General features: G+C 66.3%; 42 protein-coding genes. 22 read left to right on the top strand and 20 right to left on the bottom strand.

What is annotated here, in order from left to right; all coding sequences use genetic code 11:
- The 3 genes from B3547_RS02840 to B3547_RS02830 all read left to right on the top strand — a co-directional run.
- A partial coding sequence (locus B3547_RS02840; protein WP_292959961.1) for a TonB-dependent receptor occupies positions 1-2,211 on the top strand: 2,211 nt, incomplete at its 5' end.
- Between the two features lie 83 nt (positions 2,212-2,294).
- Complete coding sequence (locus tag B3547_RS02835; protein ID WP_292959960.1) at positions 2,295-3,539, top strand: parallel beta-helix domain-containing protein; 1,245 nt, start codon at positions 2,295-2,297, stop codon at positions 3,537-3,539.
- A gap of 11 nt (positions 3,540-3,550) precedes the next feature.
- Positions 3,551-4,738 carry an SO2930 family diheme c-type cytochrome gene (locus tag B3547_RS02830; RefSeq protein ID WP_292959959.1) on the top strand — a complete coding sequence of 396 codons (1,188 nt, stop codon included), beginning with the start codon at positions 3,551-3,553 and terminating at the stop codon, positions 4,736-4,738.
- Positions 4,739-4,945: 207 nt separating this feature from the next.
- On the opposite strand, the gene B3547_RS02825 is transcribed toward B3547_RS02830, so the two are convergent.
- Together B3547_RS02825 and B3547_RS02820 are read right to left on the bottom strand one after the other, a co-directional pair.
- Positions 4,946-7,237: a TonB-dependent receptor gene (locus B3547_RS02825; protein WP_292959958.1), complete on the bottom strand. Its 2,292-nt coding sequence runs from the start codon at positions 7,235-7,237 to the stop codon at positions 4,946-4,948.
- 578 nt (positions 7,238-7,815) lie between these two features.
- Positions 7,816-9,369, bottom strand: a complete 1,554-nt coding sequence (locus B3547_RS02820) for an aldehyde dehydrogenase family protein (protein ID WP_292959957.1) — start codon at positions 9,367-9,369, stop codon at positions 7,816-7,818.
- A 272-nt stretch (positions 9,370-9,641) separates the two neighbouring features.
- On the opposite strand from B3547_RS02820, the gene B3547_RS02815 reads away from it, so the two are divergent.
- Positions 9,642-10,628 (top strand): AraC family transcriptional regulator, encoded by a 987-nt coding sequence (locus B3547_RS02815; RefSeq protein WP_292959956.1) that lies wholly within the window; start codon positions 9,642-9,644, stop codon positions 10,626-10,628.
- 45 nt (positions 10,629-10,673) lie between these two features.
- Here B3547_RS02815 and B3547_RS02810 read toward each other — a convergent pair whose 3' ends face one another.
- Positions 10,674-12,788, bottom strand: a complete 2,115-nt coding sequence (locus B3547_RS02810) for a PQQ-dependent dehydrogenase, methanol/ethanol family (RefSeq protein ID WP_292959954.1) — start codon at positions 12,786-12,788, stop codon at positions 10,674-10,676.
- 333 nt (positions 12,789-13,121) lie between these two features.
- On the opposite strand from B3547_RS02810, the gene B3547_RS02805 reads away from it, so the two are divergent.
- The 6 genes from B3547_RS02805 to B3547_RS02780 all read left to right on the top strand — a co-directional run bounded on the left by B3547_RS02805 (position 13,122) and on the right by B3547_RS02780 (position 18,875).
- The gene (locus B3547_RS02805; protein WP_292959952.1) at positions 13,122-15,491 is read left to right on the top strand and encodes a TonB-dependent receptor; all 2,370 of its coding nucleotides are present in this window, start codon (positions 13,122-13,124) and stop codon (positions 15,489-15,491) included.
- Between the two features lie 64 nt (positions 15,492-15,555).
- On the top strand, positions 15,556-16,743 hold the full coding sequence (locus B3547_RS02800) for an amine dehydrogenase large subunit (RefSeq protein ID WP_292959950.1): 1,188 nt from the start codon (positions 15,556-15,558) through the stop codon (positions 16,741-16,743).
- Positions 16,740-17,282 carry a MauE/DoxX family redox-associated membrane protein gene (locus B3547_RS02795; RefSeq protein ID WP_292959947.1) on the top strand — a complete coding sequence of 181 codons (543 nt, stop codon included), beginning with the start codon at positions 16,740-16,742 and terminating at the stop codon, positions 17,280-17,282. Before B3547_RS02800 ends, B3547_RS02795 begins: the two co-directional genes overlap by 4 nt.
- The gene (gene mauD / locus B3547_RS02790) at positions 17,279-17,908 is read left to right on the top strand and encodes a methylamine dehydrogenase accessory protein MauD (protein ID WP_292959945.1); all 630 of its coding nucleotides are present in this window, start codon (positions 17,279-17,281) and stop codon (positions 17,906-17,908) included. Before B3547_RS02795 ends, mauD begins: the two co-directional genes overlap by 4 nt.
- Positions 17,905-18,426, top strand: coding sequence for a methylamine dehydrogenase light chain (locus B3547_RS02785; RefSeq protein WP_292959943.1), 522 nt, complete (start codon positions 17,905-17,907; stop codon positions 18,424-18,426). The genes mauD and B3547_RS02785 overlap by 4 nt, the downstream gene beginning before the upstream one ends.
- Positions 18,427-18,437: 11 nt before the next feature.
- Positions 18,438-18,875, top strand: a complete 438-nt coding sequence (locus B3547_RS02780) for a c-type cytochrome (RefSeq protein ID WP_125953694.1) — start codon at positions 18,438-18,440, stop codon at positions 18,873-18,875.
- Here the strand turns inward: B3547_RS02780 and B3547_RS02775 are convergent.
- The 3 genes from B3547_RS02775 to B3547_RS02765 are packed head-to-tail and all read right to left on the bottom strand — an operon-like array spanning position 18,863 to position 22,104.
- Positions 18,863-20,182: a spinster family MFS transporter gene (locus tag B3547_RS02775; RefSeq protein ID WP_292959940.1), complete on the bottom strand. Its 1,320-nt coding sequence runs from the start codon at positions 20,180-20,182 to the stop codon at positions 18,863-18,865. The two genes, B3547_RS02780 and B3547_RS02775, sit on opposite strands and share 13 nt — an antisense overlap.
- Entirely contained in the window at positions 20,175-21,017 is an 843-nt protein-coding gene (locus B3547_RS02770; protein ID WP_292959938.1) for an intradiol ring-cleavage dioxygenase, read from the bottom strand. Before B3547_RS02770 ends, B3547_RS02775 begins: the two co-directional genes overlap by 8 nt.
- Positions 21,018-21,045: 28 nt before the next feature.
- A complete protein-coding gene (locus B3547_RS02765) occupies positions 21,046-22,104 on the bottom strand; it encodes a maleylacetate reductase (protein ID WP_292959936.1) in 1,059 nt (352 codons plus the stop codon).
- A 129-nt stretch (positions 22,105-22,233) separates the two neighbouring features.
- Here B3547_RS02765 and B3547_RS02760 point away from each other — a divergent pair, with 129 nt between their 5' ends.
- Both B3547_RS02760 and B3547_RS02755 read left to right on the top strand, forming a co-directional pair.
- On the top strand, positions 22,234-23,046 hold the full coding sequence (locus tag B3547_RS02760; protein WP_292959934.1) for an enoyl-CoA hydratase: 813 nt from the start codon (positions 22,234-22,236) through the stop codon (positions 23,044-23,046).
- Positions 23,047-23,102: 56 nt separating this feature from the next.
- Positions 23,103-24,035 (top strand): formylglycine-generating enzyme family protein, encoded by a 933-nt coding sequence (locus B3547_RS02755; protein WP_292959965.1) that lies wholly within the window; start codon positions 23,103-23,105, stop codon positions 24,033-24,035.
- A gap of 31 nt (positions 24,036-24,066) precedes the next feature.
- Here B3547_RS02755 and B3547_RS02750 read toward each other — a convergent pair whose 3' ends face one another.
- From B3547_RS02750 to B3547_RS02730, 5 genes are all read right to left on the bottom strand, one after another.
- A complete protein-coding gene (locus B3547_RS02750; protein ID WP_292959932.1) occupies positions 24,067-26,307 on the bottom strand; it encodes a beta-glucosidase family protein in 2,241 nt (746 codons plus the stop codon).
- Positions 26,308-26,357: 50 nt separating this feature from the next.
- A complete protein-coding gene (locus B3547_RS02745) occupies positions 26,358-28,079 on the bottom strand; it encodes an arylsulfatase (RefSeq protein WP_292959930.1) in 1,722 nt (573 codons plus the stop codon).
- 65 nt (positions 28,080-28,144) lie between these two features.
- The gene (locus tag B3547_RS02740) at positions 28,145-30,445 is read right to left on the bottom strand and encodes a TonB-dependent receptor (protein ID WP_292959927.1); all 2,301 of its coding nucleotides are present in this window, start codon (positions 30,443-30,445) and stop codon (positions 28,145-28,147) included.
- Between the two features lie 149 nt (positions 30,446-30,594).
- Positions 30,595-31,638 carry a LacI family DNA-binding transcriptional regulator gene (locus B3547_RS02735; RefSeq protein WP_292959925.1) on the bottom strand — a complete coding sequence of 348 codons (1,044 nt, stop codon included), beginning with the start codon at positions 31,636-31,638 and terminating at the stop codon, positions 30,595-30,597.
- A 641-nt stretch (positions 31,639-32,279) separates the two neighbouring features.
- Positions 32,280-32,867, bottom strand: a complete 588-nt coding sequence (locus B3547_RS02730) for a TetR/AcrR family transcriptional regulator (protein WP_125953687.1) — start codon at positions 32,865-32,867, stop codon at positions 32,280-32,282.
- A gap of 142 nt (positions 32,868-33,009) precedes the next feature.
- Here B3547_RS02730 and B3547_RS02725 point away from each other — a divergent pair, with 142 nt between their 5' ends.
- The 3 genes from B3547_RS02725 (at position 33,010) to B3547_RS02715 (ending at position 37,223) form a co-directional block, all read left to right on the top strand.
- Positions 33,010-35,274 (top strand): TonB-dependent receptor, encoded by a 2,265-nt coding sequence (locus B3547_RS02725; RefSeq protein ID WP_292959922.1) that lies wholly within the window; start codon positions 33,010-33,012, stop codon positions 35,272-35,274.
- Between the two features lie 5 nt (positions 35,275-35,279).
- Positions 35,280-36,551 carry a serine/threonine protein phosphatase gene (locus B3547_RS02720; protein ID WP_414690484.1) on the top strand — a complete coding sequence of 424 codons (1,272 nt, stop codon included), beginning with the start codon at positions 35,280-35,282 and terminating at the stop codon, positions 36,549-36,551.
- A gap of 222 nt (positions 36,552-36,773) precedes the next feature.
- Entirely contained in the window at positions 36,774-37,223 is a 450-nt protein-coding gene (locus B3547_RS02715; RefSeq protein ID WP_292959964.1) for a YaiI/YqxD family protein, read from the top strand.
- 87 nt (positions 37,224-37,310) lie between these two features.
- On the opposite strand, the gene B3547_RS02710 is transcribed toward B3547_RS02715, so the two are convergent.
- Positions 37,311-38,228 (bottom strand): LysR family transcriptional regulator, encoded by a 918-nt coding sequence (locus tag B3547_RS02710; protein ID WP_292959918.1) that lies wholly within the window; start codon positions 38,226-38,228, stop codon positions 37,311-37,313.
- 89 nt (positions 38,229-38,317) lie between these two features.
- Here B3547_RS02710 and B3547_RS02705 point away from each other — a divergent pair, with 89 nt between their 5' ends.
- Positions 38,318-39,268, top strand: a complete 951-nt coding sequence (locus tag B3547_RS02705) for an NAD-dependent epimerase/dehydratase family protein (protein ID WP_292959916.1) — start codon at positions 38,318-38,320, stop codon at positions 39,266-39,268.
- Positions 39,269-39,679: 411 nt separating this feature from the next.
- On the opposite strand, the gene B3547_RS02700 is transcribed toward B3547_RS02705, so the two are convergent.
- A complete protein-coding gene (locus B3547_RS02700; RefSeq protein WP_292959914.1) occupies positions 39,680-40,582 on the bottom strand; it encodes an AraC family transcriptional regulator in 903 nt (300 codons plus the stop codon).
- A 95-nt stretch (positions 40,583-40,677) separates the two neighbouring features.
- Between B3547_RS02700 and B3547_RS02695 the strand changes: the two genes are divergently transcribed.
- Both B3547_RS02695 and B3547_RS02690 read left to right on the top strand, forming a co-directional pair.
- Positions 40,678-41,427 carry an SDR family oxidoreductase gene (locus tag B3547_RS02695; protein ID WP_292959912.1) on the top strand — a complete coding sequence of 250 codons (750 nt, stop codon included), beginning with the start codon at positions 40,678-40,680 and terminating at the stop codon, positions 41,425-41,427.
- A 90-nt stretch (positions 41,428-41,517) separates the two neighbouring features.
- Positions 41,518-42,279: a class I SAM-dependent methyltransferase gene (locus B3547_RS02690; RefSeq protein WP_292959910.1), complete on the top strand. Its 762-nt coding sequence runs from the start codon at positions 41,518-41,520 to the stop codon at positions 42,277-42,279.
- A gap of 36 nt (positions 42,280-42,315) precedes the next feature.
- On the opposite strand, the gene B3547_RS02685 is transcribed toward B3547_RS02690, so the two are convergent.
- Positions 42,316-42,606: a hypothetical protein gene (locus B3547_RS02685; protein WP_292959908.1), complete on the bottom strand. Its 291-nt coding sequence runs from the start codon at positions 42,604-42,606 to the stop codon at positions 42,316-42,318.
- Between the two features lie 167 nt (positions 42,607-42,773).
- Between B3547_RS02685 and B3547_RS02680 the strand changes: the two genes are divergently transcribed.
- Together B3547_RS02680 and B3547_RS02675 are read left to right on the top strand one after the other, a co-directional pair.
- Positions 42,774-43,220 (top strand): hypothetical protein, encoded by a 447-nt coding sequence (locus B3547_RS02680; protein ID WP_292959906.1) that lies wholly within the window; start codon positions 42,774-42,776, stop codon positions 43,218-43,220.
- Positions 43,204-44,088: a sigma-70 family RNA polymerase sigma factor gene (locus B3547_RS02675; RefSeq protein WP_292959904.1), complete on the top strand. Its 885-nt coding sequence runs from the start codon at positions 43,204-43,206 to the stop codon at positions 44,086-44,088. The genes B3547_RS02680 and B3547_RS02675 overlap by 17 nt, the downstream gene beginning before the upstream one ends.
- A 2-nt stretch (positions 44,089-44,090) precedes the next feature.
- On the opposite strand, the gene B3547_RS02670 is transcribed toward B3547_RS02675, so the two are convergent.
- The 4 genes from B3547_RS02670 to B3547_RS02655 all read right to left on the bottom strand — a co-directional run bounded on the left by B3547_RS02670 (position 44,091) and on the right by B3547_RS02655 (position 49,767).
- Positions 44,091-45,122, bottom strand: coding sequence for a LacI family DNA-binding transcriptional regulator (locus tag B3547_RS02670; protein ID WP_292959902.1), 1,032 nt, complete (start codon positions 45,120-45,122; stop codon positions 44,091-44,093).
- 84 nt (positions 45,123-45,206) lie between these two features.
- Positions 45,207-46,100, bottom strand: coding sequence for an ROK family protein (locus B3547_RS02665; RefSeq protein WP_292959879.1), 894 nt, complete (start codon positions 46,098-46,100; stop codon positions 45,207-45,209).
- Positions 46,097-47,218, bottom strand: a complete 1,122-nt coding sequence (locus B3547_RS02660) for a glycoside hydrolase family 68 protein (protein ID WP_292959878.1) — start codon at positions 47,216-47,218, stop codon at positions 46,097-46,099. The genes B3547_RS02665 and B3547_RS02660 overlap by 4 nt, the downstream gene beginning before the upstream one ends.
- Before the next feature lie 65 nt (positions 47,219-47,283).
- Positions 47,284-49,767: a TonB-dependent receptor domain-containing protein gene (locus B3547_RS02655; RefSeq protein ID WP_292959877.1), complete on the bottom strand. Its 2,484-nt coding sequence runs from the start codon at positions 49,765-49,767 to the stop codon at positions 47,284-47,286.
- A 162-nt stretch (positions 49,768-49,929) separates the two neighbouring features.
- Here B3547_RS02655 and B3547_RS02650 point away from each other — a divergent pair, with 162 nt between their 5' ends.
- On the top strand, positions 49,930-51,231 hold the full coding sequence (locus B3547_RS02650; RefSeq protein WP_233497327.1) for an MFS transporter: 1,302 nt from the start codon (positions 49,930-49,932) through the stop codon (positions 51,229-51,231).
- Between the two features lie 61 nt (positions 51,232-51,292).
- On the opposite strand, the gene B3547_RS02645 is transcribed toward B3547_RS02650, so the two are convergent.
- On the bottom strand, positions 51,293-51,982 hold the full coding sequence (locus tag B3547_RS02645; RefSeq protein ID WP_292959876.1) for a hypothetical protein: 690 nt from the start codon (positions 51,980-51,982) through the stop codon (positions 51,293-51,295).
- Positions 51,983-52,097: 115 nt separating this feature from the next.
- Complete coding sequence (locus B3547_RS02640) at positions 52,098-53,351, bottom strand: S8 family serine peptidase (RefSeq protein ID WP_292959874.1); 1,254 nt, start codon at positions 53,349-53,351, stop codon at positions 52,098-52,100.
- A gap of 105 nt (positions 53,352-53,456) precedes the next feature.
- On the opposite strand from B3547_RS02640, the gene B3547_RS02635 reads away from it, so the two are divergent.
- The gene (locus B3547_RS02635; RefSeq protein WP_292959873.1) at positions 53,457-53,921 is read left to right on the top strand and encodes an RNA polymerase sigma factor; all 465 of its coding nucleotides are present in this window, start codon (positions 53,457-53,459) and stop codon (positions 53,919-53,921) included.
- Positions 53,922-54,006 lie beyond the last annotated feature (85 nt).

The raw sequence follows: 54,006 nt of genomic DNA, 5'->3' as shown, positions 1-54,006 counted from the left end.
CCAGAGTTTTTCGAACCCTCCAGCTCGGTCACGCAGCCGCGCTTCACCATTCGCGGCGTGGCGACCGATGATTTCGGCATCGGCACCGAACCCGCCGTCGCGGTGTTCGTCGATGGCATCTACACCGCGCGGACGGGCTCGGCGCTGATCTTCTTCAACGATATCGAGCGCGTGGAAGTGCTGAAGGGGCCGCAGGGCACGATCTTCGGGCGCAATACCTCGGCCGGCGCGATCTCGATCGTCACCAAGAAGCCCGAAGACCGCTTCACCACCACCGCCAATTTCGATTTCGGCAACTACGGCTCGAAGCGTATCGAGGCGATGATCAACGTGCCGCTGACGCACAACCTGCAGGTGCGCGGCGACGTGCTGATCAACCGGCGCGATGGCTGGCTGCACGATGCCGTCACCGGCAAGGGCCGGGGCTTCATCCACACCACCTCGGGCCGCATTTCCGCCCGCTGGACGCCCGACAGTGCCACCGACATCGTCTTCGCGTGGGACCATGACGAAACGCGCAACGATGGCCCCGTGGCGATCGGCATCAGCCAGGCGGCGCTGTCGCGCGATCCGTTCGGGCCGTTCACCAACGACGTGGTCGGCGGCGCGCGCGAAACGCGCCTGCTCAACGGCTATGCGCTGACCATCAACCGCGACATCACCGATGGGCTGAAGCTGACCAGCATCAGTTCGTACCGCCGGTTCTCCACCTCGAACCGCGAGGACGAGGACGGCACCAACGATCCCACGCGCTATCTCGACACCGACAATATCGAGAGCAACAAGAGCTTCTATCAGGAGCTGCGCCTTTCGCACGATGGCGAAAAGCTGCACTGGCTGCTGGGTGGCAGCTATTTCAACGAGGTCGGCCACCAGACCAGCGCGGTGACGGCGCTGGTCGATTCGATCGATTTCGCGCTCTCCAGCGGCGGGCTGCCCCTGTTCAGCGCGTTTGCCGGCGCCGGCCTGCCGGTGTTCGGCAACACCTGGCGCGAGGACATGACCAACACCGCGCGCAACAAGTCGTTCGCGGCGTTCGGCGACGTGACCTGGGACGTGACCGACAAGTGGAGCCTGCGCTTCGGCCTGCGCTATACCAACGATCGCAAGACCTTCACCTGGTTCGCGCCCAGCGTGCAGTCGCCGGGCCTTTCGGCGATCCAGTTGCCGGGCGCGGTGTTCAACGCGGGCTTCGACCAGCTCGGCCTGCCGCCGCTGTTCGATCCGGCGACCACCTATTCGGTGCTGCAGGTCTATCAAACGCTCGCCGCCCAGCCGTTCCTGGCCGGCGCGCCGATCTACCCGACGGGCAACCTGATCTTCAACGAAGGCGCGCTGCAGAACGTGCCGTTCACGCGCAAGGCCAGCTTCAACGATGTCTCGCCGCGGTTCGTGGTCAGCTACAAGTTCACCCCCGACGTGATGGCCTATGTCTCCGCCTCGCGCGGGTACAAGGCCGGCGGCTTCAACTCGCAGGCGATCAACAGCTATTTCCGTCCGGAAACGGTGTGGAACTTCGAAGCCGGCGTGAAGTCGGAATTCTTCGACCGGCGGCTGCGCTTCAACCTGACCGGCTATTATTTCCGCTACAACGATCGCCAGTCGATCTCGCTGGTGCAGAACGGCAGCACCATCCCGCAGTACGTCACCACCACCGGCAGTTCGAAAGCCTATGGCTTCGATCTCGATACGGCGCTGAAGATCAACGATTACCTCAGCCTGACCGGCACCCTGTCGTGGATCGATTCCACCTGGGCGAGCCGCATCGAGCAGGTGCAGACCTTCAGCGGGCCGATCAATCTCAACCTCAACGGGCAGCCCACCGGCGAGCCGCGCCTCAGCAGCACGTTCGGCGTGCATGCGACCGCGCCGGTGAGCTTCGGCAAGCTCTTCGCCGATTTCAACTGGAGCCACCGCTCGCGCGCCCGCACCAACGCGCGGACGCCTTATGACGATGCGCTCGATACGGTGCTGGGCGGGGTCGACTGGACGAAGCTGGGCACGCTGCGGTCCTCGCGCGATCTGGTCAACGCCCGCATCGGCGGCAAGAGCGCCAACGAACGGGTGACCGTGGCCTTCTGGGTCGAGAACCTGTTCAACAAGCAGTACATGAACGGCATCAACAACATCACCACTACCACGTTCGGCACGCCCTACACGCGGATTTCGCCGCCGCGCTTCTTCGGCGGCAGCGTGACGCTCAAGTATTAATGAACACGTATTGAGGAATACTGCGGCCGGCAAAAAGCGTCGCCGGCCGCGCACACGGGATCGCAGCAAGCGAGGAGAGAACGATGAAGGCAGGATTTATGCGCGGCCGCGCGGCGCTGCTGGGCAGCGCGCTGATGGTGGCGGGTGTGGGATCGCTGGGGCTGGCCGGGCCGGCCTGGGCGGCTGCCCCGCAGGCCGATGCCGATGGCTTCGTCACCGACCGCGCGTTCGAGAAGCACCTGCAGGAGCAAATTCTCGATGCCAAGGCCGGGGACGTGATCACCATTCCCGCCGGCAAGTACCGCCTGTCGCGCGGCCTGGGGCTGACCGCCTCGGGCGTGACCATCAAGGGCGCGGGCAAGGATCAGACCGTGCTGTCCTTCGCCGGCATGGTCGCCGGCCCCGTCGGCCTGCTGGTCACCGGCAACCAGTTCGTCGTCAGCGACTTGACCGTGCAGGACACCAAGGGTGACGGGATCAAGATCAACGGCACCAAGGGCGTCACCTTCCGCAACGTGCGCGTGCGCTGGACCGATCCCGACAACAGCACCCACGGCGCCTATGGCATCTATCCCGTGGGTTGCACCGACGTGCTGATCGAGGACAGCGAAGTGTTCGGCTCGTCCGACGCCGGCATCTATGTCGGGCAGTCGGACAACATCATCGTGCGCCGCAACCGGGCGGAACTGAACGTCGCCGGGATCGAGATCGAGAACTCGACGCACGCCGACGTTTACGAGAACGTCGCCACCCGCAACACCGGTGGCATCCTCGTGTTCAACATGCCCAACCTGCCCAAGCCGGGCCACAGCACGCGCATTCACAACAACGTGTCGGAAGCGAACAACACCCCGAACTTCGCGGCGAAGGGCACCGCGGTCAGCATCGTGCCCAAGGGCACCGGCATGATCGTGCTGGCCAACGACGATGTCGAGATCTTCGACAACGACATCCGCAACAACGATACCATGGGCATCGCCATCGCCAGCGATTTCTCGACCGACTACAAGATCGAGGCTGGCGCGCCCGGCGAGCACGATCCCTATCCGGACCGGGTGCTGATCGCTGGCAACCGTATTTCGGGCGGCGGCAACGCGCCCGATGCCGATCGCTTCCCGGCCGCGCCGGTGATCCGCGCGGCGGGCCAGAGCACCAACGTGGTGTGGGACGGCTATACCCGTGCCCTCGCGGACGACAACGGCATCTGCCTCGCGTCCGGGCCGGACAAGCTGATCCGGCTCGATCCTAAGAGCCCCGGCAAGTTCGCGGTGATCGACGGCAAGAGCTGCGACGGCTTCAAGCGCCAGCCGCCTGTCGTCATCCGCTAAGGAGTCGTCCGGTGTCCAAGTTCCTGCGGTTCGCGTTGTGGTCGCTGGTCGCTTCCGTTCTCGGCTTCGCGGTGCTGACGCACCATTCCAGCGCGGCGGGATCGCGGGAGGATTTCCCGGCGAAGCTCTCGCAATGGAAGCTGATCCAGCGCGCGGGCGACCGGCTGGCCGCCGCGCCGTCCGGCGTGACCTACGAACTCGCTACGCCGCTGTTCACCGACTACGCACTGAAATGGCGGGTGCTGTTCATTCCGAACGGGCAGAAGGCGGCCTACAATCCCGATCGCGCGTTCGACCTGCCGGTTGGCACGGTCATCGCCAAGACGTTCTACTATCCCGTCGCGCCGGCCGATCACACGGGCGAAGGCGCGGACGTGCTCAAGGCGCGCGCCAGCGACTATCAGGATGGCGTGGGCGGCTTGCGGCTCGCGCATGTACGCCTGATGGAAACGCGCCTGCTGGTCCATCGCGCGGGCGGCTGGGTGGCGCTGCCCTATGTCTGGGACGAGGACCAGCGCGATGCCACGCTGGAACGCGTGGGCGATGCGATCCCGCTGACGATGGTGGACGGCGCGGAGCGCAAGGACTTCGTCTATGTCGTGCCCAACGCCAACGATTGCGCCAATTGCCACGCGCCCAATTTCACCGCCGGGGAGATCAACCACATCGAGCCGATCGGGATCAAGGCGCGGCATCTCAACCGCGATTTTCCGGGCAAGTTCGGCACGATCAACCAGCTCACGCGGCTGCAGCGGCTGGGCTACCTGACCGGCGCGCCGGCCGCCGCTTCGGCGCCACGCAACGTCGACTGGCATGACGAGCGCCTGCCCGTCGATGCGCGCGCGCGCAGTTACCTCGACATCAATTGCAGCCACTGCCATTCGCCCGTCGGCGCCGCGCGCACCACCGGCCTGTGGTTCGATCAGGGGCACGAACACGGCGCCGACTGGGCCAGCCCGCGCCGGATCGGGGTGTGCAAGCAGATCGTGGCCGGCGGGCACGGTGGCGGCGGCCTGCCGTTCGACGTGGCGCCGGGCGAGCCGGAAAAGTCGATCCTGCTCTATCGCCTGCGCTCGAACGTGCCGGGCACGATGATGCCGGAAATCGGCCGCAGCCTCGTCCATGCCGAGGGCATCGCGCTGGTGCGCAGCTGGATCGAGCGGATGGAAGGCCAGTGCCGGCTGGCCTCGGAGCAATAAGCCTTCCCACCCCCAACTCCTCCCGCAAGCGGGAGGGGCGCGAGACTTGCGCCGCCGCAGGCGGCGTTAGTCGCAGCGGGGTGGGCTTTCCATAGCGATAGGGTCGCCGTGAAAAAAGCCCCGCCTCCACAAGGAGACGGGGCAAGGGTGGTGCGGTGATCGGTGGGGAAGGGCGCTAGCCCACGCCTTCCCAACACCGAGCAAAGATCAGAACTTGCGGCGCACCTCGATCTGCCATTCCCGGCCCCGGTTGTAGACGCCTTCGACGAAGCCCGAAGCGCCCACGTCGGCATAGCCGGCGACGAGGAAGCGCTTGTTGAAGATGTTCTTCGCGCCCACGCTGACGGTCCAGTTTTCCGCCGTGTCGGTATAGCTCACGGTGCCGTTCCACAGGCCATAGCCGGGCTGGTGGAGCAGCGGGGTGTTGAGCGCATCGAGGAGCACGTCGCTGCGATAGGACCAGTCCACGCGCGGCGAGAACTTTCCGATGGCGGTTTCGGCAGTGTAGGCAAGGCCCACCGAAGCCGTCCATTTCGGCGCGTTCACGAACTTGCTGTTGACGTTGACGAGGCCGGTGCCGACCGGAATGTCCCCCGCCACGGTGTGCAGGATGATGCCGCCGCTGGCCGCGAGATACTTCGCGTCGAGATAGCCCACCGAGGCGTTGAACGCCCAGCCGCCGCCGATCCGCGTGTTCAACTCGCCCTCGAACCCGCGGATGCGCGCCTTTGCGGCGTTCATCGTGAACGGGTTGGGCAGGCCGGGCGAGAGGACGTTGAGCTGGATGTCCTTGTAGTCGGTCTGGAACGCGGCAAGGTTCAGGCGCACGCGGCGGTCGAACAGTTCGCTCTTGATGCCGGCCTCGTAGACCTTGACGTATTCCGGCGAGAACGAGGGGGGCGAGATGAACGGCGGGCCGGCCAGGCGCTGGGTGAAGCCGCCCGATTTGAAGCCGTCCGAATAGTTGAAATAGGCCATGATATCGCGCGTGAACTTGTACGAGATATTGGCGAGGAAGTTGGTTTCGTTGACTTTCAGCTTGCCCGTTGCCCCCGGCAGCACTTGCGGGGTGCCCGCCGGCAGAATCTGCGTGGGGCTGGCGACGAAGTCGGTCAGATAGACCTGGTTGGGCAGGAACAGCTTGTCTTCGTCGGTATGGCGGATGCCGCCGGTGATAGACAGGGCTTGCGTGATGTTCAGCGTCGCCTGTCCATAGAAGGCCAGGCTGCGGTTGCGGATCGCGCCCCCGCTCAGCAGACTGCCGATCGAGAAGTCCACGGTGTTGGCATCGGTGCCGCTTTCGCGGAAGTAATAGACGCCCGCTGCCCAGTTGAGCAGCTTGGATGAGCCGGTGACCTGGAGCTCCTGCGAGAACTGGCGCTGCGAATAATCGTTGAACGTATCGTCGATCAGCACCGGGCTGTGATCGTGATCGGCGCCGAAGATCGAATCCAGCTTGCGCCACGCGGTGATCGATTTGACCGCGATCTCGCTGCCCAGGATCGGTTCGGGCGCCTTCCAGTTGGCGGTCACGTTCACGCCCAGCACGTCGATGTTGGAGATGACGCGGCCGGTGCCGTAATCCTTGCCGGCCGGCGCAATCCATTGCGAGCCATAGCACTGGGCGGCCGTGGGCGTGGTGGCGCAGACCGCGCCGTTTAGCGCCAGGTTGTTGTATTGCGCGAAGGGCGCGTCGGCATAGGCGGCGATCAGTTGCAGCGGTGCGCCGTGTTCGCGTTCGCGCATCCGTTCGATCGAGGCGTCGATGGTCAGCGTGTCGGTCGGCAGCAGGCGGATGTCGCCGCGAATGGCGAACTTGTTGTCATTGCCCAGATCGACGCCGTCGCTCGTGCGCGTGACATAGCCATCGCGGTTGCGCGAAAACACGGTCAGCTTGGTCAGGATGCGGTCGGTGATCGGCGCGTCGAGCGTCGCCTTGAACTGGAGCAGGTGATCCGATCCGCCGGTGACGGAAGCGGTGCCGCCCAGTTCCGTGCCGGGCTTCTTGGTGGTGATGTTGATCGCGCCGCCGATGGTGTTGCGGCCGAACAGCGTGCCTTGCGGCCCGCGCAGCACTTCCAGGTTTTCGAGGTCCACCAGTTGCAGCGCCGATCCGACCGAACGCGCGATGTACACGCCGTCGACATAGATGCCCACGCCCGGTTCGGTGTTCTGGTTGAAGTCCGTCTGGCCGATGCCGCGGATGAAGAACGAGGCGGCGGCGCTGCTGCCGCCGACCGGTGCCGTCTCGCTAACCACAAGGTTGGGCACCACCCGGTCCAGCCCGGTTACCGAGCTGACCTGCCGCTGTTCCAGCGCGTTGCCGGAGAAGGCGGAAATCGCGATCGGCGTTTCCTGCAGCGATTCCTTGCGCTTGCGCGCGGTGACGGTGATTTCCTCAAGGCCGGTGCTGGCCGAGGCGCCGGGCGTGGTTTCCTCGGCATGGGCGATGCCGCCGCAGGAGAGCGTGGTTGCGGCCAGCAGTCCGGCCGTGAACATGCGGCCGATGTATCGGTGATTTCCCCGTGTCATTGTGATCCCTCATTGGAAAGTTGCGTGGCAGGGCCTGCGAACTTCTGCGTCCGGTTCTGTGCCGGCCGTCATGGCGGGGAACTTCCGGATTTCGCCGGGCAGCGGCAATTCGCAATCCGCAGCCAATGTGCGCGTTCGGCAAGGCGGTGTTGCGTTTGCGAATAAGGATTCGGCAAAACAGGGAGTGTATTGCCTCGCACGCTTCGCATGCGCAAAAGCCGCCGCGTGAGGGCGCGGCGGCTTCTCCGGGGGGCGAAGCGTCAAAAGGGGGGGAGGCGCCTAGGGTCAGGACCCATTACTGGCGCGGTCGAGGCGTCCAAATGGCGAACATATCGGGCCGAAAGGCGCGTTGCGAAGGCTGGTTGCCTTTGCAAGCGTCTTTCGGTTCGAGATGGAAGCCATTTGGACGTCCCGCAGGGATTTGACCAAAATGGCCCAGCGCGGCGTCGGAGAGACTTGAAATATCGACATATTCCTGCGCCCCTCCTCCTTGCGCCGGGCCATTTTGCCTCAAACCTCGATCGCGCCAGTAATGGGTCCTGACCCTAGAGCAGGGTGACCGTCACCGACTTCGCCTCGGTGTAGAGTTCGAGCGGCGCGTGCGCGAGTTCGCGACCATAGCCGGACATCCGGTGGCCGCCGAACGGCACCGCCGGATCAAGCAGGTTGTGCGCGTTGACCCAGACATTGCCCGCCTTCAGCCCCAGCGCGAAACGGTTGGCCGCGCCCAGGTTCTGCGTCCACACGCTGGCGCCCAGGCCGAAGCGGGTATCGTTGGCGAGCGCCAGCGCTTCCTCTTCGCTGTCGAACGGCATGGCCACCAGCACCGGGCCGAACACTTCCTCGCGGCACAGCGTCATCTCGGGCGTACCGTCGGCAAAGACGGTGGGGCGATAGAAGAAGCCCGGGCCGGCGGGAGCCTCGCCGCCCGCCACCAGCCGCGCGCCCTGCGCCAGCGCGCCTTGCACGAAGCTGTCCACGCGGGCGCGCTGCTTGGCCGAAACCAGCGGCCCCATCTGGCTGGCGGGATCGAGCCCCGCGCCCAGCACCATGCCGTTGGCAACCGCCGCCAGACCGTCGATCACCTCGGCATAGATGCTGCGGTGGACCAGCAGCCGCGAACCGGCGGTGCAGACCTGCCCGTGGTTGAAGAAGATCGCGCCGGCCGCGCCTTCCACGGCCATCGGCACCGGGCAATCGCCCAGTACCACCACCGGGCTCTTGCCGCCCAGTTCCAGGCTCAGGCGCTTCATCGTGGCGGCAGCGCGGCGCTGGATGTCCTGCCCGACCTCGGTCGATCCGGTGAAGGCGATCTTGTCGACGTGGCGATGTTCGACCAGCGCGATGCCCGCCGCCGCGCCGCCCGTCACGATGTTGACCACGCCGGCCGGGAACCCGGCTTCGGCGATCAACCCGCCCAGATAGAGCGCGGACAGCGGCGTGTCCTCGGCCGGCTTGAGAATCACGGTGCAGCCCGCCGCCAGCGCCGGCGCGATCTTCCAGATCGCCATGACCAGCGGGAAATTCCACGGGATGATCTGCCCCACCACGCCCACCGGCTGGCGGATGGTGTGCGAGGTGAAGCTGAGGCCCGGCACGTAATGGAACGAGGGCGCGATGGTGGTGCCTTCGATCTTGGTCGCCCACCCGGCCATGTAGCGCAGCGAATCCATGGCAAGCACCAGATCGCCATGGCGCGCCATGGGCAGGATCTTGCCGTTGTCCAGCACTTCCAGTTCGGCCAGCAGATCGGCGTCGCGCTCAATCAGGTCGGCCAGGCGCAGCAGCAGGCGTTCGCGCTCCACCGGGCGCAGCGCGCGCCACGGGCCGGTGTCGAACGCCGCGCGGGCGGCAGCCACCGCCCGGTCGATGTCGGGTGCACTGCCTTCGGCCACTTCGGCGATGGGCGCGCCGGTCGCCGGGTCGATCACGGTACGCCGTTCGCCACTGGCGGCCGGTACTTGCGCGCCATCGATCCACAGGCCGTGCCGGTGGGCGAGGAAGGCCTGCGTCGCGGCGCTGGCGGCCTGCGCGCCGGACCCGACGGTGGCGGAAGGGCTCGCGCCGGCGGGGCTTGCGATGTCCAGCGTGTCGCTCATGTCAGGGGCCTTTTCGTGGATGGTGCTGTCGGACCGCAATCGTAGGAGGCGCGTTCGCGCCCGCGCTATCCACTTTGCGCAGGCCGCGTGCCGATCCGGCAAAAGGAAGGCGCACGCCTCTTGACAGGAGACGCTGCTTTCAGTGTCCTGCATCGGATGAGGACTCGGCTACGCGGTTCTCATGATCGGCACCCGATCAGGCCGCGTGAGCCGGGTAACAGTGCAAGCGAGAACACACGGCGGGCAAACCGTCACGCTCAGGGAGCCGCCACATGCTAGCCGTCCTTGCCCAGTCGAATGTCGCCGGTGTTCAGTCCTTCCATTCGGATCGGGCGGACGTGGTCCACGAACACCTGTCGAAGCGCCTTTCGCGCCACCGCTTCGATTGCGGCCGGGCGGAGCCGATCGACGCGCGCATCTACAGCATGGAACTCGGCGCGATCCAGTTCGTCGATCTCCAGTACGGCACCGAGGTCGATGTCGAGGCGCAGCTGGAGGACGATCACTTCCTGGTCCATCTCGCGCTCGATGGCGAAACCGTGATGTGGGCCGATGGCAACCGCTACCAGCTGCGGCCCGACGAACTGATGGTGTCCTCGCCCGGCACGCCGCTCAAGGTCCACATGACGGGCAATTGCCGCCATCTGGCGGTGCGGATGCCCGCGTCGATCTGCACCGATTATCTCGGCCAGCAACTCCACATCCCGGTCCAGCGCCGGCTGGAATTCTATCCGGGGCGCGAAGGCACGCGCGAACTGCCGCTGGTGTGGCGCGGGATGCTGACCCACATTTGCGGGCAGTTGCAGCTTTGCCCGATCACGATGGGCAACAAGCGGCTGCAACGCCAGTACGGGATGCTGCTCGCCGAAGTGCTGCTCGGCAATTACTGCAACAGCTATTCCGAACAGATCGCGCTGCACGGCAACGACATCTCGCCCCGCCACGTCCGCCGCGCGCGCGAGATCATCCACGATTCGGTGGAGGAGACGATCTCGATTGCCGCGCTGGCCGCGCAAGTCGGCGTTTCGGTGCGCTCGCTGCAAAGCGGCTTCCGCCATTTCCTGGGTGTCACGCCGCTGGAATATGTCCGCCGCCACCGCCTGGAAAAGCTGCACAGCGCGCTGATGGAAAGCGATGGCGGCGCCAGCGTGACCGAGCTGATGCTCGAATGCGGCATCGTCAACTTCGGCCGCTACGCGCAGTACTATCGCCAGCAGTACGGCTGCCTTCCCTCGGAAACCCTGCGCAAGCGGGGATAGGGGGCGGCCGGCAGCGCCGGGCCTCTTTCCCGGCGCCCGCCTGCGTCACGGCGCGTCGGGATCGGCCTTCAGGTCCAGCGCGCGCTTCACCACATAGGCGCGGATCGCTTCGGCCTGCGCGGCGGTGAGGTCCTTCGCGAAGTTGGGCATTCCCTGCGGTTCGGCCACGCCCTGCAGCACGAAGGCGGCGAACATCTGCGGATCGGTGATCGCCTGCGAATAGCGCAGGTTGGGCACGCCGCCGTGGTTCACCGCCGTATCCCCATGGCACATCCAGCAGCGCACGTGGAACAGCGTGCGGCCTTCGTCGACCTGCCGGGGATCGCCGGCGCTGGCGGGCAGCGGCGGCAGCACCTTCGGATCGACCGGCGGCAGCGCATAGGGCGCCTTGCCGTCGAGCCGGAAAGTGACGATGCGGTTCACGCGCGGGCCGACCGCGTCCTTCAGCGCCTCGCCCATGTTGAGCGGCAGAATGCCGCCCCAGCCGACCGCGACGGAGACGTATTGCACGCCCCTGATGCGGTAAGTGACGGGCGCGGCGACGATGCCGCTGCCCAGGTTCACGGACCACAGCTTGCGGCCGCTGTCGGCGGCATAGGCGGCGAATTCGCCCGTGCCGTTGCCCTGGAACACCAGCCCGCCCGCGGTCGAGAGCACGCCGCCGTTCCACGGCAGCGGCATCGGCACGGACCACACCCGCCGCCCGGCGACCGGGTCCCACGCCACCAGCGCGCCTTTCATCATCGCGCGGATCTGCGCGCGCACCTTGGGGTCTTCGGGCATCGAGGAGGCGGCCGGGTCCTGCCCGGTGTTCCATCCGCGCGGATCGTAGGCAAAGCTTCCGGGCTTGGCCGAAACATAGCCATAGGGCATTTCGGCCGTGGGCAGGAACACCAGACGGCGCGACGGATCATAGCTCATCGGCTGCCAGCTGTGCCCCCCGGCGGGCGAGGGCAGGCCCAGCCACGGCGCGCCGCTTTCGGCATAGCGCGCAGCGGGCACGATGTCGGGGCGGCCAGTCTGAGGGTCCAGCCCCTTCGACCAGTTGAGCGGCACATAGGGCGTGCCCGAGATGAACTGGCCCGTCGCCCGGTCCAGCACATAGAAATAGCCGTTCTTCGGCGCCTGCATCAGCACCTTGCGCCGCTGCCCGTCGATCTGGAGATCGGCCAGGATCATGTGCTGCGTGGCGGTGTAGTCCCATTCGTCGCCCGGCACTTCCTGGAAATGCCAGACGTATTCGCCCGTCTCCGGCCGGATCGCCACGATCGAGGAGACGAACAGGTTGTCGCCCTTGCCGGCGCTGCGCACCGTGCGGTCCCATGGCCCGCCGTTGCCCACGCCGATATAGAGCAGGTCGAGTTCGGGATCGTAGGCCATCGAATCCCACGCGGTGCCGCCGCCGCCCACCTTCCACCATTCGCCCGCCCAGGTGTCGGCGGCCATAGCCATGGCCTTGTTCTCGAAGCCCTTCGCCGGATCGCCGGGCACGGTGTAGAAGCGCCAGGCCTGCTTGCCCGTCGCCACGTCATAGGCCGTGACATAGCCGCGCACGCCGTATTCCGCGCCGCCGTTGCCGATGATTACGCGGTTCTTCACGATGCGCGGCGCGCCGGTGATCGTGTAGTTCTGGTTGCGGTCGGTGGTCTGGACCGACCAGGCCTCGCGCCCCGTCTTTGCGTCGAGCGCGATCAGCCGCCCGTCGAACGCGCCCAGGAACACCTTGCCGTCGGCATAGGCGACGCCCCGGTTGACCACATCGCAGCAGCCGCGCCGGGCAGTGGCGCCATCGACTTGCGGATCGTAGCGCCACAGCACGCGGCCGGTGCGCGCGTCGAGCGCCATGACCACGCTCCACGGACCGCTGACGTACATCACGTCATCGACCACGATCGGCGTCGCTTCCACCCCGCGCAGCGATCGCGCGTCGAAATCGGCGCTCCATGCTACGCCCAACCGGGCGACGTTGGCGGCGTCGATGCCGGCCAGCGGGCTGAACCGCGTTTCGCCGGGATCGAGGCCGTGCATGGCCCAGTCCGTATTTGCGCTGGCGGTCTCGGTGCTGGCGCGGGCGTTGGCGTTGACCGGCGCCGGCTTTGGCGCGGCAAGGGCCGTGGCGCTGACGCAGATTGCGGTCAGCAGGATCGCTTTGGTCTTCATCCGGGTTCCGCCATATGGAGGGGCACGGGGCCGGTCACGGCCGCGCCCGCTGTCGCTGAGGGCCGAAGGGCACCCGATTTGCCGGACCGGCGCTATCCGGAACGCGAACGGCGCTGTACGCAAAGCGCGTCATTTCGGTCACAGGTTTCAACTGATTTCGCGAACCCCGCCTGCGGGTTCCGCAGAGCTTGGCCGCTTTGCGTTCCGGCAATCCGCAATGCGCGGCGGATGTACGTTTTCGGCATTTCTATACTGTTGAAATACCAAGGCCCCTCGGCGAGCATCCGGTCAACAAAAGCACCAGTTGGTGCCGGCGATCAGGGAGCATCCGGCATGACCTTCGGGAAAACCAAAGCGGCATCGAGCAGTCTGGCCATGGCGGTTGCGATCGCCGGCATGACCGGGACGGCGATCGCGCAGGAAGCGCAAACCGCCACCCAGGACGCGACTGGCAGTTTCGGCGATATCGTGGTGACCGCCACCAAGCGGTCCGAGAACGTCGCCAAGGTGCCGATCTCGATCACCGCGTTCTCGGGCGATCAGCTGAAGGCGCTGGGCGTGACCGACACCACCCAGATCACGCAGCACGTTCCGGGGCTTCAGCTTAACGCCTGGTCGCCCAACGTCACCATCTTCAACTTGCGCGGCATTTCGCAGAACAACTTCACCGACTATCTGGAAAGCCCGGTCGCGGTCTATGTCGACGATGCCTACATGGGCTCGATCAACGGCATTTCCGGCCAGCTGTTCGATGTGCAGCGCGTGGAAGTGCTGCGCGGGCCGCAGGGCACGTTGTTCGGCCGCAACGCCACCGGCGGCCTGATCCAGTACGTCAGCAACGACGCCAGCCGGGCGGACTTCAACGGCTATGCCACGGGCACCTACGAACGCTTCAACCGGCGCACGCTGGAAGGCGCGGTGGGCGGCAGCATCACCTCCGGCTTGCGTTTCCGCGTGGCGGGCCGCGTCGCCAAGGCGGATGGCTACATCAAGCCGGCGGCGGCGCTGCCGGGCGTGTTCGAAAGCGATGGGCAGGCGCTGGGCGGGGAGAACGGCTGGGCCGTGCGCGGCACGGTGCAGGCGGACCTTGGCCCCAACGGCAAGCTGGACCTGTGGTACAAGCATTCGCAGGACGATCACGTCGCCACCGGCGGCTATGTGTTCGACAACTGCAATCTGCAGGACAACGGCTATTGCACCACCGACGCCGCCGGCCTGTCGAACGGCACGGGCGGGGTCATCAACGGCATCACCGGCGAGAAGGCCAGCCCCTACCAGAACTTCTCCAACGTCCCCGGTTTCCTGGATCGCAAGATCGATGTCTATCAGGGCAAGCTGGCCTACGATCTGGGCGGGATCAAGCTGACCAGCATCACCAACTATACCAAACTGACCAAGTCCTATCTGGAGGATGGCGACGCGACGCCGCTCGACCTCATCCGCTACGAGACGCAGGCGCGCTACAGCCAGTTCAGCGAAGAACTGCGCCTGTCGGGCGATCTGCCGCGCTTCCGCTGGCAGGCGGGGTTCTACTACCTCGACATGAAGATCAACGGCCATACCGTGACCACCGGCAACCCGGCGCTGGGCGCGGCGGTGGCCGTGGGGCTGGGCGGCAGCAACCCCTCGATCGACGAGACCTATCGCCTGACCTCGAAGAACTGGTCGCTGTTCGCGCAGACCGAATACGACCTGACCGATGCGCTGACGCTGATCACTGGTCTGCGCTATTCCAAGGACACCAAGGGCGTTACCTATCATTCGCTCGTCAGTTCGGACGGCAGCACGGTGGAACTGGCGTCGAACCAGAGCTTCGACGCGGTGATCCCCGGCGTCGATCGCATTTCCAAGGGCGATTGGGCGGCGCGCGCCACGCTGAACTTCAAGGCGGCCGCGAACACCTTGCTGTTCGCATCGTGGAACCGGGGCATCAAGGGCGGCAACTTCACGCTCAGCCCCGCGATCGATGCCTCGACCTTCCAGCACAAGGCCGAAACGCTCAACGCGTTCGAGGGCGGCATCAAGTGGTCCAACGACAGCAAGACCATCCGCGCCAACGCCACCGTGTTCCACTACAGCTACAAAAACTATCAGGCCTTCGCCCTGATCGCCAACGTGCCGCAGGTGCGCAACAGCGATGCCACGGCCACCGGCGCGGAGTTCGAGGCGTGGATCAGGCCGGTCCCGCACTTCAACGTGAATCTTGGCGCGACGTGGGAAACCAGCAAGGTCAAGTCGGTGGCCACGGCGGGGTCGGAATACCTGTCGGTGCTGGTCCCCGGCGCCAGCGTGCCGCAATATTGCGTCGATCAGGGCACCGGCAACTATTTCTGCACGTTCCCGGCGGCCACGGTCACCAACGCCAAATTGCCCAACGCGCCGCGCTTCAGCGTGAACTACCTGTTCCGCTACGACATCGACACCGCGCTGGGCAATGTCGCCGCGCAGTTCGACGGCGCATGGTATGACGGCCAGTACCTCGAAGTGACCAACGGCGCGTCCTCGTTCCAGAAGGCGTACAATGTCTCGAACGCCTCGCTGACCTGGACAAGCGCGGACGACCGTTTCAGCATCGAGGTGTTCGGCCGCAACGTGTTCAACAAGGCCTATCGCCAGTATACGCTCAACCTCGGTCCGCTCGGCACGACCGCGATGTACGCCAAGCCCGCCACCTATGGCGTCAGCGCGAGCGTGAAGTGGTGATCGCGGTTCGGCCCACGGCCATGGGGAAGCGGGCGCGGGGCCGGTTTTCGTTTCGGAGTATGCGATGAAGACGTTGCTTGCCCTTTCGCTCCTCGCGCTTGGCGCATCGCAGGCGATGGCGGCCCCGCCGAAGCCCGCGCCCCCGAAACCGGCGCCGCTGAAGCCCGAGGAACTGACCACGGTCGAGCTGAAGGAGCAGATGCCGCCGCACTGGGTGCTGGTGAACGACATCAGCTTCCTGCACATCGCCGATGGCCGCGCCTATCTGATCGATGCGGACAGTGGCCATTTCCTCGGCACGATTCCGGGCGGCATGTCGCACACCGGTGTCGCCGTCTCGCCCGATGGGCGCACGGCTATGGTGCCGGGCACGTACTATTCGCGCGGCAGCCGGGGCACGCGTACCGATGTCGTCACCTTCTACAAGATCAGCGATCTGATGCCGGGCGACGAGGTGGAGATCCCGGCCAAGCGCATCCAGTCGCTGCCGCTGCCCTCCACCATCCCGCTGACCGACGACGGGCGGTTCCTGCTGGTGTACAACTTCACGCCCGAACAGTCGGTCAGCGTGGTCGATGCGCAGGCGCGCAAGCTGGTGGGCGAATTTCCCACGCCGGGCTGCGGCCTGATGCACATGACCGGGCCGCGCGGCTTCCTGCTGCAATGCGCTGACGGATCGTTGCAGGCCGCCGCGCTCGACGCGAATGGCGCGGTCCATCTGGGCGCGACGACCAAGCCGCTGTTCACCGTCGACGATCCCGCAAGCGACAAGCCGGTGCGGATCGGCCCGTCGACCTGGCTGTTCACCACCTTTGCCGGCGATGTCGCGGTGATCGACGGCGCCGAAGGGCAGATCACGGTCAAGGCGCGCTGGAAGCTGGCGGGGGCAGACGAATCCGCCTGGCGGCCGGGCGGTTTGCAGCCGCTGGCGTACCATGCACCCAGCGGGCGGCTGTTCGTGCTGATGCACAAGGGCGGCGCGGGCACGCACAAGTTTCCGGGCGAGGAAATCTGGGTCTATGACGTCGCCGCGGCCAAGCGCATTGCCCGCATCGCGCTCGACCAGCCGGCCAGCGCGGTGGCCGTGAGCGGAGACGCGGCACCGCTGCTCTACACCACCCTGTTCGGCAGCGGCACGCTGGCGGTGCGCGATCCGGGCACCGGCGCGGTCCTGCGCAAGGTGGAAGGATTGGGGTCAGACCTCACGCTGATCCAGCCCGCGCCCGTCGCGGCCACGGCGGGCGCGCGATGATCGATCCTGTCCTCGCGCTGTTGCCCGCGATCGGCGCGGGATGCCTGTTCCTGTCGGCGGGCGTGCACAAACTGCGCGATTTTGCGCGTTTCGTGCCGACTCTCGCTGCCTATCGGCTGTTGCCGGCCGGGTGGGCAACCGTGATGGCGCCGGCGGTGATCGCGGCGGAAATCGCGGCCGGCGCGGCGGCGCTCGCCATGCCCGTCTCGCCCGCTCTCGGCCGGGCCGGTGCGCTGGGTTGTGCGCTGCTATTGGGGGCTTATGCGGCCGCTATCGCCATCAATCTCCTGCGCGGGAACACGCGGATCGATTGCGGCTGCCTCGGCTTCGGCGCGCGCGTGCCCGAACTGCGCTGGGGCCTCGTCGGCCGCAACGCGCTCCTCCTTGCGGCCGTTCTGACCGCCCTGCTGCCCGTTTCCCCCCGCCCGCTGGTATGGCTCGACGCCGTCACCCTGCTCGGCGGCCTCGCGCTGATGGCGCTGATTCATGCCGGCGCCGACATGGCGCTGCACCTTCCCCGCAAGGAGATCCGCTCGTGACCAATGCCGTGATTGCCGCGCTGATCGCGCTGTGGATTCTGGTGCTCGTGCTGGCGCTGGTGGTCGTCGCGCTGCTGCGGCAGGTGGGGATGCTGCATGAACGGCTCGGCCCGGTCGGCGCGCTGATGCTGCCGGGCGGCCCCGAAGTGGGGCAGGAAACGCCGGCGTTCGAACTGGAAGCCATCGACGGCCGCGCCGTGCGCATCGGCGGGGCGGCGGACGGGCGGTCCACCCTGCTGTTCTTCCTTTCGCCGACCTGCCCGGTGTGCAAGTCGTTGATCCCCGTGGTCAAATCGATCGCGCGCGAACAGGGGGATGCCTTGCAGGTGGTGCTGGCCAGCGATGGCGATGCGCAAGCGCAATACGAAATGGTCGTGCGCGAGCGGCTGGAGGCGTTCCCGCTGGTCCTTTCGACGCCGCTCGGCATCGCCTTCCAGGTCTCGAAGCTGCCCCATGCCGTGCTGATCGACGCCAACAACCAGATCGTGGCCAAGGGCCTCATCAACAACCGCGAACATCTCGAAAGCCTGTTCGAAGCGAGCCGGATCGGCGTTGCCTCGTTGCAGGATTTCCAGCGCGCCCGCGCGGCGGGGCTGCTGGGGCAGAACCAGGGAAGCAAAGCATGAGAAGACTGGACCGCGCCGCCGAATACCTGACCCGCAGCGCTGCGCGCGGCACATCGCGCCGGGGGTTCATCGGGCGGCTGGGCGCTTTCCTGACCGTATCGGGCGCCGCCACGCTGCTGCCGGTGGCGCGCGCGCGGGCGGAACGCGCGCCCAATCCCGTGCAGGTGCAGGAGCAGGGCGATCCGATGTCGTGCGAATACTGGCGCTATTGCGCGGTGGACGGCTTCCTCTGTTCCTGCTGCGGCGGTTCGGCGTCGTCGTGCCCGCCGGGGACGGAACCTTCGCCGATCACCTGGGTCGGCACCTGCCGAAACCCGGTGGACGGGCGCAATTACATCATCAGCTACAACGATTGCTGCGGCAAAGCGGCGTGCGGCCGGTGCAACTGCAGCCGCGACGAAGGCGCGACGCCGACCTACCAGCCGACCACATCCAACGATCTCGACTGGTGCCTCGGCACGCAGGCGGGGGTCGCCTACCACTGCTCCACGTCGGTCGTGCTCGGACCGGCGGACTGACGGCGCGGGGCGTGCGGCGACCGGTTGTCCTGCTCCCGCTGGCGCTGGTGTTCGGCGTCGCGGCGACCGGCACCGGGCCGGACGAGCGCGCGCACCGCGCCTGGGTGGACTATGCGCTGCACTGCCAGGGGTGCCACTTGCCCGACGGGCGCGGCATGGCCGGCAAGGTGCCCGACATGCGCGGGCAGCTTGGCCACTTTGCGGCCTTGCCCGGGGGTCGCGAATACCTGGTGCGCGTGCCCGGCGTTTCCACCTCGCGACTCAGCGATGCCGATGTCGCCCGGCTGATGAACTGGCTGGTCCGCCGGATGGGGCCGCTGCCGGCGGGGTTCGAGGACTACACAGCCGAGGAAGTGACGCGGTTGCGCGCCGATTGGTTAAGGTCGCCAGGGCCGGTCCGCGCGCAGCTCAAGGCGGCAATGGCCGAGGCGAGGGTTCAGGCCCGCTGATCCGCGACGAAGGCGCGCAGGGGCTTGCATCCGGGGGCGAGGAGGGCCGCCGCGCCCACGCCGCCGACCACGGTGACCAGCGCCAGCGAACGGACGATCCCGGCGCCCGCGCCGAACAGGTGGTCGTTGAGCAGGCCGATCAGCAGCGTTCCCACGCCCGCGCCCAGCAGCGAGGTGCAGCAGATCAGCAGCGCCGAAACCCGCGCGCGCATGGCCGGTGGCGCGACGATCTGGACGAGCGCGCCCGACGGCGCGATGGGAAACGAGGAAAAGAACTGCAGGCCGGCGAGCAGGGCGAGGCCGATCGCCGGAGAAGGGGCGAAGGCCAGCGCGCCGCCGAACAGCGCCGAGCACAGCCCGCCGATCATGCCGACGCGCAGCGCGCCATCGCCGCGTCCACTGCGGCGGTCGAGCAAGTCCATCAGCCAGCCGCTGGCATAGGCGCCGCCGCCGCCCGCGCAGGTCGCGATCAGGCCGAGCCATAGCCCGGCCTCGCGCGTGTCGAAGCCGAAGGCGCGGGTCAGCACGGCCGGCGCCCAGGCCAGCGTGCCGAACAGCGCCCAGCCGGTCAGGGCATAGCCGGCAAGGTGCGGGCCGAAGATCGCGCGATGCCGGCGCATCATGGCGAAGACCGCGCCGATGCCCGGCGGGGACGCTGCCGGCTTGCCGCTGGCAGAAGGGCGCGGGTCACGCACCGTCACCGCCACGATCAGCGCCAGCAGCAGGCCCGGCAGGCCCACGATCATGAAGCAGAGCTGCCACGGCCGCAGGGCCAGGCCCGCGATATGGACCGTGCCGTGCGCCGTCGCCGCCGCGATCACCGCGCCGCCCGCGACGAAGGCGAGCCCCGCGCCCACGAACGAGCCAAGCGAATAGACCGCCAGCGCCCGGCCCAGCTTTTCGCGCGAGAAGAGGTCGGCGATCAGCGATTGCGTGGCGGGGGAGAGAGCGCCTTCGCCCGCACCCACCATCACGCGCGCGCCGAACAGCGCGGCGAAGCTGCCGGCAAGCCCGCAGGCGGCGGTGGCGAGGCTCCACACGGCGATGCCGGCGGAGATGACCGCCGGGCGCGCCATCCGGTCCGAAAAGCCGGCGATCGGCACGCCAAGCGTGGCGTAGAAGATCGCGAAGGCGAAGCCGTGCAGCAGACCGAACTGGGTGTCGCTGATGCCGAGATCGGCCTGGATCGGCCCGATCAGCAGCGACAGGATCTGCCGGTCGACGAACGACAGCACGTAGGCCGCCATGCAGATCGCCACGACATACCACGATGCGGCGCTGTCCGGCGCGATGGTCCGGTCACGCATTAGCGGATGCCAGCACGAAATCGAAAGCGCAGCGCCACGGCGTCGCGGCATCGGGTGTGGGTTCGTAGTCCACGATCAGCGACGCCTTGACCCCGAACACCGCGTCGCTTTCCAGCCATGCGTCGCCGGCAACGAAGGTGTGCGTCACCAGCCGGTCGCAACCCGGTGCGGAGACGATGAAATGGGTGTGCGCCGGGCGCCAGGGGTGCCGCCCGGTCGCTTCGAGCATCTGGCCCACCGGACCGTCATGCGGGATGGGATAGGATACCGGCTTGATACCGATGAAGGCGTATCGCCCATCCTTATCGGTCATAAATCGACCTCGATTATTCCATTGTGGTTGTTCGTCGGGTTGCTGAACATCGTAAAAGCCATCGGCGTTGTCGGACCAGACGTCGATCTCCGCGCCGGCGATCGGGCGGCCGGCGATGTCCGTAACCACGCCTTCAAACAGGCAGGCTTCGCCTTTGTCATCCAGACAGATGCTTTCGCCCATCTGTCGCTCCGGCGCGCCAGCGACGTGGAACGGCCCGAGCACCGTGTTCTGCGTGGCCTTGTCCGGCCGGCGGTTGTTGATCGCGTCGACCAGCATCGATGCGCCCAACACGTCGCTCAGCAGGATGAATTCCTGCCGTTCGGCGCTGCAGATGCGGCCGGTGGCGGTCAGGAAGTCGATCGCCTTGGCCCATTCCTCGCCCGTCAGTTCGACGTCCTTGATGAAAGCGTGCAAGTGCGTGACGAGCGAACGCATGATCCGGGCAAGGCGCGGGTCGATGTCCGCGCCCAGCCGGGCGTTGACCGCCTCGGCCGATTGCGCCTCCGTAAAATAGCTCATGCGCCTTGCTCCCTGATGATTGGCCCGGTCATGCCGGTTGCTCTCCCTGCCACGCCCGCGCCAGCAGGTCGCGGATCGGTCCGCGTTCGACCGGGCGCGGGTTGGGGTAGGTGTTCTGCGTGGCCAGCGTGGCGGCGCGGTCGATATCGCTTTCCGCCATGCCGAGCGCGGCAAGCGAGGTTGGCGCGCCCAAATTGCGCGCCAGTCGGTGCAGCGCCTGCGCGGGATCGTCGCCCAGCGCTTGCGCCAGCGGAGCGAGTTCCGCCACCACCGCCGGGGTGTTGTAGGCCAGCGCGTGCGGCAGGATCACGGTATGCACATCGGCATGGGGCAGGCCGAAGCTGCCGCCCAGCGTGTGGCACAACTTGTGGTGCAACGACATCCCGACCGCGCCCAGCACCGTGCCGCACAGCCATGCGGCATAGAGCGCGCGGGTCCGCGCGGGCAGGCGCAGCGGATCGGCGGCGATGCGGGGCAGGGCTTCCACCATCGCCCGCGCGCCTTCCAGCGCCATCAGGCTGGAAACGGGATTGCGATCCGGCGCGTAAAGCGCTTCCACCGCGTGCGCGATGGCGTTGAAGCCGCTGGTGATGCTGGTCGACTGGGGCAGGTCCAGCGTGAGTGCGGGATCGTAGAGCACGAGATCGGGCAGCAGCCGGGGATCGCGCATTGTGGTCTTCATGCCCGCCGCCGTCTGCCCCAGCACGGGCGTTACTTCCGATCCGGCATAAGTCGTGGCGACGATCGCCTGGCGGCAGCCGGTGTGCAGGGCAATCGCCTTGGCGAGGCCCACCGCCGTGCCGCCGCCGAAAGCGAGCACGCCATCGGCATCCACGTCGCGGAATTCCGCGAGCGCGGCTTCGGTCACCTCGACCGGCGTGTGCATGGTGGCATGGGCGAAATGGCTGGCGATCCTGCGTTCGAGCGGTTCGGCAATCGCCTGCGCCTTGTCCCGCTGCCCCGGCGTCGAAACCAGCAACAGCCGGTGGCAGCCGAGCGTCTCGATTTCCCCGGCAAGTTGCGCCACCATTCCCGCCCCAAAAACGATGCGTGCGGGTAATGTGGTATAGGCGAAGCGGTCGAGCATGGGCCTCCTGGGGCAAAGGCGCATGGTGGGCGGCGGCGGCAAGGCGCAAAATCGGTTTTTCGCAATCGCTGTACGCTATACGAAGCAAAATCCGGTATCGCCCACAACACGATCGAGGATGCCCAAGCGATGACGTCTGACAGCGACAAGGATCCCGTGGTCCTCAATGAACCCCTCGTCCTCGTGCATCGCGATCGGGGGCGCTTCGATCTGGTGCTCAACCGCCCGGCGCAGTTCAACGCGCTCTCGGAGGAGATGCTCGCGGCGCTGAAAGCCGAGCTGGCCGTTGTGGCGGCCGATCCCGCGGCGCGATGCGTGGTGCTGTCCGGCGCTGGCCGCGCGTTTTGCGCGGGGCATGACTTGCGCCAGATGCGCGCCACGCCCGACATTGCCTATTATCGCGATCTGTTCGGCGCCTGTACCGAGGTGATGCAGGCCATAGCCGACCTGCCGGTGCCGGTGATCGCGCGCGTGCACGGCATCGCCACGGCGGCGGGATGCCAGCTCGTCGCCAGCTGCGATCTGGCGGTCGCCTCCTCCGAGGCGCGGTTCGCCGTTTCGGGGATCAACGTCGGCCTGTTCTGCTCGACGCCGGCCGTGGCGCTATCGCGCAACGTGCCGGCCAAGCGCGCGTTCGAGATGCTGGTGACGGGGCAGTTCATCGATGCGGCCACGGCGGAGAGCTGGGGTCTGACCAACCGGACCGTCGCGCCCGAGGATCTCGATGCGGCGGTAGACGATTTCGTTCGCACGATCATGGCCAAGAGCCCCGCCGCGATCCGCCATGGCAAGGCGCTGTTCCATGCCCAGCGCGAACGCCCGTGCTCCGATGCCTATGAACTGGCTACGGAAGTGATGGCGCGGAACATGATGGAGGAAGACGCCGCCGAGGGGATCGACGCCTTCCTGCAAAAGCGCGCGCCGGTATGGGCGGGCGTGTAGGCGTAGCGATGGGGAAGGAAGAGCGCTTGGAAGCCGTGGCGGACCTCTACGCGGGAATGATTGCCATCCCGGCCGGCACTTTCACGATGGGATCGGAAGCGTTCTATCCGGAGGAAGCGCCGCTGCGCCGCGTGAAGGTGGACGCCTTCCGGATCGACGAGACGCCAGTGACCAACCGCCAGTTCGCGCGCTTCGTGGCGGCGACGGGGCATGTGACGCAGGCCGAGATCGCGCCCGATCCGAAGGACTATCCCGATATGTTGCCGGGCATGGACCGCGCCGGATCGCTGGTGTTCCGCAAGACGCGCGGGCCGGTGGACATGAACGCGCCGGGCAACTGGTGGCACTTCGAATTCGGGGCGGACTGGCGCCACCCGCTTGGCCCCGGCCGTTCGCTGGACGATCTGGACCTGTGGGATCATCCGGTGGTGCATGTCGCATGGGCGGATGCCGATGCCTATGCGCGGTGGGCGGGCAAGGACCTGCCGACCGAAGCCGAATACGAATACGCCGCGCGCGGCGGGCTGGAAGGCCGGGACTATGCCTGGGGCGACGAACTGGCGCCCGGCGGGCAGATGCTGGCGAACTACTGGCAGGGCCTGTTCCCCTTCGCCAACCAGTGCCTGGACGGATGGGAGCGGACCTCGCCGGTGCGGTCGTTCCCGCCTAACGGCTATGGGCTGTACGACATGATCGGCAACACCTGGGAATGGACCCGCGACTGGTGGAGCGAGCAGGCGGCGCAGGCTGATCCCAAGAAGGCGAAGGGCGCCTGCTGCACGGTTTCCAACCCGCGCGGCGGCAAGCTCAAGGACAGCTACGATCCGGCGCAGCCGGCGGTGCGCATCGGGCGCAAGGTGTTGAAGGGCGGATCGCACCTCTGCGCGGCGAACTATTGCCAGCGCTATCGCCCGGCGGCGCGCCATCCGGAAATGGTGGATACGTCCACCACCCATATCGGCTTTCGCTGCGTGGTGCGCGCCGGCTGATCGGCAACGGCCGGCGGCCGGCGGCCGGCGCTTACCAGCGCCGCGCCTTCATGCGCACGGTGACGACCGGGCCGAGCGCATCCGCGTTCTCGCCCAGCGCGAAGCCGTAATCACCGCCGGCGATGGACCATGTGCCGTTCTTCCAATCCGCCAGCAGGCGCGGATCGATCGCGACCGTGACCGGTTGCGAGGCGCCGGCCGCCAGATCGACGCGCGCGTAGCCCACCAGACGCTGCCTTGGCGCGCCCGCCTGCGTGACCATATAGAGCTGCGCCACCGTGGCGCCGGCGCGCTTGCCGGTGTTGGTGACCGTGAACGTGGCGGTTGCGCCATCGGTCTTGAGGCCGCTGGTGGCGAACGCGGTGTAGGACAGGCCATGGCCGAACGGGAACAGCGGCTTTTCCCCCTTGCGGGCGAACCAGCGGTAACCGAGGTCTGACCCCTCGATGTCGTAGTTGGCGACAAGGGCCATGTCGGCGTGCGGCGGATTACCGGTGAAATCGGGTTCGAGCACGTCGAACCCATCGACCTTGGCACGCGGAAGCTGCTTTTCGGCGGCCGGGAACGTGATCGGCAGGCGGCCTGAAGGGTTGGTCTTGCCGAACAGCACGTTCGCAATCGCTTCCGCGCCCCGTGCGCCCGGATACCATGCCTCGACCACCGCAGCGGTCTTGCCGAGCCACGGCATCAGCACCGGGCCACCGGTTTCGAGCACGACGATCGTGTTCGGGTTGGCGTCCGCCACGGCCGCGATCAGCGCGTCCTGCCCGTTGGGCAGCGTAAGATCGGGCTGGTCGAACCCTTCGGTCGACCATTGCGTGGCGAACACGATCGCGACATCCGCCTGCTTCGCCTGCGTCACCGCTTCGGAGATATAGCGGCCGTTGCGATAGGTAACGGTGGCGTCGCCGGCCTGCGCCTTGATCGCCTTGAGTGGCACGGAACGGTGATAGGCCTCCTGAATGAAGGCCGCGAAACCGCTGCCGCCGCCCAGCGGGATCGATACCGCCGGGCCGCCCTGGCCCTGCACCTGGCTTGAGCCCGCGCCCGAGACGACGCCGGTGTCGGCGTAGCCGCCGATGACGGCGATCCTTTTCGCCGAAGCGGCGAGCGGCAAGGCGCTCCGTTCGTTGCGCAGCAGGACGATGCCCTGTTCGGCGGTATCCTGCGCGATCCTGCCATGCGCATCGAAATCGATCTTGCCGCCGGGGCTGACGGGAAATTTGTCCAGCCCGTTGTCGTAGATCGCCCACAGCACGCGGCGGTTCATGTCATCGCGCCGTGCGGCCCAGGCGGGTTTGCCCGCGGCGGCTTCGGCCAGCGGCCGGTCGAAGAACATCGCCTTGTCGAGCTGCCCGCCCGATTGCTGGTCCAGCCCGTTCATCGCCGCCTGAAGATCGGGCACCGCGCCCCAATCCGACATGACGAAGCCCTTGTAGCCCCAGTCGCGCTTGAGCACCGTGTTCAGCAGCCAGTTGCTGGAGCAGGCCGGGTTGCCATTGACCTTGTTGTAGGCGCACATCACCGAGCCCGGATTGCCGATCTCGATGCCGAGCTGGAAGGCCAGCAGGTCGCTTTCGCGCGCCGCGCCTTCGGAAATCCGGGAATCGACGAACTTGCGGCCCGTCTCCTGCCCGTTCAGCGCGAAGTGCTTGATCGTGGCGATGATGTGGTTCGACTGGATGCCCCGGATCGCATGGCCGGCGAGCGTGCCGCTGAGCAGCGGGTCTTCGCCGAAATACTCGAAATTGCGGCCGTTGCGCGGATCGCGCATCAGGTTGACGCCGCCCGCCAGCATCACGTTGAAGCCCTTGGCGCGCGCTTCGGCGCCGATCATGGCGCCGCCCTGTTCGATGAGGGCGGGATTCCAGGTCGACGCCATGGCGAGGCCCGATGGCAGCGCGGTGGCGCCATCCCGGCGCAGCCCGAACACGTAGGCGACGCCAAGGCTGGCGTCGGTTTCCTTCAGCGCGGGAATGCCCAGCCGGGCAACGCCGCCGACGTAGCCGGCGCCGGGAATGGCATCCGCCGGAATCGGTGGCGGAGTGGCGCCGACCGGAAGCGGCATGATCCCGTGGGTCAGCACGGCCCTTTCTTCCTGCGTCATCTGCCGCAGCGTCGCGTCGGCCCGGTGCAGCGCGTCTTCGCCCGCCCTGCCTGGCGCGGCGGTGCCCGGTCCGGTGGATGGAGCCTGATCGCGGGCGGCGACCGTTGTGGCGGCCGCGGTGCCAAGCAGGATGGCAAGGCCCGCTTTCATCATTGTCCCGGTCATGCTTCCTGTCCCCCGTTTCTTGTCCCACCTGGTCGTGGCATAGCCGCCAGTCATTCCGGTCTCCGGTCGAACATATCCGAATACCGGCACGTCAGCGCGCCCGGCTGCGCCAGTTCCCCGGTGCCGAACTTGGCCCATTGCGCATCCCACAGCCTCTTCATCTCGGCAACCTTGGCCGGATAGCGGGCCGCGAGGTCCGTGCTTTCGGAAAAGTCACTGTCGAGATCGAACAGTTCCCAGCGGTCGTTGGCATAGGGCTGGTCGCAGTCATGCAGCGCCACGGCGCGCCAGCGTCCGCTGGTGATCGCCCGGTTGCCGCGCAGTTCGAAATACTGCACCTGCCGGCCCGGCGCCTTGCGGCTGCGCACGGTGGGGAGGAACGATGTGCCGGCGACCGGGATCTGCGGCACGCCTTCAACGATCATGTCGAAGCGCGCTTGCGCCGCTTCCAGCAGCGTGGGCGCGATATCGATCACATCGACGAATTGCCGGCGGATCGCGCCGCCATCGTGGACCATGCGCGGCCAGTGGAAAATCATCGGGGTGCGCGTGCCGCCCGAATAGGGCCACAGCTTGTAGCGCCGCAACGGCGTGTCGCCCGCCATGGCCCAGGGGCGTGGATATTCCGCCTGCGTCTTGCCGGTTCCCAGTTCGTCGATACGGGCGCGCTGTTGCGCTGGTGTAACCGTATTGGCGCGATAGAGGCCATCAAAGAAACCGGTTTGCCCGGCCTCAGAAGCGGCACCGTTATCGGACAGAACGACGATGACGGTGTTTTCGAGCGCGTTCCGATTGCGCAGGGCATCGAGCAGCCGCCCGATCTGCTTGTCGCAATGTTCGATGAAGCCGGCATAGACCGCCATGTACCGAGCGAAAACCACCTTTTCGTCGTCCGACAGGTCATCCCACGCGCGGTCGCGCGATTCCCGCCCGGGCAGCAGCGTGTTTTCGGGGATCAGCCCCATCCGTTTCATCCGGACGAAGCGTTCCTGCCGGATCGCGTCCCAGCCTTTTGCGTAAACCTCGTCATACGGCGCCGAATATTCGCGTGGCACCTGGATCGGCGAATGCGCCGTGCCGAAAGCGAGATTCAGGAAGAACGGCGCGGCCGGATTGCTGTCGAGATGGTGCGAGACGAGGCTGATCGCCTTGTCGGCCAGATCGGCGGAGAGGTGATAGCCTTCCGCGAAATCCCGCTTGAGATAGCCGTTGTTCTCCACCAGCTCGGGGCGATACTGGTCCGTCCAGCCGCGCGGGAAGCCATAGAAATAGTCGAAACCGCGCTGCAGCGGCCAGTTGTCGCGCGGGGCGTCCGCGCCCAGTTCGGCCATCGGGATCATATGCCATTTCCCGATCGCCCAGGTCGCATAGCCCCGCCGTTGCAGGGCTTGCGCCATGGTTTGCGCATTGCCTGGCAGACGGAACAGGCGCGCCATCTGCGGATCGCCCGGGGTCACGGCCGCGACATCGGGCACGTCCGGCATGTTGATCGTGTGCGCGTTGCGCCCGGTTAGCATCGCGGCGCGCGTGGAGGCGCAAACGGCCTTGGTGTCGAAGTGGACGTAGCGCAGGCCCGTCTTGGCGAGGCTGTCGATCACCGGCGTGCGGATTTCGGAGCCGAAGCAACCGATGTCGGAATAGCCCACATCGTCGAGGACGATCGTGATGATGTTGGGGCGCGGCCCTTTGCCGGCGATGGCACGGGCGGGCGCGCTCCCCAGGGTGGTCGTGGCGAGGAGCGCACTGACGAAGTGACGACGGGAAAGCTGCATGGGTCAGGCGTTCCTGCACGGTCGGAGAGCGCCGGCGCATGGGCCGACGCTCTCCGCGCTAGGCATCAGAAGTGAACAGCCGCTTCGACGCCGAACGTGCGGAAGGCGTCCGGAGTCAGCAACTGGGTATAGCCGGCGCCGGTGGCCGAGGTATCGAGCAGTCCGGTGCCTATGAGCGTGGCGAAATGCTTGTTGGTGAGGTTCTTGCCGAACACCGCAAGGCTGTAGCGCCCGTCCTGCGTCTCGATCGACAGCCTGCCGTTTAGCAGGCCATAGCCGGGCTGGGCGGTATTGGGATCGCGGAAGCTGAACAGCGTGCGCGACCGGTAGGTGAAGGACAGGTTGGCACCGCCGCGCAGATTGTCGCCGATATCCGTCCGGTAGCTGGCGTTCAGCGAATAGGCCCACTTGGGGGCGTTGGTCAGCGCTTCGCCGGTCACGTCCTGCCGGCTGGTCACGCAGCCGAGCGCGGCGGTCTGCCCCGGATAGCAGCTGACGACCAGCCCCCGCACTTCCGTGTCCGTAAACGCAAGATTGCCCGAAAGGCTGAGGCCGTTCATCGGGCGCAGGATCGCCTCGATTTCCGCGCCCTTGGTCACGAGCTTGCCGGCGTTGGTCAGCTGGAACGAGGTCAGCACCGCGCTGTAGGTCTGTGCCTGGAAGTTGGTGAAGGTTTCGTAGAAGCCGGTCGCGTTCAGCGTCAGCTTCCGGTCGAACAGCGTCGTGCGCAGGCCGATTTCCCAATTGCGGGCGATCTCGGGCTTCAGCACTGCCAGCCCCGCGTTCACCGTCGCCGCCGTCAGGTTGTTGAGCAGGTTGAGCGCCGGTCCCTTGTAGCCACGGGTATAGCTGGCATAGGCCATCACATCGGGCGAAGCCTGATACTGGATGCCGAGCTTGTAGCTGAAATCGGTGTCGGTGGCCTTGAGTGTCGGCGTGACGTAGGCCGGCCCGCCCAGGCTGGGCATGGCCGCGAGCGCCCCTGGCAGCACCGTGCGGTTGAAGTGCGCCACCGCTTGTTCGGACGTCAGGCGGAAGCCGCCGATCAGCGAGAGGGTATCGGTCAGATGGCCGGTAAGCTGCCCGAACGCGGCCACGTTCTTCGTGGTAATGTCGCGATCGACCTGGTTGCCGAGGTATTGTCCGGCGGGCAGATTGACCGTCAGATTGCCTTTCACCTGCGTGCGGGTGGTGACGTCCTGCCAGAAATAGTAGAGGCCGAGGACATATTCGATCGTCTTGCCGGCGGGCGACGTCAGCCGCAGTTCCTGGGTAAACTGCTTCTGCTTCTGCAAGGCGTTGTTCAGGCTGACGACGGGCAGGGGAACCAGATCGGGATCGTTGTTGTCGAACACCCGGAATTCGCGATAGGCCGTGATCGAGGTGATCGTCTGGCCGCCGAGTTCCGTGTTGATTTCGACCGAGGCGCCGCCGGTCTTCTGGCGGTTGAAGTAATCGCCGTCGATCGTCACCTGCCGGTTGATCGGCCCGAGGGTCTGGCTGGCCAGCAGCGCGGCGCGCGTCTGGCCGTTGTAGTAGGTGGTCGTCGGCAGTACCGAGCGCACGGTGGAGGTGCAGCAGTTGCGGTTGCTCTCGCCGTAGTCGCCAATGAGATAGATCGAGGTAACGTCGCTCGGCTTGAACAGCAGTTTGCCGCGCAAGCCCCAGCTGTTGTTGCCGTTGAGCTTCTGGCCGTTGACGGTGTTGGTGATGATCCCGTCGGCGGTGGAGCGGAAGCCCGAGAGGCGCAGCGCTGCACGGCCCTGATCCAGCACCGCCGATGCGCTGGCCTTCAGGCGAACGTCGTTAAACGTGCCGTAGCTGGCCGAGGCCGACAGGGATGACGTGTCAAGATCCGGCTTGCCGGTGACGACGTTGAGCGCGCCGGCCGAGGAATTCTTGCCGAACAGCGTGCCTTGCGGACCGCGCAGGACTTCGATGCGCTCGATGTCGTTGAAATCGAAGAACGAGGCGGCCGACCGGCCGATGACCACGCCATCGACCACCGTCGAAACCGATGGTTCCACACCGTCCGAGAAGTTGAGCGTGCCGATGCCGCGGATCGACAACCCTTGCCCGCGCGTGTTGGCGCTGTTGGTGAAGTTGATCGAAGGCGAGACCTGCGAAAGCTGTTCCAGGCCGCTGATCCGGTTGTCCGCCAGCACGGTGGACGAAAGCACGGCAACCGAAACGGGGACTTTTTGCAGGCTCTGTTCGCGCTTTTGCGCGGTCACCACGATCTCGCCGGTGGCGGCTTCTCCATCCGCGGCCGCGCCATCCTGAACCTGTTGCGCATGCACGGAAAGAGGCGTCGCGAGCGAAAACGCCACGCTTCCAAGCGACAGCACCGTGCGGCGATAATTCATGACACCCTCCCTTGTCTGACCGAATTGCGTTCGGTCCGATTTGTTTGCCCACTGACGCAAAGCGATTCGGGACAACGTTGTCCCGAACGCATAGTGTTGCGCAAAATCGGCGTCAACAGCGGACGGACTGATGGTTGCTTCTGTGGCTGTCAGCGCACCGCCGGGGCCATCGACTGGCGGGTCACCAGTTCGTAAGGCATCGTCACGACCCGGTCCCACGCCACGCCGTCTCGCGTGTCACGCTCGATCAGGCTGTTACCCGCCAGCCGGGCAATTTCGATCGTCGATTGCCGCACCGTGGCGATCCGGGGCCAGGTATGGGTGGAAACGGCGAGCCCGCCGAACCCCACCAGCGACAACTGGCCCGGCACGTCTATTCCCCGTTCGATGGCGGCCGCGAGCACGCCGGCGGCCATTTCGTCGTTCGCGGCGAATATGGCGGTTGGACGCTTGGGCAGAGCCAGCAGTTCGTGCCCCATCTCGAAGCCAGAGGCAAACAGGAAATCGCCTTGCCGCACCTCCACGCTGGCGCCGGCCACGCTGCCGATGATGTCGAGAAAGCCGATCTTGCGCTCGCGCTGGGCCGTATGGCTTTCGGGGCCGTCGATAAAGCCGATCCGCCGATGGCCCATTGCGAGAATGGCTTCTCCCACGTCGTGCGCCGCCTTGTTGTTGTCGATGACGAAGCACAGCCCGCGGTCCAGATCGAGGCCGGGATTGATCCGCGCAAACGGAATTGCCGCGTTGTCGAGCAGGTCGAGCACCCATGCGATATCGCAAAGCGGTGGCACCAGGATCACGCCGTCCAGCTTCACCAGATCAAGAAAGCGTCGCAGCATTTCTCCCGACATCCGTGCATCCACGGACGAGATGTTCTCGATGACCAGATGATGTTCTGCTGCATGGCACGCCTGCAGCAAACCCAGTATCACGTCTGCAGCATAGCTCGGCATGTGATGATCGGGTTCGGAAGCGTGGAGGATCTCCGTATGCGATCCGATGATCAATCCAAGGGCATGGGACTTGCCGCCGCGCAAGAGACTGGCGGCCCTGTTGGGCTTGTAGTCGAGGTCCCTTATCGCCTGTTCAACGCGATCCCGCAGCTCTGCGGCCACAGTCGGTGCTCCGTTGAGAACGCGGGAAACGGTCTTGAAAGACACGCCGGCGTGTTTGGCGATGTCGACAATGGTCACAGACCGTTTCAAGCATTCCCCCTGAGCACCTGCCGCAGAATAGGTTCACGGTTCAGGCGGCTGCTCCGTGAACGCCAGCCGCCCTTGCCGTGCCCGCCACGGCAGAGGCCATGGACGGAGGGCAATTACTCCAGAGCGGTCGGGATGGCCAGTGACGGATGATCGCCGCTGTGAGGGCGGCCCGTCATCCCTTCAAACCGCTGCGGCAAGATCGCCGCGAAGCAATTTGGCCCAGGCTCACCGTTTTGCGTAGACGATCCGCGAACGGGCGATCCAGTCGGCGCTGCCTGGAGGATCGAGCTCCACTTCCTGCCGGGCGACGCGCCGGGCGCACGCCGCCTGAGGAACCGTCAGGAGTACCGAGCGCTTCCTTGGCAAGATCCAGCAAAAACTGTCGTTTAGGTTCGCTTTCAGAACGACAGGAGGTGGTCGGCACCTGTCGGATCGCGGGGCGGTTAGCCTGCTGTCCCAAGCCGCCTCAATAGCGGTCGTTTCCGATCGATGATTGCCCCGTCGGAACCGGTCTTACGGTCACCGGGACAAGCTGGCCCTGGCTTTGGGCGGAACGTCTATCGGCAAATCCATGAGTACCCCGTACCCCGCCCGTGCCGAGAGAAAAGTGGGGTATGCCCGCGCCTCGGCTATGCCGGGGCGTCAAGCACGGCCGTAGCCGCAGCGACCAGCGCCTGGGCGCCGTTCGCCGGCATCTCTTCATCGCGCATGGCCTGGTGGAACATGAGCGCACCGACGATGACGCTAAATGCAAGTTGCAGCCTGTCATGCGATGCCTGCGGTCGCAACCGGCTGAGCGCGCCTAGCAAGCGTTGCTCGTCCCCTGCCATCGCCGCTTCGGTCGCGTGCGCAAGCTCCGGCGTGCGCGAGGCGCTTTCGGTGATCGTCACCACCGCCCGTCCGCGCGCGCCCGTCATGAAGGCCTGCGCATTGCGCACGTGCGCCAGCAGTTCCGTGGCCGGATCATCGCTGAACACCATCTCGCGCTCCATCTTGCGCGAGGTCTCGTAGAGCGCGTTCGCCACCAGTTCGCTCTTGGCCGAGAACCGCCGATAGAGCGTGGTGCGGCTGATCCCCGCCGCTTCGGCGACCGCCTCGAACGTCAGGCCGTCATAGCCGACCCGCGCCAGCAGCGCCCAGGTGGCCTGCCGGATCGCCTCGTCTTTCTCGGTCTCACGCGGCCGCCCCCGGCCACGCATCAACACATCCTCCGCCATCCTCGTCCCTTCGCGAATCTGTCATCTAATATCGATACACGACCGTTCACAAATTGCCACAACCTGAAGGGGGCGCATTGTGAATCGCCGAAAATACCTGATGTGCAGCGCGGTTTTGCTGGCCGCAATGCCTGTCCGTGCCATGGCAGGGGAAACTGCCGCCGATGCCGCCGACGCGCCGGTCGACGACATCGTCGTCACCGCGCGCAAGACGCGTGAGCGGCTGCAGGACGTGCCGCTCGCCATTACCGCGGTGGGCGGGGCGGACCTGCGCCGCAACGATCACATCCGGCTGGAAGATCTCAACCAGCTCGTCCCCAGCGCCAACGTCGTCGTCACCAACGGCCACCAGGCGAGCATTTCGATCCGTGGTCTGGGCAATAACCCCGGCAGCGACGGGCTGGAGAACAGCGCCAGCCTGTTCCTGGACGGTGTCTACCTCGGGCGTCCGGGCATGGCCGCGACCGACCTGATCGACGTGCAGCAGATCGAGGTGCTGCGCGGGCCCCAGGGCACGCTGTTTGGCAAGAACACTACCGCCGGCGCGGTCAACATCACCACCGAGGCGCCGAGCTTCACTCTGGGCGCGCGCGGCCAGGCCACTTATGGCAACTTCAACTACCAGCAATATCAGGGCTCGCTCACCGGGCCGATCACTGACAGGCTGGCATTCCGCGTCACCGGCTACCGCACGACGCGCGACGGCATCGTCGACAATATCACCACCGGCAGGAAGACCAGCGGCCTCGGCCGCGACGGCGCGCGCCTGCAACTCCTGTGGAAACCGACCGACGACCTGTCCGTGCGGCTGATCGGCGAATATTCGAGCGAGCAGCAAAGCTCGGGCGCGGTTACCGTGATCCCGAGCATGGGCCTCACCCCGGCGGCGATTCAGGCCAAGCTGACCGCCACCGGCGCGAAGATCGCGATCGACCCGACGGGGCGCACCACCGCTGTCGACGGGCCGGTTGCCACCGGCACCAAGCAGGGCGCCGGCTCCGCGCAGATCGACTGGACCTTCGGCGGCGGCTTCAAGCTGACCTCGATCACCGCGTTCCGCTACTGGCAGTATCGCTCGGATTCGGACACCGAGGGCAGCAGCGCCGACGTGATCTACGGCGGCTACTATATCCAGGATCGCCAGTGGACACAGGAGGTGCGCCTCGCGCTGCCGCGCATGGGCAATGTCGATGCGCTGGTCGGGCTCTACTATTTCAACCAGTACGTCGAGACCGACCAGCACCTTAACTACGGCAAGGACGCGGCGGCGTGGCTCTCGGGCATCCCCAATTCCCTGCTGCCGGTCTACGCGAAAGTATCGCCGCAGATCGCCGGGCTGCTGGCGTTCAACAATACCCGCTGGGATACGCTGGCCAATCCGTTGACGCACAGCATCGCCGGCTTCGGCCAGGTCAACTGGCACGTCACGCCGAAATGGAACGTCACCGTCGGCCTGCGCGAAACGCACGAGACCAAGCGCGAGGACGTCTCGCGCCCGATTCCTGTCGCTGCCGCCACGGGCCTGCCGGTCACCGCGCTCGCCAGCCAGGCGGCCGCGCCGATCCATGCCGCGATCTCGAACACCGCTGCCTCGTTCCTGTTCAGCACCGACTACCACCCGAGCGAGAGCGTGATGGTCTACGGTCTGGTTTCGCGCGGGCAGAAGGCGGGCGGGCTCAACACCACGCTGCCGCCCACCGGGCTCGGCGCCGATGCGCTCAAGGTCGAGCCCGAAGTCGCCACCAACTACGAGATCGGCATCAAGAGCGAGTTGTGGGACCGCCGCATCCAGCTCAACCTGAACCTGTTCCGCACCGAGATCCGCAACTACCAGGCCAATGTGCTCAAGGAAGTGAACGGACAAGTCGTCCAGCTCCTCACCAATGCCGGCCGCGTGCGCACGCAGGGCGTTGAGGCCGAGGCGACGCTGCGCCCGGTCGAGAACCTCACGCTGCACGGCTATGTCGCCTATAACGACGCCAAGTATCGCTCTTACCCCGCCGGCCCGTGCCCCATCGAAACAACCGGCCGGCCAACCTGCGATCTCAGCGGGCGTCCGGTGGCCGGGGCGCCGCGGTGGACCACGGGCATCAACGGCACGTACGAGCACGACCTGGGGCGTGGCCTCGTCGGCTACGGCAGCGCCGAGTTCTCGTACCGCTCGCACTTCTACGGCTCGCTCGACGATTCGCGCCTGACAGTGACCGGGGGCTACGGTCTGCTCAACCTGCGCGCGGGCGTCCGGGAGAAGAACGGGCTGTGGGACCTTTCGGTCTGGGGCCGGAATGTCACGAACGCGGTCTATGCCAGCAACTACTTCAACTACGGCTCGATCCTGCCGGGCACCTACGTCGCCTTCTTCGGCGATCCGGCGACCTATGGCGCAACGCTGCGGTTCAACTTCTGAAAAGGATGCATTCGATGAAGCGCTTCACCACCCTGCTGGCCGCGACCGCGCTGGCGTTCGCCGCGACGGCATCCGCCAAGGATCTGTCGTTCACCATCGCCGCGATCCCCGACACGCAGAACTACATCGACTATACCCACCAGACCGCCGAAGGCTTCAAGTTCGACGCGGACAAGATGTTCCTCGAGCAGATGAAGTTCATCGCCGACAATCTCGAGGCCAACGGCGGTGACATCGCCTTCGTCACCGCGCTGGGCGACGTGTGGCAGCACCAGACGCTGCTGATGGACCCAGCGCATGCCGCGCGCGGTTTCAAGCGCGTGGCCAACCCGATCATGGACAGCCACTTCGCGCCGACGCCCAAGGTGACCACCATCGAGATCCCGACCGCACGGGCGGGCTATGCGATGATCGCGGACAAGGTGCCGTTCTCGGTCGTGCCCGGCAACCACGATCACGACGCGATGTGGACCGACGCCAACCACCCGCCCGCCGCCGTGTTCAAGGACATGTCGAGCCTGGGCGTGCTGCACGCCGGCGGGCTCGACAACTTCCGCTCGCTGTTCGGCGCCAACCAGCCCTTCTTCAAGGGCAAGCCGTGGTACGTCGCCAGCCACGATGGCGGCGCGGACAGCGCGCAGATCTTCACCGCCGGCGGCTATACGTTCCTGCACATCGGCCTGCAGTTCGACGCGCACGATTCCTCGCTGGAATGGGCCGCGAAGATTATCGCCGAGCATCCCGGTCTGCCGACGATCATCTCGACCCACGACTTCCTCGACAACGAAGGCCGCCGCGCGCCCAACCCGATCATCGACAACCATGCGGTCGATCCTGAGGACAACGATCCGCAGATGATGTGGGACAAGCTGATCAGCCAGCATGACCAGATATTCCTGGTGCTGTGCGGCCACGAGCACGGCCAGGCGATGCGCGTCGATGACAACCGCGCGGGCCATCCGGTGTGGCAGGTCCTGTCGGACTATCAGGACCGGCGTCAGACCGCGATCGACGCCGGCGTGAAGCTGCAGCCGGGCGAGGGCATCGGCGATGGCTGGCTCCGCCTGATGACCTTCGACATGGCGAGGCCCGTGCCGACCATCCACGTGCGCACCTATTCGACCGCCTACAAGAAGCAGAGCCGCGACACGGCTGAATACGCCGCGTGGTACAAGGCGGTCGAGAAGCCCAGGCTGACCGACGCGCAGTTCCATGATCAGGAGGATTTCACGATCGACCTGACCGGCTTCCGCCAGCGCTTCGGCGCACCGAAGTAGTCCGCACATACGCGATCCAGGTGGCGCGGGCATCGTGCATGGGTATGCATGTGCCCGCGCCACCTGAAGTTCATCCACGCTGGATGCCCCCGTCTGCCGCCGAAACTGCCTTCAGGCTGAGCCGCACAAATTCCGAAGGCGGCCGTGCGTGCATTGAAGGCTGCCGGTTTATCGGCATGAGATCGTCGTCATTCAGACGCGATGGCGCTATGGCACGTCATGATGCAGATTCTGATCGATGCCGACGCTTGTCCGGTGAAAGATGAAACCTACAAGGTTGCGATCCGCTACAAGTTTCCGGTGGTTGTGGTCAGCAATAGCCCGATCCGTGTGCCACCCGATCCGCTCATAGCACGCAAAGTCGTGAGCGACGCTTTTGACGCGGCCGACGACTGGATCGTCGAGAACACGGGCGTCGATACGGTTGTGATCACCGCAGACATCCTGTTGGCGGACCGCTGTCTGAAATTGGGGGCCACGGTCATTTCCCCGACGGGCCACCCCTTTACGAGTTCCTCAATCGGTAACGCCATCGCCATGCGGGCCATCCTGTCCGATCTGCGCGCGGGCGGTGAGAACCTGGGCGGACCAGCCCCCTTCAGCAAAACCGATCGCTCGCGCTTTCTTTCCGCCCTCGATCAAGCGCTAACAAAGCTGCGACAACGGAATTGATGCGGGCGAATCTTCCATTCCCGCCTTAAAACGGGCCATACGCGGCCGAAGCAGGGCTCGTCGAAAGCCGCCGCAGGTTCATGATCATCAACGAGCACCCGGTGAGGAGCCCGTGGGCATGGATACGCCATGCCCCAGCCCTTCCACCAGAGCGTCAAAGACCGCGCGATATCGCTCGTTGCTCCGGAGGCCCTCGTGCATGACGATCCAGAGCGGTAAGTCGAAGGCGAAACCATCAGGCAGGATGCGCTCGAGCATGGCGTCGCGCGCGGCAATCGCCACCTGGCAAATGCCGATGCCGAAGCCGGCACGGATCGCGGCAAGTTGGACGACAGTGTTGTCTACTCGCAACGCGAAATTCGCATGATCGAGGCCGGGCAGCGCGCCGAGCACCGCGCGTGACAAGTTTCCGCTGCTGTCTGCGCCAATCAGATCGTGGTCGATGAGGTCAGCGATCGATCCTGGAATGCCCCGCAGGTCGAGATAATCGCGATGGGCGTACAGGCCCAGTTGCAGCACGCCCAGCTTGCGCGCGACCAGCGCTTGCTGGGTCGGTTCGACCATGCGGATGGCGATGTCGGCCCGGCGTTGCAGCAGGTCGTCGATCGCATCGCTCGCCATCAGTTCGATGGACAACCGGGGGTGGCGGCGGCGTAACGACGCAAGCACGGGCGGCAGATGTTCCGTTGCAACCACCTCGCTGGCTGTGATGCGCACGGTTCCCGCGATCTCTCCCCGGTTGGCGGAGGCTGTGCGCAACAAGGCGGCCGAGGTGGCGATCATATCTTCAGCATATGGTTTCAACGCCAGCGCACGGTCTGTGGGCGAGAGTCCCCGTTGCGAGCGCAAAAACAGCGTACCGCCCACGGCCTGCTCAAGCGCCTCGATATGGCGGGCGACACTGGGTTGCGTCAGGCCAAGAACGCGCGCGGCGGCTGACAGGGATCCTTCCCGCAGCACAGCAGCGAAGGTGCGATATAAATCCCAGCTTGGTTCAGTGTTCATTGATTTTCGTATAGCTGATCGCCGTATTCCGTCAATTTCGTAGCATGCTTGTTCCGGCGATGAGGAAGGCCTCGTACAAGGAGGCTGACATGGAACGGATTGCTCTGGTGCTGGGTGCGACAGGAGGAATTGGCGGAGCGGTCGCGCGGCGACTGGCAGAGGGGGGATGGAGCGTTCGCGCACTCGTCCGGGCGCAGAGCCTCGCGCGGTTGCCAGGTCACGTGATACCGGTGACGGGGGATGCCATGGATAGCGCCACAGTAGCGGCAGCGGCGACGGGCGCAAAACTGATCGTCCACGCGGTTAACCCGCCAGGCTATCGCGATTGGGACAAGCTGGTCCTGCCAATGCTGGACAACAGCATCGCTGCGGCTCGCGCGCAACGAGCGCGGGTGCTGCTGCCCGGCACCGTCTACAATTACGGCCCCGACAGCTTTCCGCTGATCGACGAAGCTGCGCCCCAACATCCTGTGACTCGCAAGGGGGCGATCCGGGTGGAAATGGAGCACAAGCTTCGCAGCGCCGCCGAGGCGGGAGACATTCGCGCGCTAATCGTGCGGGCGGGTGACTTCTTCGGCCCTGGTGCTGCCAACAGCTGGTTCGCCCAGGGGCTGATCAAGCCGGGCGCGCGGCCCGGCGTCATCCGTAGTCCCGGCGAGCCCGGAGTGGGCCATCAATGGGCTTATCTGCCCGATGTTGCCGAAACCATGGTGCGCCTGGTTGAGCGCGACAGAGCACAAGGCTTCGAAACCTTCCACATGGATGGCCATTGGGACGCCACCGGCACCGCGATGATCGAAGCGATCATACAGGCACTGGGCGAGCCTAATGCACGCGTTGCCCCTTTCCCCTGGTGGTTGCTACGCATTGCCGGCCTCTTTGCAGTGACCCCGCGCGAACTGATGGAGATGCGTTATCTCTGGCAGCGGCCGATCCGCCTTAACAATGCCCGTCTGGTCGCCACGCTCGGCGCCGAGCCGCATACGCCGCTCGCCCTTGCGGTAAGAACCACACTTGGTGACATGGGATGCCTGCCGTGACGTGACTTCATCAAACTTACAGCGTCGCCCGCCGCCTTCAAAGCCGACCTTCACATCGCCCGATCGGCCCGTCGTCGGCGCGGTGGACGACCAAGTCGCTCGTGGAGGACAGCGCGATATGCTGCACATAGCCGTGAAAAGCGTTCATCAGTGCCTCGCGCCACGATGTCAGTGCGGCCACCCGGGAAAGTCATAAAGCACCTCCCAGGCGATATCGGAGGCAACGATGTCGAAGAAGTGGTCGCCTTCGACCGCATCACCCAGCGCATGGCGCACCAAGCTGAAATAGGGGGCGGCGGCAGCGTGGGTCGTATGTGACCCGTAAATCGATCTCCCTCGGCTCAGCTTTCCGAAGAGACCAGGGCGGAGTGCTGCAAGGCAGTTCGCAACGGACCAGCAGCGCGTTGTCACCTAAAGGGCTGCCTCACGCGCAAATCTGCCGGGTGGGCAGCCCAGCCGCTTGCGAAATGCCGTGCTGAATGCGCTTGCCGATTCATACCCGATCTCGTCGGCGATCCGATCGAGCGATTTGGTACCCTGTGCGAGTGCCTCCTTCGCGATCGCCATGCGCCAACGCGCCAGATATTCGATCGGTGCGCAGCCCATGATCACTCCGAACCGGGCCGAGAAGGCCGAGCGTGACATGCCGGCGACGACGGCGAGACCGGCAACGGTCCAGCCCGCCCGGACGTCTGCATGGATCGCCTGAAGCGCGCGGGCGAGCGCCGGGTCGCGCAGGCCGTTCAGCAGGCCCGCAACGACGCCATCCTCCCCTACATCGTGCGACCGCAGCGCCTCGATGAGCAGCGCGTCCAACATCCGCCGGAGCATCAGGTCCTTGCCGGGATCATCACTGGCGCATTCCTCGGCGAGCATAGCGATCAGCCGACCGAAACGCGTCGCCTTCCCGTCAGCGGCGGGAATATGGATACGCTCCGGCAACAAGGAGAGAAGCAGCGGTGCATTGACCCGCTCGAACGCGAAGCTGCCGCCCAGAGCGATGAAATCCGGTTCGCCGTCCTGCTCGCCGTGCCGGACCGCCTCGGCGCGCGGCGCAACAGGATCGCATCGCACCCCCGGCTCGCTGCTTAGCGAAAAGGCCGGCGTCGACGGCAGCAGGAGAAAATCGCCCTGCGCGAGACGGAGAGGTTGCTCCCCGACAAAGCTCAGCCAGGCCTGCCCGGCAAGAACGATGGTGAAGCCGGGTGCGTCGTGGGCCTCATAACGAACGCCCCAAGAGCCCCGGCCGGAGATCGGCTTTGAAACGGCCGCTCTGGGTCGAAGCAGGGTGATCATGTCGCTCAAGGGGTCCATTTAGACGATCAATAATGATTATTGGTGCTATGATTATATATCGTATCGTCGCCTCCGTCTATGTCCTTGCCAGCGCCACCGCAGGAGACAGGCACATGACCAGGACGATCCTCATCACCGGCACTTCGTCAGGCTATGGCAAGGCAATCGCAGAACACTTTCTGGAGCAGGGCTGGCATGTCATCGCGACGATGCGCCGCCCCGAGGCTGCGGCGTTCGATGGCGATACGCGCCAGTTGCGCGTACTGCCGCTCGACGTGACGAACGCCGCCAGCATCGCATCGTTGATCGAGGCCGCAGGGCAAATCGACGTGTTGGTGAACAATGCGGGCATCGGTGCGGTTGGCGCCTTCGAAGCGACGCCCATGGCGCTTGTGCGCCAGCTCTTCGATACCAACACAATCGGCGTGATGGCGATGTGCCAGGCAGTCATTCCCCAGATGCGCGCGCGGCGCGCTGGCACGATCGTCAACGTCACCTCCAGCGTCACGCTCGGCGCCTTCCCGCTTGCTGCCGCCTATACCGCCAGCAAGCAGGCGATCGAGGGGTTCACCGGGTCGCTGGCGCATGAACTGGCTTACTTCAACATCCGCGCGAAACTGGTGGAACCTGGCTATGCGCCCACCACGCGGTTTGCGTCCAACGCCGTCATGCCGGTCGATCAGCTGATTCCGGACGCCTATGCCGGCTTCGCAAAGCCGATCATGGAGGCCTTCGGCACTCCTGCCCTGACAACCAGGGAAAGCGATGTCGCCGAAGGCGTGTGGCGCGCCGTGCATGATACCGGCGGGCAACTGCACTTCCCGGCGGGAGCGGACGCCGTCGCGCTGGCCGGAGCGCGTTGATCGCGATCGATGGCGTCTCCGGCACTGCCGCGCTATCCTCAGGGTTCCGCGATACACCCGCCAGCGCGACGAAGAACGAGACATTGGGCCATGCCGATCCACGACAAGTCGAAGGGCTATCATAGCGGCGCCATGGCTTATGTGGCCGGGCGCCCCGGCTATCCACCCGAGGCGGTGACGTGGTTGCGCGAAGTGCTGGATCTCGGCCCCGGTCGCAAGGCGCTGGAGGTCGGCGCGGGTACCGGCAAGTTCATCCCGATCCTGCAACAGACGGGTTGCAGGATCATCGCGCTCGAACCCATTCCCGAGATGCGGGAGCAACTGGTCCGGACCCATCCTGACGTTTTGACACTGGCGGGGTTGGCAGACGCCATCCCGTTGCCCGACGCTTCGGTACACGCGGTGGTCTGCGCGCAGGCCTTTCACTGGTTCGCAACGCCTGCTGCGGTTGCGGAAATGCGCCGCGTGCTTGTTCCGGGCGGCGTACTGGGCCTGATCTGGAACGGACGCGACGAGGATGTGCCCTGGGTGGCCGCTCTTTCGGAGATCACCAATCGCCGCGAAGGCGACACGCCGCGCTACAGGACCGGGACATGGCGCCACGCCTTTCCGGCGCCCGGCCTGGCGCCCATCGGCGAACGCCATGTCCGCAACAGCCATGTCGGCACGGCGGAAGACGTCGTGCTCAAGCGCACGCTGTCAGTAAGCTTCATTGCGGCGCTGCCGAGTGGGGAGCGCTCCAAGGTGGAACGCGAAGTGCGCCGGCTGATCGCGCGGACGCCTGAGTTGGCCGACGGCAAAGTGGTCGCCTTTCCATACGAGACCAGCATGTATGCCTATCGCCGGATTTGATCCGACGCCTGTTTCCCGGATTCCTTCCATGGCCCCCTAAAAGGCACGCTCCGGTCGATCCTGGTAGAAGCTTTTGCCGCCACCAGTTGCCCAATCGCAGAGCCAAGACGGTAACGCCTTGACGTCCGGCCAGTGCAGCGAAGGACGCCGCGGGCGGCACCGCCTGAATATCCGGAGAGGCATCGCCGCGACCTCCCTGGCCATGCGAAGGCCCATTTCGGCACGGACGTCATCGGCAGACCAGTCACTATCCTTGCTCTGGAAGCCGGGCGGGATCACGATATCGAGCATCAGCGGCGCATATTTTTTCATTTCGCCATCGCCCATGTCACACCGGCCGCGGCCATCTCGTCAGGCAAACAAGCATTGCGCACGGGAGACACGAACATGAAGTCTGTTATCGTCGGCGGCGCGCGACGGATCGGTCAGCCTCTCGTCATCCTTCCGCAAGCGCAGGGCCATCGGCGCGCGGCTCAATCGGTGGAGTGGAGGGCATGAGCCGGGGCTTGCCGCTCGCGCTGGCCGCGGCGCTCGGCATCGGAGCCGCCGTCAACGGTCTTTTCATGCTGCTCTCGCCCGCCCGATGGTACTTCGCGGTGCCCGGTGTCACCACCACCGGCCCGTTCAACCAGCATTTCGTGCGCGACATCGGGCTGATTTTCCTGTTGGTCGCGATAGCGATGCTTGCAGGCGTCGCGCGGCCGGCGGCGCGTCTTCCGCTCTGGTCCGCCGCCGCGTTCTGGCTGGCGGGCCATGCCCTGTTCCACTTTTGGGAAGTGGCGGTTGGCATCTGCGGCACCGGCGCACTCGCCCGGGATTTTCCCGCGGTGACGTTGCCGGCTATGCTGACGACCGCGCTTGCGCTGTGGGCATGGCGCGATACCGCACGGGAGAGGTGCCGACCGCACTCGGTGGAGGACGCGCGTGCCGAGCAGGGATGAATATGCCGCTGATTTCGAGGCTCAAAGGCCACGGTTGTTGCGCTTGGGATACCGTATGCTCGGCTCCGTCAGCGAAGCGGAGGATATCGTTCAGGAGGCATGGCTTCGGTGGGCGTCAAAAGTGGAAAGCGTCGATGCTCCGGCTGCCTATCTGACCCGCATCGTCACCCGCCTTTGCCTCGATCAGCTCAAGTCCGCCCGTGTTCGCCGGGAAACCTATATCGGAGCCTGGCTGCCCGAACCGCTGATGGAAACCACCGAGCCTGAAGAGACGATCGCCGATGACCTGACGCTGACCCTGATGCTGGCGATGGAGCGCCTGTCCCCGCTGGAACGCGCCGCCTTCCTGCTTCACGACGTGTTTGGCGTGGCGCTGACCGATATCGCCACGACATTGGGGCGCGAGCCGGCCGCGGTCCGCCAGCTTGCCTCGCGGGCGCGCAAACACGTGCGGGATGCGCGCCCGCGTTTCACGGTGGACGCGAGCGAGGCTGACCGGATCGCTCGGGCCTTCTTTACCGCTTCGCGCGAGGGCGACGCGGACGCGTTGTCGGCGCTGCTCGCGCGCGACGTCGCGATTTATTCGGATGGCGGCGGCAAGGTGATTGCCTTCCGCAATGTCGTGCGGGGGATTGATCGGGCACTGCGCTTGTTTGCCGGGCTCAAGCGCAAAAATGCGTCGATGCCGACGCTCCTGCGCACCGCCACGATCGATGGCCTGCCGGGGTATGTCAGTGTCGATCGAGGCGACGTGCTGCAGACGACCGCGCTCGACGTGCGCGATGGGCGGATCGCGGCGATCTACATCGTTCGCAATCCGGACAAGCTGCGCCATCTTGCGGCAGCTTTCGATACAAGAAGCGGCTAACGCTACGCGCTGTCGCGCACGACCAGTTCGGGCGTCATCCGGACCGACGGGCTGTCTTCGCCCCGCAGCCGGGCGGCGAGTGCCCCGATCATCATGCCCGCGCCCCGGGCGATGTCCTGCCGCACCGATGTCAGCCGGGGAACCGTCTGCGCCGCGATCGGCAGATCGTCGAAGCCGGTAACGGCAATGTCCTGCGGGACGGCGAGGCCCTCGTCCGCTAGCGCGCGCAGCGCGGTCATCGCGATCACGTCGGACGCGCAGACGATCCCGTCCAGCGTGCGTCCGATCCTGCGGATCCGGGTGGCAATATCTTCCTGCGCCTGTTCGCCGCTCAAGTGTACCGGCAGCGCTTCCAGCGCGGGCAGGCCGGCTTCCTGCACCGCGGCGTTGGCGCCGGCGAAGCGCGCGGCGATCTCGGGCGGGCGAATGTCACCCAGGAAGGCCAGTCGTGTGCGCCCGTTGGCGATCAGGCGCCGGGCGGCCAGTTTGCCACCCGCGTGATTGTCCGACCCTATCGTGCATTGCTGGTAGCCCGGAGTCTGCTGGCCCCAGACCACCAGAGGACGATAGCGCTGCGCGACCTGTTCGATCGCATCGAGCTGATCCGATTGCCCGATGATCAGCACGCCGTCGAGCAATCCGGAGTCAACGATGTCATCAAGCCAGCCCGGCGTATCGGGCAGCACGCGCGACAGCATCAGGTCGTATCCGGATTCGGTCAGGCCATCGGCCAGATGGCCCAGCATGGTCATGAAGAACGGATCGGAAATGTGCTGTCGCCGTTCGTGCCCCAGCGGCACGACCACGCCGATCGCGCGGGTTTCCCGCGTGCGCAGCTTGCTGGCCATCTGGTTCAGCCGAAAGCCGTGCTTTTCCGCCAGCGCCTGTATCCGTTCGCGCGTGTTCGCCTTGATCAGCGGGTTGCCAGCGAGCGCGCGCGAGACGGTGCTCGCCGAAACGCCGGCGATCCGCGCCAGTTCCACGATATTGCGGACGCGGGCCGGTGGCTCCTCGCTCTCGTTGTCCCGGTCCATCACTTGCTCCGCACGCTTGCCCGGACGATCGTGCGCGACCTGGCCGACATTTGTGCGAACGTTTGCGGGAGCCGCGTCAGCGTGTCAATCGAGTGTCGAGAGCGCGAGGGCCAGCGCGCCCATGGGGCCGGCGCGCGCCGCCAGTCCCGGCGGGCCGATCAGCGTTTCCAGCGCCGCGCGATCGGCGCCGGGAACATAGCCGGCGAGCGCCCCGGCCGTGGCATCGCGAATGCGGTCAAGCAGTGTCGGGCGTCCGCCGCCCACGCCACCGCCTATCACGATGCATTCGGGCGATACGGTCAGTATAAGCGTGGCCATCAGTTCGCCCAGCTCCGCGCCGACATCGGACCAGACCGGATGGTCATCGGCGATATTCGTGGCATCGCCACCGATGCGCGCAGCGATGGCGGGGCCGGAGGCCAGCCCTTCCAGGCAATCGCCGTGGAACGGGCAGACCCCGGCGAAAGCATCGTCGCGGCGGCGGCGCACACGCAGGTGCCCGGCCTCGGGGTGCAAGGCGCCGTGCAACACCTGCCCATTGGCCACGATGCCGATGCCGATGCCGGTGCCGACCGTGACATAGGCATGGGTCGAACACCCGTGCGCGCGTCCCCAGCGTCCTTCCGCGAGGGCCGCCGCGCCGACATCGGTATCGAATGCCATGGGTACGGCGAAGCGATCGGCGAAGTGGTCCAGCACCCGCGCGCCGGTCCATCCGGGCTTGGGCGTGGGAAGTATCTGGCCATAGTCCGGCGCGTCAGGGGAGACGCGGGCCGGGCCGAACGTACCAATGCCCAGCGCCGTGAACGGCAGCTCGGCCTGCCATTCCGCAAGCGCTTCGGACAGCCCCGTCAGCGTGGTTGCGGGATCGGTCGTCGGCAGGCGGTGTTCGCGCAGAATCTCGGTCCCGCGCGCGACCACGGCGATGCACTTGGTGCCGCCCAGCTCGACCCCGGCGAGGAGTGGTGCATCGGTCATGCGGCAAGGCTCGCGCGGTCGCCGTCCAGCGCCAGCCTGACCACGGGCGCGGCGGTGCCGCCAAAGGCTGCCCGGGCCGCCTCGGTCGACGGCGGCAGCTCGGCAAGACCGACGAGATCGGCAAAGCTCCACACCGAAAGATCGGGCAGCACCTGCCAGCTATAGGCCTGGAACGGAGCGGAATCGGGATTGCCGAAGACCAGTCCCGTGCCGTTGATCGGCGTCCATGGGCCGTCGATGCCCGGCGCCACCAGCCCATAGAGACCGGTGGGACCGGAAGGCCCGCCGGCGGCGAAGACCTTGCGCTGGGTGGACCAGAACAGATAGACCAGACCTTGGTGCATGATCGCGTGGGGCCGTTCCAGCTCGTTGTTTAGTCCATCGGCGCTGACCAGCGGCGGGTCCAGCCGCCACGTGCCGTCTTCCTGCAACGTACCCGCGCCCACCACGCCGTTCCAGTCCGAATTCGATCCCATGCGGGAACCGGCGAAAAGCAGGCGGGTCTGCCCCGACGCGGGATCTTCGAACACGAACGGATCGCGGAAAGCCTTGATCGCGCCGACCGCGCCGGTTCCTTCCAGATCGATCATGTAGTCCACGCCATCGGGGCGCAGCGTTTCGACAGGGGTAGTCCAGCCGGACAGTGCGGGCACGCCATCCGTGACCGTCAGCGCGGCGCGGGTCGCGAACAGGCGCTGGCGGAACGTGATCGCCGGTTCGCCGCGCACGCCGGCGGCGGTGAAATGCAGCGTGACGTGGCTGTGCGCCCGATCGACGATCGCCGTGCCGGACCATTCGCGGCTGCCGGGGGAAAATCCGTCGGCGAACACGGGACCAAGATCGCGCCAGCCTGCCGGGGTGCGGTGGAACAGCCACAGCCGTGCCTGTGCATGGCGATCTTCGGGATCGGCAAGGACGGGTGCGGCAAGAAAGATCACCAGTGCCCCGCCCGCGATCGCGGCGACATCGCCGTTGGCTTCCAGCACCGGCCAATGGTCCCACAGGTCCATGCCGGCGGCTATGCGGGGCGCTTCGGCGCGGGTGAAAGGGCGCGCCTGAGGCTGGGGATGGGCGGCGATTCCCGCGACGTGTTCGGGCAGCCAGCGGAAACAGGGCATCGGTCTGGTCCGATCGAGAGAAGAAAAATCGGGCCGGCGCATCAGGCCGGCCCGAGGCAGGGAGATCAGAACGAGATGCGTGCCGAGGCCGAGATCGTGCGCCCGTTGATCGAACGCGCCCGCACGATGCCGTTGGCCGGGATCGCGCCATCTTCCGCTTCGGTGAAGCCCTTTGCGTTGAACAGGTTGTTGGCGTTCACCGAGAGTTGCAGGCGCTCGATCGGACGCACCTGCAGGAAGGCGTTGACCGTGGTGTAGGCCGGCAGCTTCAGCTGGTTGCTGTCCTGCGTGTAGCTGCTGGTGGTACCCACGACGTTGGCGCCGAACGATACCTTGTCGAGGTTCACTTCCGGGCTGATCTGGTACACGAAGCTGGCCTGCCGGCGCGGCGTGTTGCCGACGACCGTGGCATCGAGCGCATCGGAGGTGATCCGAGCGTGAGTCCAGGTGCCGCCCGCGTTGAGCTGGAACGGCCCCTTGCGGATGCTGCCTTCCAGTTCCACGCCATAGGAACGGTACTTGCGATCGAGGAAGCGCTGCGTGGTCGCCTCGAAGTTCTGTTCCTCGGTGGTGGCGTAGAACCCGGTCACGTAGAGCGCGACCCCGCCCGAGCGGTACTTCACGCCACCTTCGGCCTGCCGCACGAAATCGACGGCGGCGCTGGAATTGACCAGGCTGCCATCGGTGTTGCGGATCGCCGGGCCGAACGTCAGGCGATCGGCATTGGCGCGGCCGCCGCGGCTGTACCGGGCGAACAGCGCCAGATCGTCACGCACGCGATAGTTCACGCCGAGCGAGTAGGAGGCGTAGTTGTAGTTGTAATGCACCGGAGCCGGGCTGCCCAGCGGGACCACCGCGACTTGCGTTTCAGGGCCGGAGATCACGCCGTTGCCGTTGATGTCGAAGCTGGTGATGCCGTTGCGGCCGCCGCCCAGATCCGCGCCGGCGACAAAGCCGCGCGCCTGCCCGATGTCGTAGCGGACGCTGGCGTCCAGGGTCAGCGCGTCCTTGTTCCAAGTGAACGCGGCAAACGGCGCATTGGTGTCGTAGCTCAGGCGATAGCTGCGGCGGCAGCAATTGCCGAAGAAGCGCGCGCCATAGCCGTAGAAGCCGTCCTGCGTGACGAGCTGGCCCGATCCGTTGACGATATTGACCAGCGCCGCGTTGCCGCCGCCCTTCACTTCCATCACGGCCGAGGTCCACAGCCAGTCGGTATCGATCGTCTGGCGCGACTTGTAGAAGCCGCCGGTCACCGTCAGCTTGCCGCCGCCCAGGTCAAAGTCCTTGGTCAGGCGGAAATCGTTGGTGATGTTGTCCAGGCTGTTCAGCTTGGTGTCGAACACGACGATGTTGGCGAGATAGGTGTTCGCAGCCACTGCCTGCCCGGCGTTGGGGCCGTTGAAATAGACCGCCGAGGCACCCGCGCCGCCCAGGCTGGTGGCCACCGCGCCCGACGTGTCGACCGACGAGGGGAAGTTGGAGATGAACCGGCCCGAGATCGCCGAATAGCGGAAGCGTTCCATCACCGACCAGCCGCCGCCGACGTCGAACTTGCTTTCGAGGCCCACGGCCTTGACCACCGGATGCTGGCCATCGCGGATGTCGTCGGCCACCAGGTTGTTGTTGCCGTCCAGCGTGACGTTGCGCGTGAAATAGCGCGAATGCAGCGTATCCTCGTTGATGCTGAAGCCGGGCAGGTTGTTATAGACCGGGTTGGCGTTGGTGCCGGTCACGCGTACCGGATTGGGCAGATAGCCGATGGCCCGGTCGTTCAGGTACTTGCCGTAGAGCCGCACGTAGCCGCCGGCGAAATCCTTGGTTACGTTGAACTTGATCTGGCCGCCGCGGTTGCCGTCATAGCCGGCGCGGCGCGGTCCTTCGCCCTGGCGGTAGAAGCCGCCGACGTGGAAGCGCAGGCTGTCGCTGATCTTGCCGCCGTAATCGGCATCGACGCGGTATTCGCCATAATCGAGGCCGACCGTCGCCTGCACCGCGCCGCCTTCCTGTTCCCCGGTCTTGGAGATTAGGTTGATGACGCCGCCCGGAGAGTTCGAGGCGAAGGTCGAAGCCGAACCGCCGCGCACCGCTTCGACGCGCGCGATGTTGAAGTCCGAACGCAGGAAGATGTCGGCATTGCCGAACGTGATGTCGCCGAATTCCAGGATCGGCAGCCCGTCTTCCTGCAGCTGCAGGAACTTGGCGCCACCCGAGGCGACCGGCAGGCCGCGCACCGCGATGTTGGCGTTGCCTTCGCCGCCCGAGCTTTCCGACCGGATGCCGGGAATGTTGCGGAACAGTTCGGCGACCGAACGCGGCGTGGTCTGCTGCAGCTGTTCGGCATTGAGCGAGCTGACGGAAACCGAGGAATCCAGCCGGTTCTGCCCGCGTGCCACCGCGGTCACGATGATCTCGGCATCGTTGGGGGAATCGGCCTGCGCCGAAGCGTCCTGCGCAAGGGCCGGGGTGACGCCGAGCGCAAACATCGAACTGGCTGCCAGCAGGCTGGCGGCGGACATGCGCACGGCGTTAAGCGGACGAACCTTCATCATTCCTCTCCTGACACGGTCGAGTGACTCGACATCTGCAAGGGTTCGCTACGACCGATTGCAAACGTTTGCAAGAATAATTTGCAAACCTTTGCATTTTTGCTACTCAGGTTGCAGGGCAAGCGATGCAAGCAAACAGCGCCAAACCCGGTTAGGAGAGGGAATATGAAGGGCACCCGGCCACGCCTTGGTTTTCCTGGCATCGTGCAGATGAATCTGGGTTTTCTCGGCCTGCAGTTCAGTTTCGGACTGCAGCAGAGCAACATGGCGCCGATCTACACTTATCTGGGCGCGGACGCGACGATCATGCCCGTGCTGTGGTTGGCCGGGCCGATGACGGGTCTGCTCGTCCAGCCCCTGATCGGCGCGCTCAGCGATCGCACGTCCACGCGAATCGGCCGCCGCACGCCCTACTTCCTGATCGGGGCCGTGCTGTGCAGCCTGGCCCTGCTGGCCATGCCGTTCAGCCCCGCCTTGTGGGTCGCCGCGTCGCTGCTGTGGGTGCTCGATGCCGCCAACAATATCACGATGGAGCCTTATCGTGCCTATGTCAGCGACCGGCTGGACACGGCCGAACGGCCACTGGGCTTCCTGACGCAGAGCGCGTTCACCGGGCTTGCCCAGACGCTGTCCTATCTGGCGCCGTCGCTGTTCGTGTGGGCCGGGATGAGCGCGGACGCGGTCGACGCGAACGGCATTCCGCAGGTGACGCGCGTGGCCTTCATTATCGGCGCGGTGCTCTCGCTGTCGACGATCGTGTGGTCGGTCTGGCGCGTGCCGGAGCTGCCCTTGCCGGAAGAGGAGGCGGCGGCGCTGCGCTCTCAGCCGTTGTCGGCGGGAACCGCCTGGCGCGATTTCGTCGATGCGGTGCGCGAAATGCCGGCGCCGATGCGGCAATTCGGCGTGGCCATGCTGTTCCAGTGGTATGGCATGTTCTGCTACTGGCAGTACGTCACGCTGTCGCTGGCGCGGTCGCTCCACGGTTCGGATTCGGCGGCGGCGCTGCGCGATGCAACGCTCGTCAACGGACGTCTGGGCGGGTTCTACAACTTCCTCGCCTTTCTCGCCGCCTTCGCGCTGGTGCCGCTGATCCGGCGTCTGGGCGTGAAGCCGGTGCACGCGGTCAGCATCGCGCTGGGCGGTGTGGCCATGCTGGCCTTGCCGCACATGGGCAACGAGGCCTGGAGCTATCTTCCCATGATCGGCATCGGCATCGCCTGGGCCAGCCTGATGGGCAGCCCCTATGTCTTGCTGGCCAACAGCATCCCGGCGGAACGGACGGGCATCTACATGGGCATCTTCAACATGTTCATCGTCGTGCCGATGCTGATTCAGACGGTGACGATGCCGCTGCTCTACGGCCCTGTGCTGGGCTCCGATCCGCGCAACGTGCTGTCGCTGGCCGGGCTGATGCTGCTGCTCGCGGCGGTCGCTACCTTGCGGGTCCGCACCGTGCGCCAGCCCTGAACGAAAGGGCCTGGCCGCCCCGTTAGGAGTGGCCAGGCCCTTAGCGATTCCCCCCGGTGGGTCAGTTGCCGGCGGTCGCTGAACCGTTGCCGCTGACCGAACCGTTCACCGCGCCGGTCACGGACGTGCTGGCGGCCTTTTCGGCGACGGCGCTTGCGGTGCCGTTGGCACGCTGGGCCGCCTTGCCGGCCACCTCGCGGGTTCGCGTGGCCGTGCTCGCTGCGGTATCACGCGCGGTCATCGCCGCGCCTTGGGCCGTCGTGCGGGCCTTGCCGGCGGTCGCGCTTGCGGTGTTGCGCGCTGTTCCCGCAACAGAGCGCGAGGTCGAGGCGATCTGGTCGGTGCCGATCAGCTGGGCATCGGCGTTGGCCGACCCGCCGGCCGACCCGCTGCCGGAAACTGCGCCGGTGAGGGCGCCAGCCGGGCCGGCAAGGTTCTGGGTGACGGCGCCGGTCGCGCTGCCGCTGGCGCTGCGGTCGGCGTGGACCTGCCCGTTGTGGCGGTTGACGCGGGTGCTGCCTGTGGTCGAGCCGGCGGCGCTGGCCGCGCCGGACGTCGCCGATCCCACGCGGTCCATGGTCGAGCCGATCGGCAGGTCGCCGTTCAGGCCGCCGCCGAGCGTACCGCCCAGCGCGCCGCCGACCATGCCGCCGAGCGATCCGCCGCCAAGGCCGCCACCCAGCAACTGGGCGTGCGCCGGCATGGTCGAGACGGCAAAGGCGAGAACCGAAATCGTGATGAGCTTACGCATGGTATCCATCCTTTCGTTTGGTGGTGATGGACCCTGATCCATCCCCTTGCCCTGACAACGGATGGTGCGTTCGGTTTAATCCACGTTCGCTCGAAATTTTTTGCAAGCACATGATTTATCGGCAAATTGTGCAAATCAGCCCTCGGCCGAACACGGCATCCGGCCCGCGCGCGCCCAGATCGATCGCTTCCCGGTCGAGCGCGGCGGGCAGGGCGGCGCGCGCATCCATGGCATTGGCGGCCCGCGCGGCGACCAGTGGCGTCGCGAACGACGTGCCGCGCACCGGCACCAGCCGTCCGGCGGCGTTCATCGCACGCATGTCGGCTCCGGGCGCGGCATAGTCGAGATGCAGGGCGCGGCCCGCCTCGATCAGCGCGCGGTTGCGGCCATCGACGCCGGTGACGGCCAGAACGCCGGGATAGGACGCGGGATAGGCCGGCGGCGCGGCCGGGCCATCGTTGCCCACCGCCGCGACGATTACCGCGCCCCGCCGTTGCGCCGCGCCCATGGTCCGCGCCAGCAGGCCGTTGGCAGGGCCGACCAGACTGATCGAGATCACCCGCACGCCGCGCCCCATCAGCCAGTCGATCCCTTGCGCGATTGCCAGCGCGTTGCCGCCGGCAGGCCCGGAGCCATAGACATCGGCCACCAGCACGCGCTGCACCCCGGCGCGGCGCAACAGCGAGACCACCGCGCTGCCATGATCGCCCGGTGCCGGCGCGCCCGGGGCGAAGCCGCGGACGGCTTCCACGGGGATGGCTGGCCCCGGCGCGCCATCGATCACGCCGACCGGCGTGGCGACCGGGGGGAGCTGGAGCGAGGACGCCTTGTCTTCGCGCCCACGCGCCGGTGCGGTCGATCCGGACGGGAAGTTCAGCGTGTCGGCGGCCACGGTCGCTTCGGGAGCGGCCTTGCGCAGCCGCGCTTGCGCCTGCGCGAGCGTCATGCCGCGTGGCACCGAGAGGCGGGTGACGGACAGGTCAAGCATATCGAGGCGCTCTTCCGCCAGGATCGAAAAGCCGAGCTGCCGCGCGGCATCGAGCGTCGCCTGATCCGGGGCAACCAGCAGCAATTCGCCCTTGCGCGCGGGATTGCCGTCGGCATCGCGCTCGATCGCGGCCGGGTTGCGGCGGACGAGATCGCCGAGCCGGTCGATCCGCGCCTGCGCCAGCGCGGCGGCGCTGCGCACCGTCCGCGTCGTGGCATCAACGCCCGTGCCAAGCGTGCGATCGACCGATTCCAGCGTCCCGCCCAGCGCGCGCTCGACGGGCTGGGCCACGCCGGGCAATTGCTGGCCGATGGGGCCGATCTGCGCCAGCGCCGGGGAGGCCATGGCGACCGACAGGAGTATCCATATCCGACTTCGCATCCGCGTTTCCCGATCTTTCGGATTTCATTATGGATGAAACGACCGGTGTCGTCCGTTTTATCCATCGGAAAGGCAAAAACGCTGTCAGACCGCTTCGAATCCGAAATGCTGGCCTTGCTGCCCCGGTTGCGCCGGTTCGCGGCCGGGCTGGCGCGCGATCCGGCGCGGGCCGACGATCTTTGCCAGATGACGGTGGAACGCGCCTTGCGCAGCCGCGATCAGTGGCAGGCGGGGACACGGATGGACAGCTGGATGTACAGGATCATGCGCAACCTTTGGATCGACGAGACGCGCGCGGCCAATCGCCGCGGACAGACCTTCGTGGACGAGGAAGCCGGCGCGGCCGTGGGCGCGGACGGCGGGCAGGAAGCGCGCGCGATGCTGACCGACGTCGATCGCGCGATGGCCCGCCTGCCCGACGATCAGCGCGAGGCCGTGCTGCTGGTGATGGTCGAAGGCTGGTCCTACAAGGAAGCGGCGGACATCGTCGGCTGCCCGGTCGGCACGCTCAATTCGCGGCTGGTCCGGGGGCGCGATGCCCTGCTCGCCCTGTTGGGAGAAGCGGCATGACCATCACCCCCGAAATGATCGCCGCCTATGCCGATGGCGAACTCGAAGGCGCGGAGCGCGATCGCGTGGAGCAGGCGCTGGCGCA

Origin of the sequence: Novosphingobium sp. UBA1939 (assembly GCF_002336885.1) — a bacterium.
In the GTDB taxonomy this organism is placed as follows: Bacteria; Pseudomonadota; Alphaproteobacteria; order Sphingomonadales; family Sphingomonadaceae; genus Novosphingobium.
The sequence above is the reverse complement of the archived record's forward strand: the minus strand, read 5'-3'. Positions and strand labels throughout refer to the sequence as shown.

Excerpts from the sequence above, each read along its gene's own strand:
- B3547_RS02670 (WP_292959902.1), bottom strand. The coding sequence starts at position 45,122 with ATGGACCGGGACAACGAGAGCGAGGAGCCACCGGCCCGCGTCCGCAAT.
- B3547_RS02785 (WP_292959943.1), top strand. The coding sequence starts at position 17,905 with ATGAGAAGACTGGACCGCGCCGCCGAATACCTGACCCGCAGCGCTGCG.
- B3547_RS02730 (WP_125953687.1), bottom strand. The coding sequence starts at position 32,867 with ATGGCGGAGGATGTGTTGATGCGTGGCCGGGGGCGGCCGCGTGAGACC.
- B3547_RS02715 (WP_292959964.1), top strand. The coding sequence starts at position 36,774 with ATGCAGATTCTGATCGATGCCGACGCTTGTCCGGTGAAAGATGAAACC.
- B3547_RS02825 (WP_292959958.1), bottom strand. The coding sequence starts at position 7,237 with ATGTTCACGGCCGGACTGCTGGCCGCAACCACGCTCTCCTGCGGCGGC.
- B3547_RS02690 (WP_292959910.1), top strand. The coding sequence starts at position 41,518 with ATGCCGATCCACGACAAGTCGAAGGGCTATCATAGCGGCGCCATGGCT.
- B3547_RS02695 (WP_292959912.1), top strand. The coding sequence starts at position 40,678 with ATGACCAGGACGATCCTCATCACCGGCACTTCGTCAGGCTATGGCAAG.
- B3547_RS02765 (WP_292959936.1), bottom strand. The coding sequence starts at position 22,104 with ATGCTCGACCGCTTCGCCTATACCACATTACCCGCACGCATCGTTTTT.
- B3547_RS02705 (WP_292959916.1), top strand. The coding sequence starts at position 38,318 with ATGGAACGGATTGCTCTGGTGCTGGGTGCGACAGGAGGAATTGGCGGA.
- B3547_RS02810 (WP_292959954.1), bottom strand. The coding sequence starts at position 12,788 with ATGAAGACCAAAGCGATCCTGCTGACCGCAATCTGCGTCAGCGCCACG.
- B3547_RS02805 (WP_292959952.1), top strand. The coding sequence starts at position 13,122 with ATGACCTTCGGGAAAACCAAAGCGGCATCGAGCAGTCTGGCCATGGCG.
- B3547_RS02750 (WP_292959932.1), bottom strand. The coding sequence starts at position 26,307 with ATGACCGGGACAATGATGAAAGCGGGCCTTGCCATCCTGCTTGGCACC.
- B3547_RS02655 (WP_292959877.1), bottom strand. The coding sequence starts at position 49,767 with ATGATGAAGGTTCGTCCGCTTAACGCCGTGCGCATGTCCGCCGCCAGC.
- B3547_RS02635 (WP_292959873.1), top strand. The coding sequence starts at position 53,457 with ATGCTGGCCTTGCTGCCCCGGTTGCGCCGGTTCGCGGCCGGGCTGGCG.
- B3547_RS02700 (WP_292959914.1), bottom strand. The coding sequence starts at position 40,582 with ATGGACCCCTTGAGCGACATGATCACCCTGCTTCGACCCAGAGCGGCC.
- B3547_RS02770 (WP_292959938.1), bottom strand. The coding sequence starts at position 21,017 with ATGAGCTATTTTACGGAGGCGCAATCGGCCGAGGCGGTCAACGCCCGG.
- B3547_RS02800 (WP_292959950.1), top strand. The coding sequence starts at position 15,556 with ATGAAGACGTTGCTTGCCCTTTCGCTCCTCGCGCTTGGCGCATCGCAG.
- B3547_RS02745 (WP_292959930.1), bottom strand. The coding sequence starts at position 28,079 with ATGCAGCTTTCCCGTCGTCACTTCGTCAGTGCGCTCCTCGCCACGACC.
- B3547_RS02815 (WP_292959956.1), top strand. The coding sequence starts at position 9,642 with ATGCTAGCCGTCCTTGCCCAGTCGAATGTCGCCGGTGTTCAGTCCTTC.
- B3547_RS02740 (WP_292959927.1), bottom strand. The coding sequence starts at position 30,445 with ATGAATTATCGCCGCACGGTGCTGTCGCTTGGAAGCGTGGCGTTTTCG.
- B3547_RS02640 (WP_292959874.1), bottom strand. The coding sequence starts at position 53,351 with ATGCGAAGTCGGATATGGATACTCCTGTCGGTCGCCATGGCCTCCCCG.
- B3547_RS02775 (WP_292959940.1), bottom strand. The coding sequence starts at position 20,182 with ATGCGTGACCGGACCATCGCGCCGGACAGCGCCGCATCGTGGTATGTC.
- B3547_RS02720 (WP_414690484.1), top strand. The coding sequence starts at position 35,280 with ATGCATTCGATGAAGCGCTTCACCACCCTGCTGGCCGCGACCGCGCTG.
- B3547_RS02680 (WP_292959906.1), top strand. The coding sequence starts at position 42,774 with ATGAGCCGGGGCTTGCCGCTCGCGCTGGCCGCGGCGCTCGGCATCGGA.
- B3547_RS02650 (WP_233497327.1), top strand. The coding sequence starts at position 49,930 with ATGAAGGGCACCCGGCCACGCCTTGGTTTTCCTGGCATCGTGCAGATG.
- B3547_RS02760 (WP_292959934.1), top strand. The coding sequence starts at position 22,234 with ATGACGTCTGACAGCGACAAGGATCCCGTGGTCCTCAATGAACCCCTC.
- B3547_RS02710 (WP_292959918.1), bottom strand. The coding sequence starts at position 38,228 with ATGAACACTGAACCAAGCTGGGATTTATATCGCACCTTCGCTGCTGTG.
- B3547_RS02660 (WP_292959878.1), bottom strand. The coding sequence starts at position 47,218 with ATGCCCTGTTTCCGCTGGCTGCCCGAACACGTCGCGGGAATCGCCGCC.
- B3547_RS02725 (WP_292959922.1), top strand. The coding sequence starts at position 33,010 with ATGGCAGGGGAAACTGCCGCCGATGCCGCCGACGCGCCGGTCGACGAC.
- B3547_RS02820 (WP_292959957.1), bottom strand. The coding sequence starts at position 9,369 with ATGAGCGACACGCTGGACATCGCAAGCCCCGCCGGCGCGAGCCCTTCC.
- B3547_RS02665 (WP_292959879.1), bottom strand. The coding sequence starts at position 46,100 with ATGACCGATGCACCACTCCTCGCCGGGGTCGAGCTGGGCGGCACCAAG.
- B3547_RS02795 (WP_292959947.1), top strand. The coding sequence starts at position 16,740 with ATGATCGATCCTGTCCTCGCGCTGTTGCCCGCGATCGGCGCGGGATGC.
- B3547_RS02755 (WP_292959965.1), top strand. The coding sequence starts at position 23,103 with ATGATTGCCATCCCGGCCGGCACTTTCACGATGGGATCGGAAGCGTTC.
- B3547_RS02835 (WP_292959960.1), top strand. The coding sequence starts at position 2,295 with ATGAAGGCAGGATTTATGCGCGGCCGCGCGGCGCTGCTGGGCAGCGCG.
- B3547_RS02645 (WP_292959876.1), bottom strand. The coding sequence starts at position 51,982 with ATGCGTAAGCTCATCACGATTTCGGTTCTCGCCTTTGCCGTCTCGACC.
- B3547_RS02685 (WP_292959908.1), bottom strand. The coding sequence starts at position 42,606 with ATGGGCGATGGCGAAATGAAAAAATATGCGCCGCTGATGCTCGATATC.